This window comes from Roseobacter sp. MH60115 (genome assembly GCF_015644665.1).
Classification (GTDB): Bacteria; Pseudomonadota; Alphaproteobacteria; order Rhodobacterales; family Rhodobacteraceae; genus Roseobacter.
Map to the genome: position 1 here is coordinate 1 of NZ_JADOBQ010000011.1, position 57,073 is coordinate 57,073.

Genomic DNA, 57,073 nt, shown 5'->3' on the forward strand with positions numbered 1-57,073 from the left:
ACTTCGCATCCTGCCTCTGGCCGTGCCTTTTCGAGGGATGCGTAGAACTCCGGCAGGAAGTCCATGCCGTTAAAAATTGGCACAATAACGGAGCAAAGCACGGTAGATAATTCTCGGTTATCGTTACCCTAGTAGCTTGGATTGCTGGCAGGAAGGTTGGTTGCGCATCTGTAAGCGGGATCATGTGTTCTTCAAAATGACGCAGAGGAAATGGGAAAAACGGGGCGCGCCATCCAAAGCTGTTGTCGTCTTAGAAACTGCCACATAGGTGTCGCAATAAGCTGGTTCGGGAACTTTCGTGAGATTGCTTCCCTTGACGAGGGAGCGGATGAGAGTGTTGGTTGTGTTTTCGGCAGTGCGCCGAAGGTTGCTGGTTTTTTGCCTTACCGTGGCATTGACTAGGCGTCGTTACTCATTTTCTTTCGCCCTTCACGCAAATACCGCCGGTCGCAAGTCTTTGCACTAGGCGGGATGGCGTATCATGCACTATGTGCGTATTGTGCGCAGAGTAGGTCCTTGTGGAAGATTTGCTGGGCCTTTGGAGAGTGTTCAATGCCCAAGAACGCAGCTGTAAAGGCCGCGCGGCTTTCTATTGCACCGATGATGGACTGGACGGATCGGCACTGCCGCTATCTGCACCGCCTGTTGAGCACGCATACGTTGCTCTATACGGAAATGGTGACTTCAGCGGCACTGGTGCGGGGGCAGGCGCTGCATCTGTTGGACTATTCGCAGGCCGAACACCCTGTCGCCTTGCAGCTGGGTGGCTCCGATCCGAAAGAGCTGGCGGTCGCGGCGCGGTTGGGGGCCGAGGCTGGCTATTGCGAGATCAATCTCAACGTCGGTTGCCCGTCCGACCGGGTTCAGTCAGGCTGTTTTGGCGCGGTGTTGATGGAACAGCCGGCCCTGGTGGCTCAGTGCGTGGCGGCCATGCAGCGGGCGGTCTCGATCCCCGTGACGGTGAAATGCCGGATCGGCGTGGATGATCAGATACCCGAGGAGGTGTTGCCCGAATTCCTTGCGCGGATCGTCGGCGCGGGTTGCGAGCGGGTCAGCATTCACGCCCGCAAGGCCTGGCTGCAGGGGCTCAGCCCCAAGGAAAACCGGGACATCCCACCGCTTGACTACGACCTGGTGATGCGGATGAAAGGGCTCTTCCCGAACCTGCACATCTCGATCAACGGCGGCATCACCTCGCTGGATCAGGCAGAAGCGTTTCTGGAAGCGGGGCTCGACGGCGTGATGATCGGGCGCGCGGCCTACCATGACCCCGCAGCGATTCTCTGCGCGGCCGATCCGCGCATCTTTGGCACCGGCACGGTCACCCGACCCGAGGACGCGGTCACCCAGATGCTGCCCTATATCGAGGCGCATCTGACGGCGGGCGGCAAGCTGGGGCAGATCACGCGGCACATGCTGGGGCTGTTCACCGGGCGGCCCGGCGCGCGGATGTGGCGGCGCGTCCTGTCGGAAGGCGCGCATCGCCCTGGTGCGGGACCGGAATTGGTGCTTGAGGCATTGCGTCAGATCGCGCCCCGCGACGGCTTGCAACAGACCGGCTGATCGCGCAGAACACCCCGATGCAAGACCCCATCCTTCTGCTCCAGATGCTTGTGCTGCTCCTTGTGATCGGCGCCTTTGCCGGTGTGCTCGCAGGCCTGCTGGGCGTCGGCGGCGGCATCGTGCTTGTTCCTGCGTTTTTCTATGCTTTCCAGACGCTTGGCTATGCAGGGCCAGAGTTGATGCAGCTCTGCGTGGCCACGTCGCTGTCGACGATACTGGTCACCTCCACCCGCTCGGTGCTGAGTCACAACAAGAAAGGCGCCGTGGATTGGACGATCCTGCGGGCCTGGGCGCCGGGCATCATGCTGGGTGCGTTGATCGGGATGCTGATCGTGGCGCAGCTGCGCACGGTTGCCCTGCAGTTCATCTTTGGCGCGCTGGCGATGACGGTCGGTCTTTACATGGCCTTCGGGCGGTCGGCGTGGCGGTTGGGTACCGCGATGCCAAGCGGTTTGCTGCGGCTCCTCTTGTCGCCCTTTGTCGGCTTTCTCTCTGTCCTGATGGGCGTGGGCGGCGGCAGTTTCGGCGTACCGCTGATGAGCCTGTTCGCCGTGCCGATTCACCGCGCCGTGGCGACGGCTGCCGGATTTGGCCTGCTGATTGCCCTCCCGTCGGTCGCAGGCTTTCTGCTGTTGCCGATGACAGCGGAGACGCGGCCCCCCGCGACGCTGGGGTCGATCAACCTGATCGCCTTCGGCGTCACCATTTCAATGACCTTGCTGACAGCCCCTCTGGGTGCACGTCTTGCCCATGCGCTCGATCCCAAACCGCTCCGGCGCGTCTTTGCGGTGTTTCTGTTGCTGGTGGCCGCGAACATGATCCGCAAGGCCGCCGGATGGTAGAGGATTTTTTCACCAGAGGGTGGGCCGTCTTCCCGCCCGAACCTGCGGTGGCGGAGTGGGCAGGTCACGCCACAGTTCATGCACAGAAGGCCGTCCAGAATCCTGAAAACAGACATCTATTGCAGTGTGAAGATACGTGGTTTGTCGGGCTGGATGCCTTGCCGAATGATGCCGCGGGTCGTGTCGCCGGCGGTGCCCCGCTGAGCGGTGCGGCGGTCGATTTTGCAACGGCGCATTGCGGCGGCTGGCCTGCGCTGCACCGGGCGCAGCTCTCGGTGACTTACCCCGGCTATCCACGTCCCCGCGCAGGCGAGAGCGATGCGGGCTTTCGCTACAGGCGCGACCGGGATGCCGCCCATGTGGACGGGATCATCGGCATCGGGACGCCCAAGCGGCGCTTTGTGCAGGAACCGCATGGGTTTGTTCTGGGCGTGCCCCTGACACAGGCTGATCCTGAGGCCGCGCCGCTGGTGGTCTGGGAAGGCAGCCATCACATCATGAAAGCCGCCCTGCGCCGGGCGATGCAGGGGCAGGCGGGCGGTCCCTTGTCCGAGGTCGATGTCACGGAGGTTTATCAATCCGCCCGGCGGGAGATCTTCGCCACCTGTCCGCGCGTTGCGCTGCCGGGGCCGGTCGGATCGGTCAGCCTGTTGCACCGGATGACCCTGCACGGCGTTGCGCCCTGGGCCGAAGGCGCGGTTGCCGATCCCGACGGCAGGATGATCGCCTATTTCCGCCCGGAACTCGCGGGCGGTGTCGCGGCGTGGCTGACGGACCCCTGACCGACATCAAGCCGTTGCACCTGCTGCATCGCTGCCATGTGCGCACATCTTCCGACCCCCCTTGGCAAGGCCGCGCCCAGCACTTATACGCGCAGCCTGATCCCCCCTCAGGAGCCCCGCAAAATGGTTGGCAGCGCAAATCTCAACATCATGATCAAAGCCGCCCGCCGCGCCGGGCGTTCGCTGGTCAAGGACTTCCGCGAAGTGGAGAACCTTCAGGTCTCCATGAAGGGCGCTGGCGACTTCGTCAGCCGGGCGGATATCAACGCCGAAAAGATCATCAAGGAAGACCTGATGGGGGCCCGCCCGACCTATGGCTGGCTGGGCGAGGAGAGCGGTGGCGAAGAGGGGCAGGACCCCACGCGACGCTGGCTTGTCGATCCGCTGGACGGGACCACCAATTTCCTGCACGGTTTGCCGCATTGGGCGGTCTCCATCGCGTTGGAGCACAAGGGCCAGATCGTCGCGGGCGTGGTCTTTGACCCGGCCAAGGACGAGATGTTCTTTGCCGAAAAAGGCACCGGGGCCTGGATGAACGAAAGCCGCCTGCGTGTCTCGGGCCGGATCAAGATGATCGAAGGCCTGTTTTCCACCGGTCTGCCCTTTGGCGGTCGGTCCGATCTACCTGACACGCTGAAAGAGATGGCGCGGGTTGCCCCGGCCTGTTCCGGTGTGCGGCGCTGGGGGGCGGCATCGCTTGACCTGGCCTATGTGGCGGCGGGTCGTTATGACGGTTATTGGGAACGGCGGCTCAATGCGTGGGACATCGCGGCGGGCCTGGTGATCGTGCGCGAGGCCGGGGGGCTGGCCGAACCCATCAATCCGGCGGGCGATATCGTCGACGACGGCAGCATCATCTGCGCCAATGAAGCACTGTTTTCACCGTTGGCGAAACTGGTGCGCGGCTGATCAGGTCCAGGGGCCTCTGCCTTTGCCGGGTCTCCGCCTGCCGACTTTTGGAATGCTGCTTCTTGCCACTCTATAGCGTGCCTCAGGATGCGGTGGGTGGCCATCGGTCCGGGTCCAGAACGCAGGCCCGCCGCGCCGCATCCAGACCGGCACCGCCAGCACCAGCCCGGCAGCAAAACCCCCGGCATGCGCCCAATAGGCGACACCGCCTGCCGACGGGTCCGCGCCGAAGCCGCCGACAAACTGCAGCGCAAACCAGACCGCCAGCATGATCCATGCCGGGATCGGGAAGATGCGAAAAAACACGATGAAGATGATCAGGATGTCGACCTTGGCCTTGGGAAAGAGCAAAAGGTAGCCGCCCATGACCCCGGCGATGGCACCGGAGGCCCCGACCATGGGTACGGTCGATCCAGGCGCGGAAAGATATTGCATCCACCCGGCGGCGACACCGGCGGCGCCGTAGAAGAGCAAGTAGCCCAGATGGCCCATCTCATCCTCGATATTGTCGCCGAAGATGTATAAAAACAGCATGTTACCCGCCAGATGCATCCAGCCGCCGTGCAGGAACATTGATGAGACGAGGGTATAGCTGCCCTGACCGGCGTCCAGCCGCGCGGGGATCAGCGCCCAATCGAGCCAGAAGGCGTTGATCAGGCGCGCGTCCTGCATGATGCCTACGTAGCTGAGGAAAATGCCGATATTGGCCGCCATCAGGATGTAGGTGACATAGGGCGTACGGCCGGACGGGTTGTGATCACGGATCGGAAACATGGCCCCACGCTGGGCGATCCGCCCGGTGAGGTCAAGGCACCCCGGCGCGCAGGGCGCCGGGAGACCGGATCAGGTGGAGGCGCCCAGCAGTGCCGCGTTGCCGCCCGAGGCCGTGGTGTCCACGCAGACATGACGTTCCGCACGCACACGGGCGGTGTCGGGGCGGCCTGGGATCAGGGGGATGATCGGGCCACTGCGTCGCGACAGCGCAACCTCAATGGCGCGCCCGGTCTCCACGTCCCCCCACCAGAGCACGCCACCATAGGCAGGCCCGTCCACCAGCGCATCCGGGTCCAGCGTGCCGGTTGCCATGACGGCGGCACCACCAAGCGCTTCGACGGCGCGGGCCTGTGCTGCTGCCACCTCCGCGCCCGGACCGGCACAGAGCAAAGCCGCGCGGGGCAGGGTGCTGAGCCGGTTGGATTCGCCCGTCGGCCCCGGCAGGCTTTGCGCCGTCTGTGGCATCGGTCGGGCCGCACGCAGCGCAGGCAGTTGCGCCATGGCACCATCCCACGTCGCGTCACGCGTTTCGCGGTCCGGGGCGGAGAAGCGCGGCAGATAGTTGGGACCGCCCGCCTTGGGGCCAGTGCCGGAGAGCCCCTCACCGCCAAAAGGCTGGCTGCCAACAATCGCGCCAATCTGGTTGCGGTTCACATAGATGTTGCCCGCTTCGATCCGTTCGGAGATATGCTGCACCCGGTCGTCGATCCGCGTGTGCAAACCGAAGGTCAGCCCATATCCGGCGTGGTTGATGGCATCGATCACCGCGTCAAGCTCTTGCGATTTGAACGTGGCCAGATGCAGCACAGGGCCAAAGATTTCCCGCTCCAACGCGTCGATCCCGCGCACCCGGATCAGGGTCGGCGCAATGAAGGTGCCGTGATCCGGCGTGGCAAGCTCGGCCATGACGCGGCCCTCTGCGCGGGCGGCGGCGACGTGATCGGCGATCCCCTTGCGCGCGGCCTCATCAATCACCGGCCCCACGTCGGTGGCAAGGTCCCAAGGGTTGCCCAGCCTTAGCGCCTGCATCGCCCCGATCAGCATCTTCGTGAAGTCTTCGGCGATGTCCTCCTGCACGTAAAGGCAGCGCAGGGCGGAGCAGCGCTGACCCGCGGATTGAAAGGCGCTTTCGATGATCGATTGCACGGCCTGTTCGGGCAGCGCGGTGCTGTCCACGATCATCGCGTTCAACCCGCCGGTTTCGGCGATCAGCGGCGTGCCGGGGGCGCAGTTTTCCGCCATGGCGGCGCGGATGCGCAGGGCCGTGGCGGTCGACCCGGTGAAGGCCACGCCACCCACGCGCGGGTCCGAGGTCAGCAGGCCGCCGATGTCGCCGCCGCCGGGCAGCAGTTGCAACGCGCTGCGCGGCACACCGGCCTCATGCAGGATGGAGACGGCCAGATAGGCGGCCAGCGGGGTTTGCTCCGCCGGTTTGGCCAGCACCGCATTGCCTGCCGCCAGTGCCGCCGTCACCTGACCGCAGAAGATGGCAAAGGGGAAGTTCCACGGTGAGATACAGGTGAAGATGCCTGCCGGGGGCGTGTTTGTCGCCTGCGCCGCGTAGTAACGCAGGAAATCGACGGCCTCGCGCAGCTCCGCCACGCAATCGGGCAGGCCTTTACCCGCCTCCCGGGCCAGCAGGGCAAAGACTTCGCCAAAGCGGTCCTCCATCACCCCGGCGGCTTTTTGCAGCACCGCGCGGCGTTCAGCGAGGGGCGCGGACCAGGGTACAGCGGTGTCGAATGCCGTCGCAACATCGGCAGCGGTGGCGTGCTGGACGGTTCCCGGTACGTCGTCGGGGTTGGCTGGGTTGGTCACGGGCGCGGTCGTGCCCTCCGGGTCCACGTCACCGGCCAGCAGCGGCGCCGCCGTCCACGCCTGCGCGGCAAAGGGCGCGCGCGCGGCCTCGATCGCTTCCAGCGTCTGGGTATGCGCGAGATCGAAGCCCCGCGCATTTCCCCGCAACGGCAGGAACAGCGCGGGCCCTTTCGCGATGTCGGGCGTAGGTCCCTTGGCCAAAAGCTCAAAAGGATCCGCGGCAACCACTTCGGGCGGCACATCCTCATCCACGATCTGGTTCACGAAACTGGAATTGGCCCCGTTTTCCAGCAAACGCCGCACCAGATAGGCCAGCAGGTCGCGGTGCGCGCCGACCGGCGCATAGATGCGGCAGCGGGTTTTGTTCTGCGCCATCACCAGCCCGTGAAGGGTCTCGCCCATGCCGTGCAGACGCTGGAATTCGAAGGTTTCAGGATCATCGGCCATCTGCAGGATCGCCGCCACCGTATGCGCATTGTGGGTGGCGAACTGCGGGTAGATCCGGTCGGTCATGCCCAGCAGCGTCTTGGCGTTGCAGATGTAGGAGACATCGGTGGCCGCCTTCTGCGTGAAGACCGGGAAGCCATCGATGCCCTCGACCTGCGCGCGTTTGATTTCCGTATCCCAATAGGCGCCTTTGACCAGCCGCACCATGATCTTGCGGTCGTGACGGACGGCCATGTCATAAAGCGCCTGCACCACGGTGCCCGCGCGCGGGCCGTATGCCTGCACCACAATGCCAAAGCCGTCCCAACCGGCAAGCGCGGGTTCCCCCATCACCCGATCGATCACCTCCAGAGAGAGGGCAAGGCGGTCCGCCTCTTCGGCGTCCACGTTCAGCCCCATGCCCGCAGATTTCGCCAGCAGCGCCAGTGCGCGCAGACGCGGCACCAGATCGGTCATCACCGCCTCTTCCTGCGCCACCTCATAGCGGGGATGCAGGGCGGAGAGCTTGACTGAAATGCCGGGGTTCTTGCGGATGTCATCCGACGTGCAGGCCGTCGCAATCGCTGAAATCGCGCGCGAATAGCTCAGGTGGTAGCGTTTTGCATCGGCCTCCGTCCGAGCCGCTTCGCCCAGCATGTCATAGGAATAGGTGAACCCATTTTTCTCCATGTTTGCAGCACGTTCCATGGCTTTGTTGATGTCCTCGCCCAGCACGAATTGCCGCCCCATTTCCTTCATCGCGCGGCTGACGGCGGTGCGGATCACCGGCTCGCCCAACCGCTTAATGGCCGCCCGCAGGTGGCGCACCGGACCGGGCTGTTCGTCATCCAGCACGCGGCCCGTCAGCATCAGCGCCCAGGTCGAGGCATTCACGAGGCTGGAGGTGGAATGGCCCAGATGGCGACCCCAGTCGGAGGGGGCGATCTTGTCTTCGATCAGCGCGTCGATGGTATCGGCATCGGGCACCCGCAACAGGGCCTCGGCCAGACACATGAGGGCCACGCCTTCATCGGTCGACAGGCCGTATTCGGCGAGGAACACCTCCATCATCCCGGGGGCGCTGGTGCCCCGGATGTCGCGCACCAGCTGCGCCGCCGCCGCACTGATTTCGGCGCGCGCCGTGGCGGTCAGATCGGTGGCTGCAATGAGATCGGGCAGCACAGTGTCTGGATCGGCATAGGTGCTCGCGTCGATCAGGTGGCGCAGGGAAGGGGATGTATCTCGGGCCATTTGGCATCTCCGGTGAGGGTTTGGCCTAGTATACCCGCAATTGAGAAGCCATACTGACTGAAGATATCATTCCTGGAGGGCGAAGTGGTAAAAATTTCGACGGAAGATGAGAAAAGCGAGCAGATGAACCTCGACCGGTTTGATCGCGCGATTCTATCGGTGCTTGCAGAAGACGGGCGCATCAGCATCACCGATCTGGCCAAGCGGATCGGGCTGTCCAAATCGCCCACGCAGGCGCGGCTGCGGCGGCTGGAACAGACGGGCGTGATCATTGGATACCGGGCACTGCTGGATCCCATTCAGCTGGGCCTCGATCATGTCGCTTTCGTCGAGGTGCGTCTGAGCGACACGCGCGAGGCCGCGCTGACGGCGTTCAACCTGGCGGTGGCCAAGGTGCCCGAGATCGAACAGGCCCATATGATCGCCGGCAATTTCGACTACCTGCTCAAGGTGCGCACCCGCGACATGTCACGCTATCGCCAGTTTCTGGGCGAGACGATTTCAGCCCTGCCGCATGTGGCGGGGACCTCCACTTATGTGGCCATGGAGGCGGTCAAGGAGACGATGCTGGCAGACACGGCTTGACCTGAGGGCCTGTCGCGGCGACGCTGACAGTTATGAAACACTTGTGCATGATCCTGGCCGTTCTGGCCGCGCCTGCGGTCGCGGAGTGCCCGGCACCGCCCGATGTGGCCAACGAGCTCGAAGGGCTCTTTGAAGAGGCACGCGCAGCGCCCAACGATCAGGCGGGACGCTTGGTGTCCAACCAGATGTGGCAGATGTGGCTGCGCGCCCCGGACGCTGCGGCACAGGAGGTTCTGGAGCGTGGGATGCGCAAGCGGGACGTCTATGATTTTGCCGGGGCGCTTTCGGATTTCGACCGGCTTGCCGATTATTGCCCGCTCTATGCGGAAGGGTTCAACCAACGCGCCTATATCCATTTTCTGCGCGAAGAATACGGGTTGGCGCTGGTTGATCTGGACAAGGCGCTGAGCCTGCAACCGCGCCATGTCGCGGCGCAGTCGGGTAGGGCGCTGACACTGATGCGGCTGGGCCGCATTGACGAGGCCCGGTCGCAGCTGGAGCAGGCCCTGAAGAACAATCCGTGGCTGTCTGAACGTTTCCTGATGGCTGAAGGTGGCCCGCTTGCCCCGGCGGGTGAGGATATCTGATCCAGCCCCATCAGGCCTAAAGGGGCCGGGCCAAGCGTCGCCGTGTCGAAACGCCATCACACTCGACGGAAACGGTGAGGTTTTGGGCATCGCGCATGCATGGTGATCGTTGGAAAAGGCGCCATTCAAATCGCATGTATAGAAGCCATTGATGGAAGTTTGCGCAGGCTGACAGGCGCCCTTGATCTCCGCCAGGAGCGGACAGAAGAACGCGGCCGCGTGATGAGAGAGCCCACGTCCACCTCTTTCCTTCTCTGACGATGCACACAAGCAGAAAGCCGAGTGTGCTTCATGTGCTATGAATTGACGTCACATCTGGCCCTGATCGTCCGTCTTTGCCGCAGGCAATGAGCAGGATCCGGTGCTCAGGGTCGGCACATGCAGCGAAATGGTGGACAGAAAGCGCGTAAATCCATTGGCTCGGCGTGGTAAGACATATACTAAACAAGGGCTTGTGAAGAGGAATCACCCTTCGGGTTTGAAGGGGACTGACGCCTGAAAGCTGAAAGACTGCGCCAGATGCGGGCGTGATGGAATGGTAGACATATCAGACTTAAAATCTGAAGGGCGTATGCCCGTGTGGGTTCGAGTCCCACCGCCCGCACCACAGGCATCTTCGGCAGGCCAACGCGCTGGATGAGCCCTTTGCGTGATGCCAGGCGGCCAGCCGATGCTCTTGAAATACTTGGAGCGTGAGGCGCCCGGGGACGAACCTACACGGCATTTTAAGACTTTATGCGTAGCTCTTTGGTATCCGGCCTCAGGGGTGTGCATGATTTTGAGTGAACGGCTGAAAAGAGCTATTGGCGCGGCCGTCCTGATCGCGGCGATGGCGGGCAGTCTGTTGGCGCAGACACCCCTCTCACCACAGGAAAAGATGGTGCGGTTGCGGATCGCCGGAGATCAGCGGTTACTGGTTCAGAAGGTGGTCAAATCCGCGTGCTTTGTGATGGCGGACGTCAATGCGCAAACCAATGCAGAGGACGCGCTTGAGGCCGTCACCGCCTTCGAGCGAAACGCCCGGGTGTTGCGCCAGGGCGGCGACACACCTGCTTTGGGGCCCGAAGTCCACGACGAGATCCTGCAACATCTGACAGCTCTGGATGAGATCTGGTACAGCTTTGGCCCCGCCGCGCGGCAGGTAATGTCCGGTGACCTGCACAGCGTACCGGTACAGCAGTTGACCTCGCTGAACCCCACCGCGCTTGACGAGGTGGATGCGATGATCGTCCAGATGGGTGAACGCTATCCGGCGGCGACTTTTTCAGCCGAGCAGATCGCCAGCACCATGACGCTTGCCGTCCGGCAGAGCATGCTGGTGCAGAAGGCCGTAAAGGAGCTGTGTTTTTACGCGCTGGACGTGAACGCTGCGCAAATGCAGGCGGGCCTCGCACAGTCGATTGCACAGTTTGAAGAGGGGATGGTCGCAATGGAGCTTGGCGATTTCGATCGCGGGATCATCGATCCGCCGGGACTGGCGGCGATACGTCAGGTGATGGATATGAAAGAGACATGGGATCAACTGCGTCCCCTGCTGGACACGGCGCTCTCCGGAAAGCCCGTGTCGCGGGCCGATCTTGAGACGGCAAGTGACCGTGCGATGGCGCTGCATCTTCTTACCGAGGGCATGATTGAACTTTACCTCCAATGAACCCGGTAACAGAAAATTAAGACCTCCTGCGTAGCAAACTCACGGTGGAAATGCGTAAGGGGTTGGCTTCATGTATTCTTTGACGCGCAGGATACTGGCGTCCTGCCTGATCTTGTCCACTATCGTTTTTGGGGATGCCGGAACCATCAGCCGTGTCGAAGCGGCGGAAATCACCGCAGAGACGAATGCGCGCAACCGCATGAATTATGCCGGACGGCAACGCATGTTGACCCAGCAGATTGCGCGCAATGCCTGTTTCGTGATGGCCGGTGTGGATCCGGAGCGTTTCGCCGGCAAGACCGAGACGAATGTACGGCAGTTCTCCAGCGTGATCCTGGGTTTGCGCAACGGTGATCCGAAGCTTGGCATTTTGCCCGAGACGAACCAGGACGTGCTCGCGGCCCTCTCTGACGTAGACGAGTTATGGAATAGTCTCGGGCCCGCCGCACGGCAGATCTCTGCAGGCGATTTTCACTCCATTCCAATGCGGCAGCTGATCAATCTCAACACAGAGACGCTGACACGGATGCACGCCACCGTGAAGATCATGGAGGGGCTCTATCAGGACGAGCGCGTCTCTGCGGATCTGCTCGCCACCATCTCGCTGGCGGGTCGGCAGCGCATGCTGACCCAGAAGGTGTCTAAAGAGGTCTGCTTCAAAACGATTGGGTTGAGAAACGTCGGCGCCGCCGAAAAAGTCGATGCGACCATTGCCGATTTCGATGCGGCGATGGCAAAGCTGCTGGCGGGGTCCGAAGAGGGAGGCATCCTCGCGCCGCCCAACCGCCAGATCAAACGACAACTGATACGGGCCGACAAGGCATGGGGTGACTTCAAGGAATTGGTCCAGCACGTCCGGGACGAGCCCAACGTGGATCACGGCACTGGGGTCAAGCTGGCAAACATGAGCGATCAGGTGCTCAGAGAGATGGATCTGGCCGTCACCATGTACACCCAATAGGGACAAATCCGGCATGCGGATCTGGTGCTCTACGCTTTGCCCGCAACGCCCTCTTGCACCTTTGCCCCGGGCCACATAGAAGAGCGGAAATTTTATGCCCGCGCCCACCCGGCGCGCCTTATTCTATGGAGCACACATGCAGGTCACCGAGACGCTGAACGAAGGTCTGAAACGCGGCTATGCCATCACGGTCACTGCCGCTGAGCTGGAGGCCAAGGTCAATGAAAAGCTGGCCGAGGCGCAGCCGGAGGTCGAAATGAAAGGCTTCCGCAAGGGCAAGGTGCCAATGGCGCTGCTGAAAAAGCAGTTTGGCCAGCGCGTGATGGGCGAAGCGATGCAGGAGAGCATCGACGGCGCGATGAACGAGCACTTTGAGGCCTCTGGGGACCGTCCGGCGCTGCAGCCTGAGGTCAAGATGACCAATGAGGACTGGAAAGAGGGCGACGATGTCGAGGTCTCCATGTCCTACGAGGCGCTGCCGGAAATCCCCGACGTGGATTACGCGAAAATCAAGCTCGAGAAACTGGTGGTGAAAGCCGAAGACGCCGCCGTCGAGGAGGCCTTGGGCAACCTCGCCGAAACCGCGCAGGATTTCAAAGCGCGCAAGAAGGGCTCCAAGGCCAAGGATGGCGATCAGGTCGTGATGGACTTCCTCGGCAAGGTCGATGGCGAGGCCTTTGACGGTGGTGCGGCGGAAGACTATCCGCTGGTGCTGGGCTCCAACTCCTTCATCCCCGGCTTCGAAGAACAGCTGGTGGGTGTGAAGGCCGGAGAAGAGAAACTGGTCACCGTATCCTTTCCCGACGACTATCAGGCCGAAAACCTCAAGGGCAAGGAAGCCACTTTTGAGTGCACCATCAAAGAGGTGAAAGAGCCCGTTGCCGCGGAGATCAATGACGAGCTGGCCACCAAATTCGGAGCTGAGGACCTTGCCGCGCTGAAGACGCAGATTGCCGAGCGTCTGGAAGCCGAATACGCCGGGGCCGCGCGCGCCGTGATGAAGCGCGGCCTGCTGGACGCGCTGGACAATCAGGTGGATTTCGACCTGCCGCCCTCGCTGGTCGAGGCGGAAGCCAAGCAGATCGCGCATCAGCTGTGGCACGAGGACAACCCGGAAGTGGAAGGTCACGATCACCCCGAGATCGAAGCGACGGAAGAGCACAACAAGCTGGCCACGCGCCGCGTGCGTCTGGGACTGCTGCTGGCTGAGATCGGTCAGAAGGCCGAGGTGGAAGTGACCGATGCGGAGATGACGCAGGCGATCATGGCGCAGGCGCGTCAGTACCCGGGTCAGGAACGCCAGTTCTTTGAATTCGTTCAGCAAAACCAGCAGATGCAACAGCAGATGCGCGCGCCGCTTTTCGAAGACAAGGTTGTCGATCATGTCTTTGAGCACGCCACCATCAAGGAGAAAGATGTCTCCAAGGATGATCTGCAGAAGGCTGTCGAAGCGCTGGAAGACGAATAAATCACCGCGCGTGCGGATGCATGAAGGGGCCGCGCCACTGGGCAGCGGCCCCTTTTTTTGCCGGGATGTGTGTCCGGGCGCATGATACGATGGGGAGACGGAGATAAGTGCGCACTGCCTGTGCAGGCGGGTTTATCCTAGTCGGCGCCGCGTTTGCATCTGTCCTAGGGTATGAGGGGGGACGCCCCTTGACCGTGATGCAGGCAGGTTTTCATGTGCAGGAGCATTCCAGCGTGGATGAACAGAATTTTCATGCTCAGTCAGACGACGCAGTTTATCCATCTATAGTTGCCATAGGACGAGATACCCCGGGACGCTGCCGTTCAGGGTGGGCCGAATGGCTCGGTGCGCTCAGTTCGGGCGCAACCCGGTCTCCACCAGCATGCCGCGCCGTTTCGCCTCGTAGTAGTAGCCGCGCGCGTACCACATGATGGCGGTGTCCTGATCGCCATCTGACAGCAGCCAAGCACCGCGCAGGTATTTGCCTGCATACTTGAGGTTGGTTTCGGCATCCAGCAGATCATTCGGTCTGCCGCGAAAGCCCATGGTGCGCGCGGTTTCCGGTAGGATCTGCAGCAGCCCGTAGTAGGGTCCGTTGCGCGCCCAGGGGCGGTGCGTGCTTTCGCGGATCGCCAGCTTGTGCACCAATGGGCGCGGCAGATCGTAGACATCCGCGTATTGGTTGATCAGGCGTCGCAGTTCAGGCGTCTCGTTGGGGTAAAGAGGGGGGTCAAACGCGTCAGGGGTCGGCGCCCCGCAGGCGGCTAGGGAAAAAGCAGCGGCAGCGGATACAAAATGGCGGCGGGTGAACACTAAACGGGTCCTGTCATGAAGGATATGCTATGCGGATATTGACCGATTGCGCAGGCGGGACAAGAACGGTGCGGCGGATGGGCGATGCTCCGCTGATGGGCGCAAAACTGTTCCTGATCAACCCAGTAGAAGGCGCCTGCAGAGGAAATCCGCGCGCTCGGCGAGCGGTATCTTGGGCAGATGCACCACGTCATATCCCAAGGTCTCAAAGGCGTCCTGCAGACGGTCGTACTCGGCAACGGCTTCGTCAAATCCATGGCGGCGGGCGCTGTCGGTTTTGTAAATCTCCGGCCAGGGCGGGGCCAGAAACACCCGGTTTGTGTAGAGTTTCTCGCCTTTAAGCCAAGTTGCCAGAGGCCGCCCGGTCACATGCGCCAAGGCTGTGACGGCGTCTATCACACCCCGGTCGAAAAACACCCACCCGTCGGCCGCGCGGGCCTCGGCCAGATCGTGCTCGGCCAGGGCCAGCACCTTGTCCAGGAATGCACGCATGTCCGTCCAGGGCAGGGCGGTTCCCCCGGTTTCCTGCTCCCGCTCCACAACACGCCGCCCCGGTTCTTCGACCACCCTGTGGCCGCGCACGGCCAGTTCGGCCAGCAGCGTGGACTTCCCACCGCCCGAACACCCAGAGATCACAACAAAGCTATTCACGACGGCGGTGCCTCTTCAAATGATGCTTCTGTCCGGGTGACGCCACGTGACCCGCCATCTCTTTGACGTGGGTCAATTTCCGTCTCCCACAAGAAGAATAAGGAGCGTCCACAGGAAACACAAAGAACAAGGTAAAATCATGAAACACCTGATACGCGTCACATTCCTTGCGCTTTCGCTCGGGCTCATGGCCTGCACGGAGCCCAATACATATCCGGTGAGCGGTGAGCAATGCGGTCCGAAAGACCCGGTGCTGGAGCTGGATGCGGCCGATTGCGGCATGCCCGGGCTGATGTAGCCCGTCGCGAACGTGCTGTCGCAGACATATTGCCATTCATGAAAGAAAAAAGGCCGGTCGCATCTGCAACCGGCCTTTCACTTTTATCGAGCAGGCGTTCAGGCCTTGCCGGCCGTGTCTTCCTGATCGCCGGAAGCTGCCTCATCTTCAGCCGGATCGGCCACGGATTCGGCCAGATCTTCGTCTTCCGATGTCGCGGCACCGATATCTTCGAAGAGCTCTGCGATTTCGAATTCCGCAGCGGCTTCTTCTTCGGCGGCCAGCTCCTGGATGGATTTGCCAGCCGCTTGCAGCTCGGCCTCTTCAGCGGAGCGGGCGACGTTCAGTTCGATGGTCGCGTCGACTTCCGGGTGCAGAACGATTTGCACTTCGTGCAGGCCCAGCTCCTTGATCGGCGCCAGAACAACCTGCTTGCGGTCCACGGAGAAACCAGCCTCGGTGGCGGCGTCAGCAGCATCACGGGTGGTGACGGAGCCGTAAAGCGCACCGGCGTCGGAGGCGGAGCGAATCACGATGAACTGCTGCCCATCGAGTTTTTCGGCCAGCGCTTCGGCTTCTTTCTTGGTTTCCAGGTTGCGGGCTTCAAGCTGCGCTTTTTGCTGCTCAAAGGCTTCGATGTTGGATTTCGAAGCGCTGAGTGCCTTGCCCTGCGGCAGCAGGAAGTTGCGCGCGTAGCCGGGTTTCACATCGACGACTTCGCCCATCTGACCCAGTTTTGCGACGCGTTCGAGAAGGATAACTTGCATGGTGTTCTCCTTACTTCACAGCGTAGGGCAGCAGCGCGAGGAAGCGGGCGCGTTTGATGGCACGGGCCAGTTCGCGTTGCTTCTTGGCGGAGACTGCGGTGATACGGGACGGCACGATCTTGCCACGCTCAGAGATGTAGCGCTGCAGCAGACGTGTGTCTTTGTAGTCGATTTTCGGCGCGTTGTCGCCCGAGAAGGGGCAGACCTTGCGGCGGCGGAAAAATGGTTTGGCGGCCATGGGTTATGTCCTTGTCCTAAAGTTGATCAACGGCGCTCGCGACGGCCTTCACGCTCGTCACGTTTCTGCATCTGTACCGACGGCAGCTCGGCGTGCTCATCGACCTTGATGGTCAGCACGCGCATCACGTCGTCATGCAGGCGCATCAGGCGCTCCATTTCCTGAACGGCCGGTGCCGGAGCATCCGAGCGCAGGAAGGCGTAGTGACCCTTGCGGTTCTTGTTGATCTTATAGGCCATCGTCTTGACGCCCCAGTACTCGTGATCCACGAGCGCGCCGCCGTTGTCGGACAGGACGGCGCCGAAATGTTCGATCAGCCCTTCGGCTTGCGTGTTGGACAGGTCCTGACGCGCGATCATAACATGCTCATATTTAGGCATGTAGCTTCCTCATTTATATCAAGGCGCATTTCAAAGGTGAGGCCGTTACTCCTTTTGCGGCCCCGCCACGAGAGACTGCGCGGTTCAACTGTGTTTGCAAAAGGAAGCGCCGATATACACGCTTTGACGCAGCGCGCAAGCCTCGGTGCGCAGCCGGGACAGGTGGCATTTGCGTGATCCTCCACGAAATGGCCCTGACGCTGCCCGAAAGCCGTCTTATTTGCGTCTTGATTACAGGTTTTTCTGCGCGTTAACCAAGAGAGGAAGGCAGATGTCCAGCACCGTCGATCCCGTGACCTTCGACACCATCGCGCCCCAGCCGGTGCGGACCGTAGATGGCACGCGCATGCTGTTGCGCGGGGGGCAGGGTGTTGTCGGGGCGGCGTTGATCCTGACGGCGCTGGGGCTCTGGGTCGCACCCGGTGCCAGCTGGGACCATGAACTGGTGCTTTTGAAGCTGCTGATCTCTGCGGTTGGGGCCATGGCCGGGGTCGCGCTTTTGCAGGGATTTGTGCGTCCCGCAGCACCGAAGATCGAAGTCGACACGATCCGCCATGAGGTGCGTTTGGTGCGCATCCGGGGCAAGGATCGCTTTGTGCTGGACCGCTGCGCCTTCAAGGACCTGACGCGGGTGGAAGACACCGGCACTTACCTAAAACTCTGGGGCGGGAACGGGGCCTTGCTTGCCGAAGTGGCCGCCAGTGACCGCGTCGCGCACCGCAGCCTCGTCACCGCACTACGGGTCGCAGGCAAGCTCTGACGCCCAGTCTCCGCGGCATTCCGCCGAAAAAACACCCGCATCACGCGCTGTTCATCAGCGCGCAGAACTTGTTTGAGCATATGGAATTGTTTCGGCGGGCCAAAGACCCACATACTCCTTCATGAATTCATAAACTGGAGGTTCCCTGATGAAATCGCTTCTTCTTGCCACTGCCCTGACCGCTGCTGCGGGCATGGCATCCGCCGCTGCCGAAAAATATGTGCTGGACGCCAGCCACAGCCAGGTTCTGTTCAGCTACAACCACTTAGGCTTTTCCACCACCTACGGCATGTTCTCCGGCTTTGAAGGGGAAATCATGTTCGATCAGGACGACCCCAGCGCCTCTTCCGTGACCGTGTCGATGCCGGTCATGAGCATGTTCACCGGGTGGGAAAAGCGTGAAGGTCACTTCATGTCGGATGATTTCTTTGGTGCGGAAGAGGGCGACATGATCACGTTCGCGTCAACGGCGATCGAGGTGACGGGCGAGGATACGGCGCAGATCACGGGCGATCTGACCATGAATGACGTCACCAAATCGGTGACGCTGGACGCGGTGTTGAACCAGACCGGGGACCACCCGCAGGCGGGCAAGCCCTGGGCCGGGTTCGATGCGACCACCACCGTATTGCGGTCCGATTTCGGTCTGGGGGCATTCGCGCCCTATGTGAGTGATGAAGTCGAAATCGTCATCTCCATCGAGGCGATGAAGGCGGAGTAAGTCCGCCCTTCCAGAAAAACGCATGAGGGCCGCGCCGATGCTGCGCGGCCTTTTCTGTTTTGGAGCGCCTAGCCACCTTTCAGCGCCGTCAGGTCAATGCGGACCTCGACGTTGAACCCCACCGATGCCTCGTCCTTCTGGCTGTCGCCGATCCCGTAGGCGCGGCGGTCGAGCGTGGTGCCGCCCTGCATCGTGGCCAGCCCGTCGGCCAGCTTAAGCGTAAACGGCAGTTGCACGGGCATGGTTTGATCCTTGAGGGTCAGCGTGCCATCGGCCAGATACCCATCCGCGTCCCGGAGGATCTCCGCTGTGAACTGCGCCGTCGGAAAGGCTTCGGCATTGAAGAAATCCGCGCCAAGCGCCTGACTGGTCACCGAACCTAGTGTCAGCGAGCCAATGGAGATGGTGACATCGACCGATCCGGCGACACCTTCGGTCACGCTTTCATCAAAGCTGATGGCGGCTGTCCAGTCGGCAAAGCTGCCGGTGACATCAGAGCCAAGCTGCTGCACCGTGATCTGAAGCGTGCCGTCCTGCACCGCCCAGTCGGATTCGACCGCCTGCAGTTCCGCAGCGGCCACGTCCACGGTGTGTTTTTCATAAAGACCCAAGGTGCCGCCAATCACCAGCGCCACACCCCAGATCCCCACCGCGCTGATCAGCGGCAGGGCCATGCGGTGCTCGTGTGCGGGCAGGGTGACGGCAGGCCGCCCGGGCAGCATCCGGCGCAGGGTGGCGTCCTTGTCGATGACGTGATGTTTCATGGCGCCGGCGAAATGCAGGATGATGGCGCCGGCCAACACCCGTTCAAAGACGATGTGCAGACCGGCGGCGGTGCTGGCCAGCGCTTCGGATTTTGGCACAAAGGGCAGGTTCTGACCCAGCGGCCACCAGATCGGCGCGAACCCGTCCGTGGCCGCGTGGTGTACCCAACCCGAGAGCGGCACCAGCAAAAGCGAGCCATAGAGCAGCCAGTGTACGGTTTCCGCCGCGAGGCTTTCGATCTTGCGGTCCGGGTGCAGCAGGCCCGGTTTCGGTTGGCTGATTGCCCAGAGAATGCGGGCCAGGGCCACGAAGAACACGGTCACCCCAAGGGTTTTGTGCAGCGAAAACATCAAGGCCTTCTGCGCCAGCTGTTCAGAGGTGTCATAGGGCAGGCCGTTGGCATAGATGCCCAGCGGGATCAGCGTCAGGATCAGCAGGGCGGTCAGCCAGTGAAAGGTCTTGGTGACCGCGCCGTAATGGGTGGAGGTATTGGCCAGCGTCATGAGGAACTCCGGGAAATCTGCGTTGCCTATAGAGTAGAGGTCTGAGAGCGCAGAACAATGGCGGCCTGCGCACAGCCTTTGCGCATATCCGCAAATCATGCCTGTTTCCAGTTTCACCACCAGGGCCGTTGCCTCGCCCGCGCGGGCAGGCTAAGCCGGGGGCAAAGAAACGAAAAGGGGTGGCGTTTTCATGAGCATCGCATTTGTATTTCCCGGTCAAGGCGCACAGACCATCGGTATGGGCAAGGCCCTGGCCGAGGCCTATCCGGCGGCGCGTGCCGTTTTCGACGAGGTCGATGCTGCCCTTGGCGAAAAGCTGAGCGATCTGATCTGGGAGGGTGAGATCGAGACGCTGACCCTGACCGAGAATGCGCAGCCCGCGCTGATGGCCACCTCCATTGCCGCGCTGCGCGCTTTGGAGGCCGAGGGGCTCGGGCTCGACCGGGTCAGCCATGTGGCGGGCCATTCGCTGGGGGAATACTCCGCGCTGGCCGCAGTGGGCACGTTTTCGGTGGCGGACGCCGCGCGGCTCTTGCGGACGCGCGGGCTGGCCATGCAGCAGGCGGTGCCCGTGGGGCAGGGCGCGATGGCGGCCGTGCTGGGGCTGGACTACGATACGGTAGCGGATGTTGCCGTAAAGGCCGCCGAGGGCGAAGTCTGTCAGGTGGCCAATGAAAACGATCCGGCGCAGAATGTGGTCTCGGGCGACAAGGCCGCGGTGGAGCGGGCCTGTGTGCTGGCCAAGGAGGCGGGGGCGAAGCGCGCGCTGATGCTGCCGGTCTCAGCGCCGTTCCATTGCGCGCTGATGGCGCCTGCGGCGGAGAAAATGGCCGACGCGCTGGACGCGGTCTCGATGCAGGCCCCCTCCGTGCCGCTGGTGGCCAATGTAACAGCCGAGGCAGTAAGTGATCCGGCAGAGATCAAGGCGCTGCTGATCAAACAGGTGACAGGCCAGGTGCGTTGGAAAACCTCCGTCGAATGGATGGCGGCGCATGGCGTGACGGAATTCTGGGAAATCGGCGCGGGCAAGGCGCTGAGCGGAATGATCCGGCGCATCGCCAAGGAGGCGGGCACCCGTGCCGTGGGCACGCCGGACGACATCAAAGCGGCATTGGAATCTTGAGAGGCATCTATGTTTGATCTGACAGGGAAAAACGCGCTGGTCACCGGCGCATCGGGCGGCATTGGCGCGGAGATTGCCCGGCTCTTGCATGGCGCTGGGGCAACCGTGGGCCTGTCGGGCACCCGCGTGGAACCGTTGGAGGCGCTGGCCGCAGAACTGGGCGACCGCGCCCATGTGCTGCCCTGCAACCTCAGCGATATGGCGGCTGTGGAGGCCCTGCCGAAACAGGCCGCCGAGGCCATGGGGTCGGTTGATATCCTGGTGAACAACGCGGGCATCACACGCGACAATCTGTTTATGCGGATGTCGGATGAGGAATGGCAATCGGTGCTGGACGTGAACCTGACCGCGACCTTCAAGCTCTGCAAGGGCGTGATGCGGGGCATGATGAAGGCGCGTTGGGGCCGGATCGTCAATATCTCGTCTGTGGTGGGGGCCACGGGCAACCCGGGCCAAGCCAATTACGCGGCCTCCAAGGCGGGCATGGTGGGCATGTCGAAAAGCCTGGCTTATGAGGTCGCCAGCCGTGGGATCACCGTAAATGCCGTGGCGCCGGGATTTATCGAAACCGCAATGACCGACAAGCTGACCGATGATCAAAAGTCTGGAATCATGGGACAAATTCCTGTCGGGCGCATGGGAACACCGGCTGAAATCGGCGCTGCCGTGCTCTATCTGGCCAGCCCCGAGGCGGGCTATGTGACAGGAACCACCTTGCATGTGAATGGCGGCATGGCCATGTTGTAGGTCAGATTTGCGCCTCCCAACCCTTGCGTGCACAATGCGTTTGCCATCTGTGTCGCTTGTGCTAAAGGGGGCGCAGAATTTGACCCCGCGTGCAGCTATCTGGACGTGGACCCATCCGAACCGGCACAGCGACAGGCGTGCTGACCCGGACAGAGCCGCCCTTTGGGGCAAACGTTTGCTTCGCCCTTTATGAACCGGGGCAGCGGACAACCGAAAGGGGCCATTCCGGCCCGAACGAATGAGGGACTATTATGAGCGACATCGCAGATCGCGTTAAGAAAATCGTTGTGGAGCACCTGGGTGTTGAAGAGGACAAGGTGACTGAAAACGCTTCGTTCATCGACGACCTCGGCGCGGACAGCCTCGACACTGTTGAGCTGGTGATGGCCTTCGAAGAAGAATTCGGCATCGAGATTCCGGATGATGCGGCCGAAACCATCCAGACCTTTGGCGACGCGGTGAAGTTCATTACCGAAGCTTCCTGAGCGCAGCCGGGCGCGGCCCGGTATTGCTTTGAAAATGGCGTCTTTCCGCGAGGAGAGGCGCCTTTTCTTGTTTCGCCTTCTCTCAGGGGTTGAATTGCGGGGGCGAGTTGCGCAAATCTCGCACCAGAGGGCGCAAAGTCCCGATCCGAGAGCAGAGGCTGCGAAATGTCGCGCACGATACCCACGATCAACACCTCGCGTTTGACCCTGCGCGGCATGCGGCCCGAGGATTTCAGCCGGTTTGCCGAAATCTGGTCGATGCCGGAGGTGGTGGAATACATCAATGGTGAGGCCTGGCCGCGCAGCAAGGCCTGGGATGCGTTCCTGCGCAATGCCGGACATTGGCAGATCACCGGGTTTGGTCAATGGGCGATCCACCGCCACAGGGCGCCGGACATGTCCGGGCAGGTCGGGTTTTTCTACGCCAAGCGCGATCTGGGTGAGGATTTCGACAGTTTCCCCGAGGCAGGGTGGGTGTTGTCGCCCGATGCCCATGGGCAGGGTCTTGGGATGGAAGCGGCGCGGGCAGCGCATGACTGGTTCGACAGGGTGGTGACGGGCCGGTTGGTCTGCATGATCGCGCCGGAGCATAAAGCCTCGCTCAGGATTGCCGAGGCGATGGGATATGAGGTGATGCGCGATGCGGAGTTTGCCGGATCGGCCGCACGGCTCATGGCGCGGAAAGGTCCCCCGCAGTAACCTGGGCTCTGCGCGGAGTGCTCTTGCATCAAAACCGCGCAGCACTGTATGGGGGGGCACCAAATTGGAAGGGGCATTGCGATGCGCAGAGTAGTTGTCACAGGTCTGGGCCTGGTTACACCGCTGGCAGATGGGGTCGAGGCGAGCTGGTCGCGGATTCTGGACGGGCAGTCCGGTGCCGGGCCGATCACCGGGTTCGATCCAAGCAAGCTGGTGACACAATACGCCTGCGAAGTGCCGTTGGGCGATGGGTCGGATGGCACGTTCAACGCGGATGCCTACATGGAGCCGAAAGACCAGCGCAAGGTGGATACCTTCATCATGTTTGGTCTGGCCGCAGCGCAACAGGCGGTAGAAGACGCAGGCTGGCAGCCCGAGGATCTGGAGAGCCTGGAGCGTACCGGCGTGCTGATCGGCTCCGGTATTGGCGGGCTGAATTCCATCGCCAACACGGCAATCATGATGAACGAAAAGGGCCCGCGCCGCGTCTCGCCCTTCTTTGTGCCGGGCGCGCTGATCAACCTGATCTCGGGTCAGGTCTCGATCAAATATGGCTTCAAGGGGCCGAACCACTCGGTTGTGACGGCATGTTCCACGGGAGCGCACGCGATTGGCGATGCAAGCCGCCTGATCCAGCATGGCGATGCGGATGTGATGATTGCCGGTGGGGCTGAGGCCGCGATCTGTGAAATCGGGATTGCCGGGTTCAACGCCTGCAAGGCGCTCAGCACCAAGCGCGGGGACGACCCGCAGAAGGCCAGCCGCCCCTATGACGAAGACCGGGACGGGTTTGTCATGGGCGAGGGCGCGGGTATTGTTGTGTTGGAAGAGTACGAACACGCGAAGGCGCGCGGCGCGAAAATCTATGCGGAAGTGTTGGGGTATGGGCTGTCGGGAGATGCCTATCATATCACAGCACCTTCCGAGGATGGCGAAGGCGGTGAGCGGTCGATGCGGGCGGCGTTGAAAAACGCCGGGTTGGAGCCGACGGATATTGACTACATCAACGCGCATGGCACCTCGACCATGGCGGACACCATCGAATTGGGCGCGGTGGAGCGCCTGCTGGGCGATCATGCGGGCAATGTGACCATGTCCTCGACGAAATCGGCAACGGGGCATCTTTTGGGGGCTGCGGGGGCCATCGAGGCGATCTTCTCGATCCTCGCGATCCGCGATCAGGTCGCGCCGCCCACCATCAACCTCGACAACCCTGCGGTGGACACACCAATTGATCTCGCGCCCAATGCCAAGCGGGAGCGAAAGGTGGATGTGGCCCTGTCCAACTCCTTTGGTTTTGGCGGCACCAACGCCAGTGTCATCTTTGGGAAGGCGCGCTGATGTGGCGGCACATCGCCTCTAACGCGGTCACGATGCTGATTGTGCTGCTGTTTCTGGGCGGTGGTGTGATCCTGTGGGGCAAGGGTCAATATGAGGCTGCGGGTCCGCTGGATCAGGCGATCTGTCTGCAGGTCGAGCGGGGCAGCAACATGCGGCGGGTGAGCCAGTCGCTGGAGGATCAGGGGGCGGTGAGTTCTGCTGCGATCTTCCGCATGGGCGCGGATTACGCGGAGAAAACCAGCCAGTTGAAAGCCGGGAGCTTTCTGGTCGATCCCGGGGCCTCGATGGAAGAGATCGTGGACATCGTGACGCGCGGCGGGGCGAGCACCTGTGGCACGGAAGTGGTGTACCGCATCGGGGTGAACCGTCTGGGCGTTCAGGTGCGCGAGTTGGACCCGCAGAGCAACCGGTTTGAGGAACGGGCGAGCTTTACGCCCGCCGACGAAGAGACGCCGGAGATTTATACGGAGAAGAAAGCGGAGCGTGATACGCGGTTCCGCGTGGCGCTGGCCGAGGGTGTGACCAGCTGGCAGGTGGTGGAAAGCCTCAAGGCGATGGATGTGCTTGAAGGGTCGGTGGAGGAGCTGCCGCCGGAAGGATCCTTGGCACCGGACAGCTATGAAGTACGCCCCGGGGATGACCGGGCAGAGATCATTGCGCGGATGCAAAGCGCGCAGGAATTGCGGGTGGCGCAGGCCTGGCTGAACCGGGATGACAACCTGCCGGTTGAGACGCCTGAGGAGTTGCTGGTGCTGGCCTCGATCATCGAGAAAGAGACCGGCGTTGCGGATGAGCGCGGGCAGGTGGCCAGCGTTTTCGTGAACCGGTTGAATCGGGGCATGCGGCTGCAGACGGACCCGACGGTGATCTATGGGGTGACCGAAGGTAAGGGGGTGCTGGGGCGCGGGCTGCGGCAGAGCGAGCTGCGCAGGGCGACGCCGTGGAACACCTATGTGATCGAAGGTTTGCCGCCCACGCCGATTGCCAATCCGGGCACCGCGAGCCTTGAAGCGGCGGCGCGTCCGCTGGAGACGGACTATGTGTTTTTCGTGGCGGATGGCACGGGCGGGCATGCCTTTGCCGAGACGCTGGATGAGCACAACCGGAACGTTGCCAAATGGCGTGAGATCGAGGCGGAACGCGCCAATCAGCCATCCGGGAATTGAGGCCTGCGCCAAAGGTGGCGCAAGCCCCACCTTACCTGCTGGTTTCGGGTGGTTTGCTGGACAGTCACGGGGTGATCCGAGCCGGTGCAGCGCGAAAATCGTTAACGGCACCGTACGGTCGTCATCTGATAAGAAACTGATTTTCCTTGACTTTGCGCACGGTCACACGTATAACTTGTGACATGCTAGAAGAAGTGGGCAAACGACCCCGGGAGTGATCCCGACGGGTCGTTTTTTCGTTTCTCTCGTGCGGAGACTACGCGCATGAGAGGTATAAACCTGAATGACTTTAATCACCCCAGAGCACGTAGAGTCGCAAACCGAAGACCTTTTGAACTCGGTCATCGGAACCATCAGAGATTTGCGTAAAGAACTCGAAGACCTCAAAGAACGGGTCCGCGAAACGGATGGTGCAGTGACAGCGCAGGACTCCAAGGCAGTGACGCAGGCTGCGTCGCTCCTGGAGACATGCCAGAAAGTGGAGAACCGCCTTGTCGAATGCCGCACAAAACACGCAGGTATCGCCCACGGGGGTTACGCCCTCGATCTCGAAAGAGCACGGGCTTCGATTGGGTGCAAGCTGGCTCGGCTCCGCTGCCCGCGACCTACAGGACCAATTTCTGAATGACCTATCTGAGGGAGAGCTTCTGGCTCTCCCTTATTTGTTCGAGTTCTGGGCAATGGAGCATCAGTTGCCGCCGGAGGGAGACTGGCGGTCCTGGGTGATCATGGGCGGGCGCGGGGCGGGGAAGACCCGTGCGGGCGCCGAATGGGTGCGCGCGCAGGTAGAAGGCGCGCGGCCGATGGATGAGGGGCGGGCGCGACGCGTGGCCCTTGTCGGCGAGACCTTTGATCAGGTCCGCGAAGTGATGATTTTTGGCGACAGCGGGATTCTCGCCTGTTCGCCGCCCGACCGGCGCCCCACATGGGAAGCCGGGCGCAAGAGACTGGTCTGGCCCAATGGCGCGGTTGCGACCGTGCATTCGGCCTTTGACCCTGAGGGGTTACGCGGGCCGCAGTTTGACGCGGCCTGGGTCGATGAATTGGCCAAGTGGAAGAAGGCCGAAGCCACGTGGGATATGTTGCAGTTCGCGCTGCGGCTTGGCGAGAAACCTCAGGTCTGCGTCACGACCACGCCGCGGAATGTGGGGGTGTTGAAGACCTTGTTGAAATCGCCCTCGACGGTGCTGACGCAAGCGCCGACAGAGGCCAATGCCGCCAATCTGGCTGCCTCCTTCCTTGAGGAGGTCCGGGAGCGCTACAAGGGTACGCGGCTGGGGCGTCAGGAGTTGGATGGCGTTTTGCTGGAAGACGCGGAAGGCGCGCTTTGGACCTCTGCGGGGATCGAGACCTGCCGGGTGCGCAAACTGCCGGAACTGGACCGAATCGTTGTGGCGCTTGACCCGGCAACGACGGGTGGGGCTGCATCGGATGAATGCGGGATTGTCGTGGCCGGGGTGAAGATGACCGGCCCGCCACAGGATTGGCGAGCCTATGTCCTGGCCGATTGTACGGTGGCGGGGGCCACGCCCGCAGGCTGGGCGCAGGCGGCGATTTCCGCGATGGAACACTACGGTGCGGACCGGCTGGTGGCCGAGGTCAACCAGGGCGGCCAGATGGTGCAGGAGGTTTTGCGGCAGGTGGATCCGCTGGTGCCCTACAAGGGCGTGCATGCCAGCCGGGGCAAGGTGGCGCGTGCGGAGCCGGTCGCCGCACTCTATGAGCAGGGGCGGGTGAAACACATGCCGGAGCTCGACGGGCTTGAGGACCAGATGTGCCGGATGACGGTGCAGGGGTACGAAGGCAAGGGCTCGCCTGACCGGGTGGATGCGCTGGTCTGGGCGCTGCATGAGCTGATGATCGAGCCGGTCGCGAAATGGCGCGCCCCGCGCGTTCGGTCCCTTTAACGTTTTGGCCACCCTCTGCGGTTGGGCCTTGTCTGCAAGGGTTAACGGCAGCGCACGCTGCCTTTGCATCTTTGAAATCTGAATTCGACAATTATCGAGCAAGCAAGATCAGCCCCGCCACGCAGATCATCGGCGCGGGCGCATTTGGCATGCGGGCGATCACATGAGGAGCAAACGACATGGTTTTTGACTTTCTAAAGCGCGGTGCACCGCTGGACGCTCCGGAGCAGAAAGCGAGCGCCACCGGGCCTGTCGTGGCCTACCAGACCTCGGGCCGCGTGGCCTGGAGCCCGCGCGATGCCGTGTCGCTGACCCGGACGGGGTTTTCCGGCAACCCCGTGGGGTTTCGGTCGGTCAAACTGATTGCCGAGGCGGCAGCGGCCCTGCCGCTGGTGCTGCAGGACGCCGAGCAGCGCTATGACGTGCATCCGCTGATTGATCTGGTGGCGCGGCCGAACCCGATGCAGGGCCGGGCAGAATTGCTCGAAGCACTTTACGCCCAGCTGCTGCTGACCGGGAATGGCTATGTCGAAGCGGTGGTGAATGAGGAAGCAGCCCCAGTGGAGCTGCATGTTCTGCGGTCGGACCGCATGAGCGTGGTGCCCGGTGCCGATGGCTGGCCGATTGCCTATGAATATGCCGTGGGCGGGCGCAAACATCGTTTTGATGCCAGCGGCGCGCAGGTGCCTGTCTGCCATATCAAGAGTTTTCACCCGCAGGATGACCATTATGGGTTCAGCCCGATGCAGGCGGCGGCCATGGCGCTGGATGTGCACAATTCTGCCAGCCGCTGGTCCAAGGCGCTGCTGGACAACGCGGCGCGACCGTCGGGGGCGATTGTCTACCGGGGCGCCGAGGGGCAGGGCACCATGGCGCATGATCAGTATGAGCGCCTGGTGAACGAGATGGAGAGCCATCATCAGGGCGCGCGCAATGCGGGCCGTCCGATGCTGCTCGAAGGCGGACTGGACTGGAAGCCGATGGGCTTTTCGCCGTCCGACATGGAATTCCAGAAGACCAAGGAAGCCGCCGCGCGGGAGATCGCACTGGCCTTTGGCGTGCCGCCCATGCTGCTGGGCATTCAGGGCGACGCGACATACGCCAACTATCAGGAAGCGCATCGTGCCTTTTATCGCCTGACCGTGCTGCCCCTGGCGACACGTGTGACGGCGGCGCTGGCGCAGTGGCTGGCCGGGCATACGGGCGCGCAGCTGACGTTGAAGCCGGACCTAGATCAGGTGCCTGCACTGGCGGCGGAACGCGATGCCCAGTGGAGCCGCGTGGCCAAGGCGGATTTTCTGAGCCAGGCCGAAAAGCGCGCGCTTCTGGGGCTGCCAGCGGTGAGCGCCGATGAGTGATCCTGGTTTTGAGCGGTTCGAATGTGCGCCGGGGCTGCGGTTGCAGGCCCACGAGCGGGTCGCCCAAATCCAGCATGACAACCTCATCCGCCGGCTCGACCGGGTCGAAGAGATGATGGAGCGGTTGGAGAAAAGGCTGTGGCTGACCGTTTACGGGATCGTCGCGATGATCCTCGGCCAGGCGTTGCAGTCGGTGCTGGTGGCGGTGCCATGAGCGGGGGAAGGACTACAAACATGAGGAGTGGACCCATGGACAATGAGACAGGGCTGGAGCGCAAGTTCGCCCGGTTTGGCGAGGCGCTGGCCGTCGAGGACGGTTGCGTGATCAGCGGATACGCCAGCCTTTTCGGTGCGGTGGATCAGGGCAATGACGTGGTGGCGGCAGGCGCCTATGCCGCATCGCTGACGACGCTGGCGGCCAAGGGCACCAAGGTGAAGATGCTCTGGCAGCATGATCCGACCCAGCCCATCGGCATCTGGGATGAGGTGCGTGAAGACGGCAAGGGCCTTTGGGTCAAGGGGCGTCTGCTCGACAGTGTCGCCAAGGGGCGTGAGGCCGCAGCGCTGATTGACGCGGGCGCGATCGACGGGCTGTCCATCGGGTACCGCACCCGCAAGGCCACAAAGAATTCCAAGGGCCAAAGGCTCTTGACCGAACTGGAGCTTTGGGAGGTGTCGCTGGTGACCTTCCCGATGCTGCCCAGTGCGCGGGTGGCGGGCAAGTCGGAGGAGACCGACCTTGACCGTTCCCTGCGTGATATGGCCGCCGTCTTTGCGGGCGCGCGCGCTGATCTGGCGCGCCGCTAACGCGCACCTGTCGTCCCGGTCGCACGAAGGAATTTGTGCGGCTCTCACACTACACCATAGAGGATTTGCCCATGAGCAAGACCGCACCGAAGGCGGCGGGTGGGGAAGGTTTGTCCCCCGCCGAGGATGTCAGGCAGGCCGTGACCGGCTTTGTCACTGATTTCAAAAGCTTCCAAACCGAAATTGAATCGAAACTTCAACAAACAGAAGAGCGACTGACCATGCTGGACCGAAAGACACACACTCCCCAACGCAGCCCTCTCGCAGGTGCTGTCGATGCTGGCGCACCGCATCAGAAAGCCTTTAACGCATATCTGCGTTCTGGCGATGATGACGGTCTGCGCGGGCTTGAGATGGACGTGAAATCCCTGTCTACGGCGGTGAACTCGGATGGCGGCTACCTCGTTGATCCGCAGACATCGGACACCGTGAAATCGGTCCTGAACGCAACCGCGTCGATCCGGTCGATTGCGGCTGTGGTGAATGTCGAGGCGACGTCGTATGACGTTCTGGTGGATCACACCGACGTCGGCGCAGGCTGGGCGACCGAGGCCGGTTCCACAACGGAAACCGACAGCCCGCAGCTCGACCGGATCACCATTCCGCTGCACGAGCTGAGCGCGCTGCCCAAGGCATCGCAGCGTCTGCTGGATGACAGCGCGTTCGATATCGAAACATGGCTGGCGAGCCGCATCGCGGATAAGTTCGCGCGTGCCGAAGCGGCAGCCTTCATCAACGGTGACGGCACCGACAAGCCCATGGGCTTTCTGAGCCACGCCTCCGTGGACAACGATGTCTGGACCTGGGGCAACCTCGGCTACGTTCCCACCGGTCAGAATGGTGACGTGAACGCGGATTCCATCATCGACCTGGTCTACGCACTTGGGGCGGAATACCGCGCCAATGCGACCTTTGTCATGAACTCCAAGACCGCGGGTCTGGTCCGCAAGCTCAAGGACAACGATGGTCGCTTCCTGTGGTCTGATGGTCTGGCATCTGCCGAACCTGCCCGCCTGATGGGGTATCCGGTGCTGATCGCCGAAGACATGCCGGATGCGGCCACGGATGCCAACGCGATTGCCTTTGGCGACTTCGCAACCGGCTACACCATCGCCGAACGCCCCGATCTGCGCGTGTTGCGGGACCCCTTCAGCGCCAAGCCGCATGTCCTTTTCTATGCGACCAAGCGTGTGGGTGGTGATGTCAGCGACTATGCCGCGATCAAGCTGCTGAAATTCGGCACTTCCTGAGGGATGTGACGATACCGGTGCCGGGGGATGCCCCCCGGTGCCGGGCCGGGTGCGTGCCGGAACGTTTGTGTTGTCTAGCTGCTCCCCTCCGACCGAGCAATGCAGATGGGTGCGCGCCCGGTTCCTGAGTGGTGGGGCACAAGTAATTGGAGACATTCGATGATGTTGATCGAAGAAACGACGGTGCCGGATGCGGCTCTACCAGTCGAGGAATTCAAAGCGCATCTGCGGCTGGGCACCAGCTTTGGTCAGGAGTCTGCGCAAGACGAGGTATTGAGCGGGTTTTTACGGGCAGCCATGGCCGCGATTGAATCGCGCACCGGCAAGATTTTGATGACCCGGCCTTTCAGCTGGTCGCTGACCTTCTGGCGCGACCGGGATTCGCAGATCTTGCCGGTTGCACCGATATCAGCGCTGACGCGATTGTCGACCATTGCACGCGACGGCAGCGAAACCGAGATTGATGTCACGCAGTACTGGCTGCAGCGCGACAGCCAGCGCCCCCGTTTACGGTCCGTTGGTGCCTGTTTGCCGGTGATCCCGCAAAACGGATCGGCCTCTATCGAGTTCGAGGCTGGCTATGGCCCGACGTGGCAGGACCTGCCTGCCGATCTGCGTCAAGCCGTGCTGTTGTTGGCGGCGCATTACTATGAGTATCGCGACGAGACCTCCCTGAGTGATGGTTGCATGCCCTTTGGCGTCAGCAGCCTGATCGAGCGCTACAAGGTGATGCGTCTTGGACCGGGAGCAATCCTGTGAAAACGCCCCGTTTGAACCGTAAGCTTGTGCTCGAGGCCCCTCAGCGGACAGAGGATGGCGCGGGCGGATATGTTGAGACCTGGCAGGCGCTTGGCACTGTCTGGGCGCAGGTCACCGCGCGTGCGGGGCGTGAAATCGCCCAGTCCGGCGCGCCGGTTTCGGCCATGGGCTGCAAGATTGTCGTGCGGGGCGCGCCTTTTGGGGACGCACAGCGCCCAAGGCCGGACCAGCGATTTCGGGAAGGGGAGCGGGTGTTCGTCATTCAGGCTGTGGCTGAGAGTGATGCGAATGGCCGCTACATCACCTGCTTTGCCACAGAGGAGAGTACGGTATGAGCTACGCCATGTCGGGCGCGCTTCAGGCGGCCATCTACGAGACCCTCATCAATGATGCGACCCTTGGCGGGCTGGTCGGCACAAATGTCTATGACGCAGTGCCAAGCGGTGATTTGCCCGAGACCTATGTTCGCCTCGGGGCGGAGCAGGCGCGTGATGCCTCGGACCAAACCGGGAATGGCGCGCTGCATACGGTCGAGATTTCAGTCTTTACCACGCAGCCAGGATTTGCCGGTGCCAAGGCAGTCGCGACGGCGATTTCGGATGCGCTGCAGGATGCCGATCTGGCGTTGAGCCGCGGGCGTCTTGTCTTTCTCAGATTTCAGCGGGCCGAGGCCCGGCGGATCGACACCAATGCCGGACGCCAGATCCGGATGCGCTTTCAAGCGCGTGTCGAAGATGAATAACCTTTTGAATTCAAACAGGAGATAACCCATGGGTGCTCAGAACGGAAAAGACCTTCTGGTGAAAGTCGACATGACGGACAGCGGTTCGTTCACCACACTGGCGGGTCTGCGTGCCACGCGGGTCAGCTTTAACGCGGAAACGATTGATATCACCAGCCTGGAGAGCCAGGGCGGATGGCGCGAGCTGCTGTCCGGTGCCGGGGTGCGCTCGGTGTCGATCAGCGGGTCGGGCGTGTTCCGGGACGCGGATACCGACGAGCGCGCGCGGCAGCTGTTCTTTGACGGCGAGGCGCCGAGCTTTCAGGTTGTGATCCCCGATTTCGGCATTGTCGAAGGCCCGTTCCAGGTGACCGCCATCGAATACGGGGGCAGCCACAATGGCGAGGCAACTTACGAGTTGTCGCTGGCCAGCGCGGGCTCTCTGAGCTTCACGGCGATCTGATCATGGCAAATCCCTGGAGGGGCGATGTCGCCTTGGTCATAGACGGTCAGTCTCATGTGATGCGTCTGACGCTGGGTGCACTGGCCGAACTGGAGGCCGCGCTGGAAGCGGATTCGCTGATGGCGATGGTCGAGCGTTTCGAAAGCGGGAGTTTCAGCAGCCAGGACGTCCTTGCCTTGTTACGGGCAGGGTTGAAGGGCGGGAAATGCGGGCTTTCGGAGGACGCATTGTACCATGCGCAGATCGAAGGCGGCCCGATTGCGGCGGCGAAGGCGGCGGCGGAATTGTTGGCGCGGGCCTTCACGGTGCCTGCGGCATGAGCCAACTGGACTGGCCCGCCCTGATGCGGGTGGGGCTACGCGGACTTGGCTTGCATCCGGATGTTTTCTGGGCGCTGACGCCAGCGGAATTTCAGTTGATGCTGGGCGATCCGGCCAAATCCGGGCCGCTGTTGAGCACCGGTTTGGAGGCCCTGATGAAGGCCTATCCGGACAAGGACAATAAGGACGATAGCGATGACGGATGAGAGCGGTTTCGAAGATCTGGAAGGACGCGCCGAGGGCCTGAACGATACGTTGAGCCAGACCAGCACGCTTGTGTCAGGGTTTGACAGTGAGCTGCGGCGGATGAAGACCTCGCTGGAGGCGACGGGACGCGATATCGCCGCCCTGGAACGCGGCCTGACCCGCGGGCTGCGAAGCGCTTTCGATGGTGTCGTTTTTGACGGGGCAAGCCTGTCTGATGCCTTGAACACCCTTGCCAACAGCATGGTGGACACGGCCTACAGCGCGGCCATCAATCCGGTGACAAAGCACGCCGGCGGGCTTTTGGCCCAGGGTGTCGATGGGCTACTCGGCAGCATTCTGCCTTTCGCGGATGGCGCCCCCTTCAGCCAGGGACGCGTTATGCCTTTTGCGACCGGTGGGATCGTCAGCGGTGCCACACCTTTTGGCATGCGTGGCGGCATGGGCGTGATGGGCGAGGCGGGCCCGGAGGCGATCATGCCGCTGGCCCGGGGGCCTGATGGCAAGCTTGGCGTGCGCGGTGCGGGCGGCGGTGGTCAGACCGTCGTGATGAACATCTCGACCCCCGACGTTCAGGGGTTTCAACGCAGTCAGGGGCAGATCGCTGCTCAGATGACCCGTGCCCTGGGGCGCGGACAGCGCAATCGATAACGCGAGGGGAGCAGGACTATGCAGTTTCATGAAGTCAGATTTCCGGCCACGCTGAGCTTTGGCTCCGTTGGCGGGCCGGAACGCCGCACGGATGTGGTGACAATCAGCAACGGATACGAGGAGCGCAACTCTCCCTGGGCGCATTCGCGCAGGCGCTATGATGCGGGGATGGGCATGCGGTCGCTGGACGATATCGAGACCTTGATCGCCTTTTTCGAGGCGCGATTTGGCCAGCTGTTCGGGTTTCGCTGGAAGGACTGGTCGGATTATCGTTCGTCCAAGCCGTCGCTGGATATCACCGCCTTTGATCAGGCGTTGGGAACCGGCGATGGCACGCAGACCGAGTTTGAGCTTCAGAAGACCTACCAATCCGGCAGCTATGACTACATCCGCCCGATCAGCAAACCGGTTGCCCAAACCGTGCGCGTTGGGGTGAATGGTGTGGAACTGCAGGAAGCCACGGATTACGCGGTCGATCTGACCAGGGGTGTCATCACCTTTGCACAGGCACCGGCAGCAGGTGCCGATGTCTCGGCAGGGTTTGAATTCGACGTGCCTGTACGTTTCGACACGGACCGCATCCAGACCAGTATCGCCAGCTTTCAGGCGGGCGAAGTTCCCAATGTCCCCATTGTGGAGGTGCGGATCTGATGTCGGAAATGGATGCAGGACTTCAGGCCCATCTTGAGGGCGGATTGACCACTGTGGCGCATGCCTGGGCCATTGAGCGCAAGGATGGTGTCATACTTGGCTTCACCGATCATGATCGGGAGCTGACCTTCGACGGTATCACTTTTCGCGCGGATACGGGCCTGAGCGCCCTGGCGCTGTCGCAAAGCACGGGCTTGTCGGTGGACAACACCGAAGCCCTCGGGGCGTTGAGCGATTTGTCGATCCGTGAGGATGAAATCGAGCAGGGCCGTTTTGACGAGGCCGAGGTGCGCGCCTGGCTGGTGAACTGGACGGACGTATCGCAGCGCTGGTTGCAGTTCCGGGGCACAATTGGCGAGCTGCGCCGTGCAGACGGCGGTTTTCAGGCCGAACTGCGCGGGTTGACCGAATTGCTGAACCGCCCGCTGGGGCGAGTGTATCAAAAACCCTGTACGGCTGTTCTGGGCGACGGGGCGTGCCGGTTTGATTTGACGGCACCGGGGTTCTCCATCGATTTGCCGATCGAAACCGTGACCCAGGCCCGCGTCTTTCGGTGGGCCGGGGTTGACGGGTTCGATCCCGGTTGGTTTGCGCGGGGCCGGTTGGAAGTTCAGACGGGATCCGCAGCAGGTCTTTGGGGAATGGTCAAGCAGGACCGTTTCGAAGGGGCCGATCGCGTGATTGAGCTCTGGGAACCGATGCGCAGCCCTCTAGAGGCTGGCACGGTCGTGCGTCTGATCGCGGGATGCGACAAACGCAGTGAAACCTGCCGCGTGAAATTCGCAAACCTTGCCAACTTCCAGGGCTTTCCGGACGTCCCGGGCGAAGACTGGATGATGGCGGTTCCGAAGTCGACGGGCGCGAACACCGGTGGGAGCCTGAGATGACGCCGCTTCAACAGCAGATTGTGACCGAGGCGCGGGATTGGATTGGCACGCCCTACGTGCACCAGTCGGCGGTCAAGGGTGCGGGCACCGATTGCCTTGGGCTTTTGCGGGGAGTTTGGCGTGCGCTTTATGGTGATGAGCCCGAAGCCGTGCCAGCCTATTCCATGGATTGGTCCGAACCACAGGGCGAAGAGCGCCTGTGGGACGCGGCGTTGCGCCATTTGGACCCCAAGAGTCTGACGGATGAGGCGCCGGGCGACGTCTTGCTTTTTCGCATGCGCAGCAATGCGGTGGCCAAACATCTGGGCGTGGTCGGGCGCGTTGGGTCTCACCCAAGCTTCGTGCATGCCTATTCGCGCTATGGCGTGGTTGAGAGCTCTCTCAGCCTGCCGTGGCGCCGTCGCGTGGTGGCGCGGTTTACATTTCCTGAGGAGGCCAGCTGATGGCGACGCTCGTTCTTTCTACTGTAGGGGCTGCGGTTGGCGGTTCTATCGGAGGCACGGTGGCAGGTCTGTCGACGGCCGTCATCGGGCGGGCCGTCGGGGCAACCATTGGCCGTGTGATCGATCAGAAACTCCTGGGGCAGGGATCCGATGTCGTCGAGACGGGCAAGGTCGACCGCTTTCGGATTTCGAATGTCGGTGAAGGCGACACGCTGGCGCAGGTGTACGGGCGGATGCGTCTTGGCGGCCAGGTGATCTGGGCGTCGGACTTTGTCGAGACCGTGACTGTGACCGGCGGTGGCGGCGGCGGTGGGGGCGGCAAAGGCGCACCGAGCCAGCCGCAGACCGAGACCCGCAGCTATTCCTATTCGGTCAATCTGGCGGTTGCGATTTGTGAAGGTGAAATCACCCGTGTCGGGCGCATCTGGGCCAATGGCGAAGAGGTTGCGCCGGACGATCTGAACATGCGCGTCTATCGTGGCGCGAAGGATCAACTGCCGGATCCGGTGATCGAGGCCATCGAGGGCAGCGGGATGGTGCCCGCGTATCGTGGCACGGCCTATGTGGTTTTCGAAAATCTTGCGCTTGAGCGCTTTGGCAACCGCGTACCGCAGTTCTCTTTCGAGGTCGCCCGTCCGGAACAGCTCGATGAACCCGATCCGGAACTGGCACTGACTTATGCGATCAAGAGTGTCGCGGTGATCCCGGGCACGGGCGAGTATTCGCTAGCCACAACGCCAGTGCACTACACCAGCGGTCCGGGTAGCCGGTGGAGTGCCAACGTCAATACCCCTGCGGAAAAATCTGATTTCTCGGCCTCTCTGGAAGCCTTGACCGATGAGTTGCCGAATTGTCAGGCGGCATCCCTCGTCGTGTCCTGGTTTGGCGATGATCTGCGCTGCGGGTCCTGCCAGGTGCGGCCCCGGGTTGAGAAAAAGGAGTACGACGGCGAAAACATGCCTTGGACCGTCTCTGGTCTCGGCAGGGCCTCTGCGCTGGCGATGCCACTCGACGACGGGCGTCCGATTTACGGTGGAACGCCAACGGATCAATCCGTCGTGCAAGCTATTCACGCGATGCATCAGAGGGGCAAGCAAGTGTTGTTTTACCCGTTCATCCTGATGGATCAGTTGAGCGGAAACACATTGCCAAATCCCTATGCACCCGACGAGATGCAACCCAGGTTGCCCTGGCGCGGACGGATCACACTTTCCCGGGCGCCCGGCGTCGACGGGTCACCTGATGGAACGGCTGCTGCGGATGCTGAGGTTGCAGCGTTTTTCGGCACGGCAAGGGCTGCGCATTTTTCCACATCCGGAACATCTGTATTCTACAATGGCCCCCAAGAGTGGTCGTTTTCGCGGTTCATCCTGCACTATGCCGCGCTGTGCAAAGCTGCTGGTGGGGTTGAGGCCTTTTGCATCGGCACGGAGATGCGCGGTCTGACGCAAATCAGAGGCGCGGGGAACCGTTTTGTTGCGGTCGAGAAGCTGCAATCCCTCGCAGCCGACGTGCGGGCAATCCTCGGACCACATGTGAAGATCAGTTATGCCGCCGACTGGAGCGAATATTTTGGCTATCAACCGCAGGACGGCTCCAACGACCGGTACTTTCACCTCGACCCGCTGTGGGCCGATCCCAACATCGACTTCATCGGGATCGACAACTACATGCCGATGTCGGACTGGCGCGAAGGGGATGATCACCTGGATGCCGATGCCGGATCCATCTATGATCTCGATTACCTGCGCGGCAATATTGCCGGTGGGGAGGGATATGATTGGTACTATGCCTCAAAGGAGGATGCCGCCGCTCAGATCCGGACCCCCATTGAAGACGGCGCGCATAGCGAGCCGTGGATCTATCGCTACAAGGACATCAAAAACTGGTGGTCGAACCCGCATCATGAGCGCATTGGAGGGGTGAGGTCAAACACGGCGACCCCTTGGGTCCCGGCCTCCAAGCCCATTTGGTTCACTGAAATGGGCTGCGCCTCGATTGACAAGGGGACCAACCAGCCCAACAAGTTCCTGGACATGAAGTCCTCCGAAAGCAGCCTGCCGAAGTTCTCGAACGGCGCGCGGGATGACTTTATCCAGGCGCAGTATTTACGTGCGATGGTCACCTTTTGGGGAGATGAGACCAATAACCCGGTTTCTGCAGTCTACGGCGGGCCGATGGTGAACATGAACCGGGCCTATGTCTGGGCATGGGATGCGCGTCCTTATCCGTATTTCCCCAATAATTCAGCGCTTTGGAGCGACTCGGAGAACTATGCGCGGGGCCATTGGATCAATGGGAGGACGTCGGCGCGGTCGCTGGCCTCTGTCGTAACGGAGATTTGCCGCAAGGCGGGTGTTGAAGACTTCGACACGCGTCGGCTTTACGGGAACGTCCGGGGCTATCTCGTCAATGACGTGAACGACGCGCGCGCATCGTTGCAACCTTTGATGCTGCGGTACTCTTTTGATGCGGTGGAACGTGATGGCCAGTTGGTTTTCAGAATGCGGACAGGTCAGAACCCGGTCCCGCTGGACCGCAGTATTCTGGCGCTGAGTGATGAATTGGACGGGACCGTTGAACAATCCCGCTCGGCCCAGGCCGAGATGGCGGGGCGTGTGCGGTTGCGTTTTGTGCAGGCTGATGCCGATTTCGACGTGCTGGCCGAAGAAGCCGTTCTGGCCGATGAGCGCACGCACTCCGTTTCCACGTCCGAGATCCCGATTGCCCTGACGCGCGGCGAAGGGCGACAAACCGCTGAGCGCTGGTTGACCGAAGCGCGCATTGCCCGCGAGACAATTCGGTTTGCCCTGCCGCCATCCTGCCTGACCATGGGGGCGGGCGATGTGATTGAGCTGCAAGCCGATCAGTTGGAGGGACGTGCCCTCTACCGGATTGACCGGGTGGAGCAGGGCATGTTGCAGATCGTCGAGGCCATACGGATTGAACCGGATGTCTACACATCGGCGGAAATGATTGACGACATGCCCAGCCCCAGGGCCTTTGTGCCGCCGGTGCCGGTGTCGGCGCTGTTCATGGATTTGCCGTTGATGACCGGGGACGAGACCCCGCACGCGCCGCATTTGGCCGTGACCTCCCAACCCTGGCAGGGATCGGTCGCCGTCTACCAATCGCCAAGTGACAACAATTTTCGCCTCACGGGTCAGATTTCCGCGCGCTCCATCATTGGTATCACACAATCGGATATGATCGCAGCACCAGCCGGTCTTCTGGACCGAGGTGCGCCCCTGGAGGTCAAGCTCATCAGCGGGAGCCTGAGTTCGGTCGACGTTGAGGCCATGCTAAGCGGTGCCAATCTGGCCGCCATTGGGGATGGCACGCCGGACAATTGGGAAATCATCCAGTTTGCCGATACCGAGCTGGTGGAAAAGGATACCTACCGACTGTCCCGCCGATTGCGCGGACAGCTCGGCAGCGATGGTCTGATGCCGGATGTCTGGCCTGCCGGCTCCTGGTTTGTTCTGCTCAACGGCTTTCCCCAACAGATGGAACTCAGCCGCAATCTGCGCCGCGTGGCACAGACCTATCGTATTGGTCCGGCGCGTCGTCCGGTTGATGATATCTCTTATGTCGAGGAGAGGCATGCGTTCAACGGAAACGGGGAACGGCCCTACGCGCCGGTGCACTTGCGGACGTCGCGCGCGCCAGACGGGAGCGTTGTCGCGCGCTGGGTACGGCGCACGCGGTTGGATGGCGACGGATGGGATGCCCCCGAAGTGCCGTTGGCGGAGGAAAGCGAAAGTTATTCGGTCCGTGTACGGCAGGGTGATACCGTCCTGCGAGACGCTATTGTTGACGCATCGGAATGGACCTATTCAAGCGCGGACCAAGTGGTGGATGGGGCTGCGGGCGTCATTGTATTGGAGGTTGCGCAGCTTTCTGCTGTGTTCGGCGCGGGGCCGTTGCGACAAACTGAAGTGATCCTCTGACCGCAGCTGTCGGTAGAATATCCTGATTTGCATGGTGTCGCGCCTTGATGTGGGGCACTAAATTGCTTGGCATCATGTATCCCGATGGACCTATTCGAAATCGGAATAGATAACATCACAGGTTTGCGTTTGGTTTTTGCTTACTAGATAAAGTAAGAATCGGTGCAAAAGGATGATGGCTATGGCTGAACTGAAACCGAAGATTGCCCAGGTCGATCCGGCGTGGGATCAGATATGTGCTGAAGCGCGCCAGGCTGCGTTGGATGAACCCTTGATGGGCGGATTTCTGCATGCGTGCATCCTGCATCACAAGAGCATTGAAAAGGCTTTATCCTACAGGATCGCGGCCAAACTGGCGTCCAACGAGATGTCCATGGTCGTTGTGCGCGAGATGGTCGAGGAAGCCTATGCCAGTGATGCAACCCTGGTTCAGGCAGCCCGTGCCGATCTGGTCGCGATTTACGAGCGCGATCCGGCCTGTCACCGGCTTTTGCAGCCGATCCTCTATTTCAAAGGCTATCAGGCGATGCAGGCCTATCGGGTCGGCCATCACCTCTGGTCAAAGGGCCATCGCGACTTGGCCTATTTTGTTCAGATGCGTGTCTCAGAGATTTTTGGCGTGGACATTCACCCAGCGGCGCGCATCGGCAAGGGCATCATGATCGACCACGCGCATTCGATCGTGATCGGCGAAACAGCGGTGGTGGGCGACAACGTCTCGATGCTGCATTCCGTGACATTGGGCGGGACGGGCAAAGAGGAAGAGGATCGTCATCCCAAGATCGGGAACGGTGTGCTGATCGGGGCCGGGGCCAAGGTGCTCGGCAACATCAAGGTCGGGCATTGCAGCCGCATTGCAGCCGGTTCGGTCGTTCTTGAAGAGGTGCCAGCCTGCAAGACGGTCGCCGGAATTCCTGCGCGGATCGTGGGGGAAGCCGGGTGTGATCAGCCATCGATTTCCATGAACCACATGTTTGGTCCGGACAGCTAAGAGCTCGATCCGGAATTGAAAAAGCCGGGGTTTTGCCCCGGCTTTTGTCTTTTATCACGTCATCTGAATGACTAGGCCAGCATCGTCATCGGGTTTTCAAGGTTTTCCTTGATGGCCTGCAACAGTTGCGCGCCCAATGCGCCATCGATCACGCGATGGTCGACGGAGAGCGTGACGGACATGACGGTTGCGACTGCCAGTTCCCCATCAGCCCCCACGATTGGTTTTTTGACGCCCGCGCCGACCGCCAGAATGGCACCGTGCGGCGGATTGATGACCGCATCAAAGTTGTCGATGCCGAACATCCCGAGGTTCGAGATGGCAAAGCTGCCACCCTGATACTCATGGGGCGCGAGCTTGCGATCCCGGGCACGTCCGGCGAGATCCTTCATTTCTGCCGATAGTGCGGAGAGCGATTTCATCTCGGCGTCCTTCAACACAGGTGTGAACAGCCCGCCTTCGATGGCAACGGCCACGGCGACATCGGAGGGTTTCAGTTTCAGCATCCGGTCGCCCGCCCAGACGGCATTTGCGTCCGGCACGGATTGCAGCGCCAGGGCACAAGCCTTGATGATGAAGTCGTTGACCGAAAGCTTCACGCTGCGGCTTTCGAGTTGCTTGTTCAGCTCACCGCGGAACTTCAGCAGCGCATCCAGCTCTATGTCGCGGCGCAGGTAGAAATGCGGGATCGACTGTTTGGCCTCGGTCAGGCGGGCGGCGATGGTCTTGCGCATGCCGTTGAGGCTGATTTCCTCGTATTCGCGTCCATCGTACATGGCCATAACAGCGTCCGCTGCCGGGCCGGTGGTCGGTGCCGCAGCTGCGGGTGTCGCTGCAGGCGCGCTGGCTGCGGCCGGTTTGGGGGCCGCACTGGCGCCCTCGACGTCCGCCTTTACAATCCGACCATGCGGGCCTGAGCCTTTGATATCCGCGAGGTCCAGACCCTTGTCAGCGGCGATCCGGCGTGCCAACGGAGAGGCGAAGATCCGGGTACCATCTGCGGCCTGTGGGGCAGGGGTGCTGCCTGCTGCCGGAGTGGCGGGCGCCTCGGAGGCCGCAGGGGCCGCCTCGTTGCCCGCGTCGGCGGCTTGTGCCGCCTCCGGCGCGGGCGTCGACGTGTCGATATCGTCTGCACTTTCGCCTTCTTCCAGCAAAACCGCGATGGCGGTGTTGACCTTCACCCCTTCGGTGCCTTCGGCCACGAGGATCTTACCGATGGTGCCTTCATCGACGGCCTCGAATTCCATCGTGGCCTTGTCGGTTTCGATCTCGGCCATGATGTCGCCGGAGGAGACCGTGTCGCCTTCTTTCACGTGCCATTTAGCAAGGGTGCCCTCTTCCATGGTGGGGCTCAGAGCGGGCATGAGGATTTCTGTCGGCATCTGATGCGCTCCTTACTTGTAGGTGACTTGCTTCACGGCGGCGACGACCTCGTCAGTGGTCACCAGCGCAAGCTTTTCAAGGTTCGCCGCATAGGGCATCGGGACATCCTTGCCGGTGCAGTTGATCACCGGCGCATCGAGATAGTCGAAGGCCTCCTGCATGATGACGCTTGAGATATAGTTGCCGACGGAGCCTTGCGGCCAACCTTCCTCGACTGTGACGCAGCGGTTGGTCTTCATCACGGATTTGAGGATGCTGCCGGTGTCCATCGGGCGCAAGGTACGCAGATCAATGACCTCGGCGGAGATGCCTTCCTCTGCGAGTTGATCGGCGGCGGCAAGCGCGTAGCTCATTCCGATGCCGAAGCTGACGATGGTGACATCCGAGCCTTCGCGCCAGATGCGCGCCTTGCCAAACGGTACCGTATAATCATCGATCTCCGGCACGTCGAAGCTGCGGCCGTAGAGGATTTCATTTTCGAGGAAAATCACCGGGTTGGGATCGCGGATGGCGGTTTTCATTAGCCCTTTGTAGTCGGAAGCGGAGTAGGGCATCGCGACCTTCAGGCCGGGCACCTGCATGTACCAGGCGGCGTAGTCCTGGCTGTGCTGGGCGCCTACGCGCGCGGCGGCACCGTTGGGGCCACGGAAGACCATGGGCGCGCCCATCTGGCCGCCGGACATGTAAAGTGTCTTGGCTGCGGAGTTGATGATCTGGTCGATGGCCTGCATGGCAAAGTTGAAGGTCATGAACTCAACGATGGGGCGCAACCCGCCGAAGGCGGCGCCAGTGGCGATCCCGGCAAAGCCATGTTCGGTGATCGGCGTGTCGATGACCCGCTTGGCCCCGAATTCATCGAGCAGGCCCTGGGAGATTTTATAAGCGCCCTGATATTCGGCGACTTCTTCGCCCATCAGGAACACGTTTTCATCGCGGCGCATCTCTTCGGCCATGCCGTCGCGAAGGGCCTCGCGGACGGTCTGCTGTTTCAGCGTGGTGCCTTCCGGCCAGTCGGGTGAAGTGTCGGTCTGAGGGGCGGATGGAGCAGGGGCGGGCGCCTCGGAGGCCGCAGGGGCCGCCTCGTTGCCCGCGTCGGCGGCTTGTGCCGCCTCCGGCGCGGGCGTCGAGGTGTCGATATCGTCGGCACTTTCGCCCTCTTCCAGCAAAACCGCGATGGCGGTGTTCACCTTCACCCCTTCGGTGCCTTCGGCTACGAGGATCTTGCCGATGGTGCCTTCATCGACGGCCTCGAATTCCATCGTCGCCTTGTCGGTTTCGATCTCGGCCATGATGTCGCCGGAGGAGACGGTATCACCCTCCTTGACCAGCCATTTGGCCAGCGTGCCTTCTTCCATTGTCGGGCTCAGAGCGGGCATGAGAATTTCTGTTGCCATGGATCAAGCCTCCTGCGGAACTTCTGTGGCGTAAATATCGGTCCAGAGCTCTTCGACAGCCGGCTCCGGTGAGGTCTTGGCGAACTCGGCGCTCTCGTTCACGATTTCCTTGATCTCCTTGTCGATGGCCTTGAGATCGTCTTCGCTGGCATGTTTGCCGGTCAGCAGCAGGGAGCGCACCTGTTCGATCGGGTCGCGTTCGTCGCGCATCTTTTGCACTTCTTCGCGGGTGCGGTACTTGGCCGGGTCCGACATGGAGTGGCCCCGGTAGCGGTAGGTCTTGATCTCGAGAATGTACGGTCCCTTGCCGGAGCGACAGTGGGCCACGGCCTTTTCACCGGCCTCTTTCACGGCCAGCACGTCCATGCCATCCACAGCCTCGCCGGGGATGCCGAAGGATTTGCCGCGCTCATAAATTTCCGCAGAAGAGGTGGAGCGTTGCTGCGATGTGCCCATGGCATATTGATTGTTTTCGATCACAAAGACGCACGGCAGCTTCCACAGGGCGGCCATGTTGAAGGCCTCATAGACCTGGCCCTGATTGGCCGCGCCATCGCCGAAGTAGGTGAAGGTGACGCGACCGTTTTCCTTGTACTTATCTGCGAAAGCGAGGCCCGCGCCCAGCGGTACCTGCGCTGCGACGATGCCGTGGCCACCATAGAAATGCTTCTCCTTGGAGAACATGTGCATGGAGCCACCCTTGCCCTTGGAATAGCCGCCTTCGCGGCCCGTCAACTCGGCCATCACGCCGTTGGGGTCCATACCGCAGGCCAGCATATGGCCGTGGTCGCGGTAGGAGGTGATGCGCTTGTCACCCTCTTCGGCGGCGGCCTCAAGGCCCACCACAACCGCTTCCTGACCGATGTAGAGGTGGCAGAACCCGCCAATCAGACCCATGCCGTAAAGCTGGCCCGCCTTTTCCTCGAACCGCCGGATCAGCAGCATGTCGCGGTAATAGGCTTTGAGCTCTTCCGCAGAAACATTCGGTTTTTTGGTGGATTTTCGCGGTGCCATCTGAGCGGTTCTCCCTCGTCGCGCCCGGCTTCGGGCAGATAGTTTAGCGTTAAACTATTCTTTATCGGATTCGCACGCGTAAGGCGAGGGGCAATCTGACGCGTGGTCAGGCAGCTTTGAATTCAGCCATTCTTGAGAGCTAAGCGCTTAGCGGATAACGATTTCATCCGCGCGGATCATGCCAAGGACGGAGCGCGCCTGCTCATCCAGAAGATCCAGATCGAGGAAATTGTCCGACAGCCGCTGGGTCAGGTTCTCCATCCGGGAGACCTCTTGTTGCACATGGGTCAGCTGCTTTTGCAGCGCATCGGCTTCGGCCACGATCTCGGCGCGGCGGAACAGGCCAAAATCACCCTGTACGGCGGCGAATGTAAAATAGGTGGCCAATCCCAAGGCCGCCGTGAAGAAAACGAATGTGCCAAATGCGGGTCGGGGTGTGCGGGTCATCTGCCGTGCCTCTTGGTCGCCTCTTACCGGGCGTAGCGGAACTATGGCACAGGCGCCGTAAAAAGGGAATCCCCTTTGTCACATTTCCTTTGGAAAACAGGCGGTTTCGCGCGCGGGCACCGCCGAGATCGAAGTCACTCGGAGAGCGCCGCAACCCCAGGTAGTTCCTTGCCTTCCATCCATTCCAGGAATGCACCGCCCGCTGTGGAGATATAGGTGAAATCCTCCGCCGCACCGGCCTGATTGAGCGCGGCAACCGTATCGCCGCCTCCAGCAACCGAAATCAACTGCCCTGCCTTGGTCAGACGTGCGGCCTCTGCCGCGGCGGCATTTGTGGCCTGATCGAAAGGGGCGATCTCAAAGGCGCCCAATGGGCCATTCCAGATCAGTGTTTTCAGATCGGCAAAAGCCGCACAGACGGAATTCGCGCTCTCAGGGCCTGCGTCCAGGACCATCTGATCTGCGTCCAGGACCGTATCCGCGCCGAGGGGCAGGGCGTCATGGTCGGCACCTGCCTTGAATTCCCGGGCGACCAACCCATCCACGGGCAGCAGAATGCGGCAGCCGGTCTTTTCTGCCTCCGCCATGATCGCCTTGGCCGTGTCGATGAAATCGGGCTCCTGCAGGGACGCACCCAATTGCGCGCCCTGGGCGGCGAGGAACGTGTTTGCCATGCCGCCGCCGATCACCAGCAGATCAAGCTTGCCCACCAGATTTTCCAGCAGTGCGATTTTTGTCGAGACCTTGGCGCCACCTACAACCGCACCGACGGGGCGTTCGGGATGGGCCAGCGCGCTTTCGAGGGCGGAGAGCTCCGCCTGCATCAAACGACCCGCGCAGGAGGGCAGCAGATGCGCGACGCCGGTTGTCGAGGCATGGGCACGGTGCGCGGCAGAGAAAGCATCGTTGCAGAACACGTCACCCAAGCTGGCGAGGAACTGCGCCATGCCGGGATCATTGGCCTCTTCCCCCGCGGCAAAGCGGGTGTTTTCCACCAATACGACGGTCCCGGCGGGCAGGGCTTTCAGTTCGTCAGGATCGGGGCGTTCAACAAAGGTCACGTCCTGACCGAGGGCTGCCTCAAGCGCGGGCAGGGTGACCCGCAGCGACATCTCCGGCACGACCTTGCCCTTGGGGCGCCCGAAATGGGCCAGCAGAATGGGTAGGCCACCCGCGGCGAGAATATCGCGAATGGTCGGCACGATCCGATCAATGCGCGTGGTGTCCGTGACGCGGCCATCCTCGACCGGCACGTTGATATCCACCCGCACCAGCACTCGCTTGCCGTCAAGCTCCATATCGTCCAGCGTCTTCCAGCCCATGCCCTGATCCTTTCCTCAAAACTGCCCCCGTGTTTTGCGCGTATGACCGCTTGCGTCAATGACCTGCTTGGCATTCAGGGCCACAGGATTTAGGTACTCGGCCAAGCAAACAGACAGGAGCGCCGATATGGCCGAGATCAAAGACCCCGAAAACACGATACTGATGGAGCTGAAGGGGGGTACGGTGACCATCCAACTGCTGCCGGATGTGGCCCCGAAACATGTGGAGCGGATGAAGGAACTCGCGCGGTCCGGCCAGTATGACAACGTGGCGTTTCATCGGGTGATCGACGGCTTCATGGCGCAGACCGGCGACGTGCAGCACGGCAACATGGAAGAGGGGTTCAACCTGCGCATGGCGGGCACCGGCGGGTCGGACATGGACAATGTTCCGGCTGAATTCTCCAAGATCCCGCATGCACGTGGCTCGATTGGCGCCGCACGGTCGCAAAACCCCGACAGCGCCAACAGCCAGTTCTTCATCAACTTCAAGGACAATGATTTCCTGAACGGCCAGTACACCGTTTACGGGCAGGTGATCGAAGGCATGGAGCACGTGGATGCCATCACGCGGGGCGAGCCGCCAGCGGAGCCTGACCGGATGATCTCCGTCAAGGTGGCTGCAGATGCATAAGGCGCTCATCGCATCGCTGATGCTGGCCACCCCGGCCCTGGCCACCGGTATCGAGATCGAGGTTGCGGGCGAGGCCAGCGGCACCATCAAGATCGACCTGCTTGAGGAAGTCGCGCCCGGCCACGTGGAACGCATCAAGGCGCTGGCGGAAAGCGGCGCCTATGATGGAGTGGTTTTTCACCGCGTGATCAAAGGGTTCATGGCGCAGACCGGCGACGTCGAGCACGGCAAGCTGGGCGGTGACATGCGCCGCGCGGGCACCGGCGGCTCGGACCAGCCGGATCTGGCTGCAGAGTTCTCGGACGTGCCCTTTGACCGCGGCGTCGTGGGCATGGCGCGGGCACAAAACCCGGATAGCGCCAACAGCCAGTTCTTCATCATGTTCCAGGAGGGGTACTTCCTGAACGGCCAATACACCGTTGTTGGCCGCGTGACAGAAGGGCTCGACGTGCTTGACGCGATCAAGCTTGGCACCGGCCCCAATGGCGCCGTCATCGGTGAACCAGACGTGATGCAAAAGGTTACTGTCACTGAATAGAACTCGTCTCACACCGACCCGCCACCGAGATTGGTGGTGGGTCGGTCAACGACGGCTTCAGGCCCGCTTCTGTGATTTTCTACATAGCGGCAAGGGTCCCGTTTTGGGAAACAGACAAGAGTCCTCGCAGAATTCTTGACCCAAACCGAACCCTGGTTGTTTTGGTTGTTTCCGCACTAGCCCTTTCAAAGCTGGCATTGGCGTGCCGCGTAACAGGTCTTCTCTTTTTGCAGTTTTGATGGGCTGGGGAGCGCGCGAGCAGTCGCACCGGAACGACCTAACCTGGGCAGCAAAAGGTAGTTTGCAAAGAAGGAACGACGATTGCATGGTGTCCGGCCTCACTGGATAGGCGGATAGATCGCCGAGCGGGTTCTGATCCTTTCATCGCACAAAAGCCTCACCCCAAGTCGAATACCCCTTCGTTTGCCGTCAACCATGCGACGGTCTCCACCGCATGCGTTGTCTCTTCGTCCTCGGACTGTTCCTCTTCGACCTTGACCGACACAGCGCCGCCGGTGCCCAGATCATACCGCAGGCCTGCCGGGTCGATGCCGTTGAACGTCTGCATATCCGCAAAGAAGGCTTCCGTCGCCTCCAGCGTCGTGCCAAGTGCCGCATAGTCGTGGTCAATCGCCAGTTGCCCAGTCTCGAACACGGTGCTACCCGCGGCGATGTCCAGCGCAACCCAATAAAGCTGCTCCGTCGCAATGCTTGAAAGACCCGCCACCACCTGGGCCTCTTCCGCCTGCAAAGTAAACTCGAAGCCACCCGCAGTCACCTGATCCAAGCGATGCGTCAGCGCGCGCCCCTCTGCATCGCCACTGAGCTGCGCCAGCACAATGGGCGCTGTGGTGAAATCTGAAAGCGCAACCGTGCTGGCGGCGACCGAGCTCACTTGTTCCTGGCCAAAGGTCACCTTGGTGCCATCCGCCAGTGTGTGACTGCCGAGACTGCCCGCCATCCAGCTGACCGAGAGCTCGCCATGCGCACCGTCCAGATAGTCCCATTCGTCCACCTGGAACTCGAAGCCCTGATCGGTCACGTTCCGCACCCGCAGGTTCAGCGGATTGCCGCCCTCCGAGGAGGCAGGTCCCATGACAACGGCGGCGTTCTCGATCGTCTGGTCAAAGCTCACCGTGTGCCATTGGTTGCCATCGAGTTGCTCCACCCGAAGATCGCCGATCTGCATCCGCGCGGGCGGGGCTACATCGACCGGACCGAGGGCGGATGACCCCTGCAACTCTACTGCGGTGACGCCCCTGACCAGCACCTGATCTCCGCCCCCGAGCAGGAGCAAGGCCCCGTCGGCGGCATCGCTGACTTCAAAGGACGGCAATTGTCCATCAATGCGGATGATGTCTTCGGCGAGAGAGAAATCCTCGATCACGTCCTGACCGCTGCCAACACCGAACACGAAGGTGTCAGCCCCAGAGCCCCCCGTCAGAACGTCATCGCCGGCGCCACCGTCAAGGGTGTCGTCCATAAGGCTGCCAAACAGTTTGTCGTTCCCTTCGCCCCCCAGCATTGTATCTCCAACACTGTGACCCAACGCCGCATAAGTGCCATCATGTCCGAAGCCGACGATGTCGACGCGGCCGTCGCCGTTGATGTCGCCCACGACCCGCTCGTAGAGTTCGGACCCCCAACCCGTGGCATCGCCGCCGAAATAGGACTCGGCCTTATAGGCGTTTCCAAAGGTTCCGTTCGCCTGACCCAACGCCACATAAGTGCCGTCATGTCCGAAGCCGACGATGTCGACGCGGCCGTCGCCGTTGATGTCGCCCACGACCCGCTCGTAGAGTTCGGACCCCCAACCCGTGGCATCGCCGCCGAAATAGGACTCGGCCTTATAGGCGTTTCCAAAGGTTCCGTTCGCCTGACCCAACGCCACATAAGTGCCGTCATGTCCGAAGCCGACGATGTCGACGCGGCCGTCGCCGTTGATGTCGCCCACGACCCGCTCGTAGAGTTCGGACCCCCAACCCGTGGCATCGCCGCCGAAATAGGACTCGGCCTTATAGGCGCTCTCAAAAAATCCATTTATCTGGCCATCGGTTGTATTGCCTCCGACCAGTGTGTCGTCACCTTGACCACCTGTCAGCAGATCGCTTCCGTCGCCCCCGACAATGGAGTCGTCTCCATCGCCGCCGTCGATTGTATCAGCGCCCAGCCGACCATGCAGGCGATCACCCGCGATCGTCCCATTGAGAACGTTGTCATCAGCCGTTCCGTCAAGCTGGATCAGCGCGGCGATGTCTTCGCGATCCAGGGTCACACCATCACTGAAGATGATCTGTTCAAGTCCCTGACTTTGCGCGGTTGCGTCGAAAAACTGGCTGACAACGCGGATATTGTCTCCGGTCGACACAATCTTAAACAAAAAATCCCAAGTTACAGGGGCGCGCAGGATAATCACATCATCAAACGCGACATCCTCGAACCGGAGTATGTCGATCTCGGTCATCGACGTTCCGAAATCCTGGATCGTGTCGTTGCCGTCGCCTTTGGCCCAGACATAGGTGTCGTTGCCATTTGCTGCCTCAGCAGTCGCGGTGCCCCCACGCAAGAGATCATCGCCGGTGCTGCCGACTAGCGTGTCATCGCCCGAGCGGCCTTCGAGTGTGTCATTGCCGCTGCCGCCGTCAAGATAATCGCCACCGTCATAGGGAATAAGATGGTTTTTGGCATATTCAGCATCAGTCAGCGCATCCTCAGTGGGGGTTCGCCAGATACGGCCCTCAGTTTTTCCGGTAGTGATGTAGTGGTACGTCGCGCCAGCATAATCATATCCATAGGCATTGCGCAGATCATCATAGTTCTTGAGATACTGGACCACATTAAAGTCAATTTGACGGCCTTCGTAGTAGCCGGACTGAGCATAATGTTGAGCAGCCTGCGTAAAATTCGAACCGTAGGCTACAATAAGATCATCGTGGCTCGCGAGATACGATAGTACATCAAAGGAAACCAGACGGTTTTCGTGTCGGCCATGGTCTTGCCAATGCGAACGGGCGCTGTGGGCATCATTGACCCAGTGGGACGCAATCAGATCAGGGTGCGATGCAATATAGCTCCACGCCAGAAGATCATTGGCACCGCTCCACATCTGCAGCGGGGTAAAAACATTGGGTTGTGGCGCAGCGGCTTCGTGTCCTCGCAGATAATCGTCTCCATCCATCCCGTATATGTTATCGCCTGCTTCTGTTCCGATCAGATTGTCGTTACCTGACGTGCCCTCAGTCCTGATATTTGCGGCAATATCGTCGCGTCCCCAGATCACGCCATCGCTGAACTCGATGGCCTCAAGCCCTTGGCTCTGTGCTGTGTAGTCGTGCAACTGGCTGATCACTCGGATGATTTCGTCGCCCGACTGTATCTCTATTTCGATATCAACTGTCCCACTGACACGGCGCAGCACCACGCCGTCTGACGCGACATTTTCGAAGCGCAGCGTGTCTACTTCAGCAAAGGAGCTGGAATACTCCTGAATGGTATCATTGCCATCGCCGATCGACCAAACATAGGTGTCGTTGCCGTTGGTCTCCTCGGCTACCGCGCTTCCCCCCGTCAGGACGTCATCGCCCGCACCACCGTTCAGAACGTCATCGCCGCCGCTGCCGTTAAGCGTGTCGTTGCCTCCAAGGCCGTAGAAGTTATCCGGGGTGTTCTTGCCTACGAGCACGTCGTTCCCGCTGGTCCCGTCCGTGCGCGTGTGGGCGTAGATGTCCTCGAGGCTCCAGGTCACGCCATCACTGAACGCGATGCTTTCGAGGCCATAGTTGCGCCCGTCGTAATAATAGCGCTGCACATCGGTGATCACTTCTCCGGTGCTCAGGATCGTGATCGTCAGATTGTCCGATCCGTTTGCCCGCGTCAGCGCCACGTCATCCGAGGTCACGTCCGTCAGGATCAGGCGGTCAACCTCCGCCAAAGAGATGCCCCAGTCCTGGATCGTATCGTTGCCATCGCCCTTGGCCCAGACATAGGTGTCGTTGCCGTTGGCTTCCTCGGCTACCGCGCTGCCCCCCGTCAGAACGTCATCGCCAGCGCCACCGACGAGGATGTCACTGCCATTGCCACCGTTCAGCGTGTCGTCGCCACCCATGCCTTCGAGTTTATCTTGACCTGCCCCTCCGTTTTTTGTTTCAGCCGCCGCGGTGCCAACATAATGCGTCAAAGCTGGTGCTGCGTTGGCCTCATGCGTGCGGCCGCTCTCCAGTTTCTCGGTGCTTTGGGCGAGCGCCACGATGAACTGGTTGGCGCTGATGCGTCCCGAAGATAGGTTTTCTTCCCACATCTGCTGCTCAGCCGCCGTGGGCTGGCGGCCAAAGGCGTTCAGGAAGGCCTGGCTGACCAAAGCCGCCCCCGACAGGCCTTTCAGGCTTATTGAAGAGACGCCCTGGATCGCCCCATCGATCAAGAGCATTTTTGCGATCAGATCGTCGGGGTTGTCGGTGCCTTCCAGCAAAAGGCCCGCGTAGTATTCCAACTCATGCGCGGTCGCATCCCGATCATAGGCCACGTCGATCAGATCTTTGACCATGGCTTCCACATAGGCGCGGTCGAGGCTGCGCTCGTATTCGGCGGGGTTCATGATGACGTCGAAGTTGTTCGTCGCCATATGCGTGTTGCCCACAACGAGATGTTCAACGGCTTCGGAAAGTGTCAGCAAGAGCTCCACACGGCTTGAGACATCTGCAGTCAATGTGCGCAGGTGGGTGTCCAGCTCCACCAGTGACGGTGCCCGCCCGAAGGTGTTCAGATAGAACTGGTCTACAAATTCGGCGTTCTTGAGAACCCCGTAGCGCGTTGCGGCCTCGTCTGAGTTCATCAGCTCGGTCACCAGAGCGGCGCGGTCCAGTTCGCCTTCGGCCACGTATTTCACCAGCACCTCTTGCTCGGCGTAATCCATGTCGCGGTCCAGAACCGTGTCATAGATGCGCGCGGCCTCGGCGTTCAGGCGTGTCTTGGCGGTCTCATCTAGCCTTGCAGTATGGGTCGCTGCGGGGCTTGCGTAGGTCCAGGTATCGATCCCGAAGGCATCAATGTCATGTGACACAGTGGTTGGTGCAGAAGCATCGCCGCTTTCCCAGACGTAGCTGCCATTGTCCAGCGCTGATCTCTTGATCGTCTGGATAAAGCCGTTCCGCAGAATGGTGGTGAGCAAACCGTCAGAAGAGGTGGTGGTCACAAAGGTGCTGATCCGGTCTCCGCCTTCGCCAAAGGACTTTTCCGTCAGAATACGCTCCCCGTCCGCACGGATCACCAGTTCCGATGTCTTGTCGGCCAGACCGTTGCCGTCATAGTCGTGACGTTCCACCACATGCCGCGCATCCCGGCTGACAGAAACCTCCTCCATGGAGCGCAGATCGCCATCCGCATAGCGGGTTTCAGCGACCGTCTTGCGACTGCCGTCCGCATTCAGCGTTGTCGTGGAGGTCATGGTACCATCGACAATGCCGTCACCGTCCAGATCAATATCCCGGACCGTGGAGAGCCCGTTCGCCGCCGTGGTTGTCACCTCCCTGTCCGCCAGCGTGCCGTTGCCCGCCGTTTCCTCATAGGTGGTGATCTGGGCGCCTGCGACATTGAAGCTGGTGGTCCAGGTCCGCATCAGATCATCCGACCCGTCACCATCCACATCCAGATAGATTGAACGCTGCATGCCATTTGCCGAGACCATGCCCGTGATTTCATCCACGACGCTGCCATCCGCATCCAGGTCCCGCCAGGTCGTGTTCACGTTCCGGCTGGGATCAACCGTCGAGACAACCTCGCGGTCGGTTGTGCCATCGCCATCCAGATCGGTGGACAGGGTCGAGGTCCAGCCATCCGCACTTTCAACACGCGTCTCGGTCCGGATGGTCTGTGCGGTGTCGCCAAATTCCGTGATGCTTTCGGTAAAACCGCCATCGGCGCCCCGCGTCAGAACGCTGCTGCGATCGACGGTCCCATCTCCATCACGGTCCAGCGAGACAGAGGTGACAAGACCATTGCCGCTCGTGGTCGTGGTCATGTCCGAGAGGGGCTGGGATATGGCGTTGCGGGTGATCTGATGCCGGATGACATCGCCGTTGGTGTCAAAGGTGGTGCTGTCTTCGGAGATGAACTCGAACCCGCTCTTCCCATCCAGATCCAAACGGCTGATGCGTGTCAGACCATCGTCACTGGTTTCATATTCCGCAGTTGCAAGGGCCGCACCACGCCCTGTCGTATGCGTCATGGTTTGCAGGGTTTTTCCGTCGGCACCCAGCACGGTTGCGTCCTGCACGACATGTTCTGCAATCCCATCCGCGTTGCGATCCACTGTCCGGGTCCGGGTCAGCCCATCATCGCTCCGGGTGGTCACAGCGGTGGCTTCCAACGTGCCACCGGAGGAGAAGTACTCCTCGGTCGTGGTCACAGTGCCATGGTCATCCCGGTGCGTTGTCGAGACCGCATCGAGCGTGTCATTCCCATCTGCGTCATAGGAGGTGGTGGAGGTGCGGCCATCCGCGCTGGTCACGGTTGTCGTTTTGCTGAGTAGGGAGGTGTCAGCCGCGCGGCGTTCTTCCGTGACGGTCTCGATGCCATCAATGGACAGGTCCAGCGTCGTCAGTGTGGTGAGGTCATCGGTGCCATCCGCGTTCTCATCCAAAGTATCGGTGCGCGTGCGGCCATCATCGCTGATCTGGCTGGATGACGTGCGGTAGACCGTGCCGTTTGTGCTCTTTTCCGTCACCGTTGTTGTTTGCGCGCCATCCGCATTGAGCACGGTGATGCCTTGCTCAGTGCGCTCAAAGGTGCCGTTCCCATCCGCATCCACATTGGTCGTTGTGGTGAGGCCATTGGCGCTGGTGATCGTCTCGACATGGCTTTGCAGAACCGCATTGCCTTGATCATCCACGCCCCACTCGGACTGCGTCTGCGTGAGCATGCCATCATCCGCAACGATGCGCGACGTGACCATATCGTCGGCATCGTCACCGTTCACATCCGTCGTGGTCGTCACGTCGCGGCCATTGTCGTTTGACGTGGTTTTCGATGCGGAACGCAGCGCGCCTGCGGCATCCCGCAGTTCCGACGTGACAACCGTGCCGCCATCATCCTGCAGCGCGGTGGTCTCTGTCGTGATCAGATCGAATGTGGCGTCGCCATCTGCATTAAGCGAGGTCGTTACGACCAAGCCATCATCGCTGGTCTCAACCCGGCTCTGCGACAGGCGCGTGGCGCTGGCGGAGACCTGTTCCGTCGTTGTGACCTGCGCGCCGTTTTGCTGCAGAACAGTCGTGCTGATCTGCTCGCGTTCAAAGATACCATTGCCATCCGCGTCGGTCCGTGCGGTGGTTGTCAGACCATCGTCGCTTACCTTTACGTCGTTTGTGCTGCGCAGGGTCCCGTTGCCATTCTTCGTTGTAACGGTCGTTGTCCGGCTGCCATCTGCGTTCAGGGTGGTTGCACTCTCTTCGGTGACATCATTGATGTCATCGCCGTTCAGATCCCGTTTGGTGGTGGAGACCAGGCCATTGGCACTGACCGATGTCTGTGACGACGTCACTTTGGACCCATCCGGGTTGGTCAGAAGATCACTCATCACCATCGACCCGTCATCGGCCTCTGTTGAGGTTGTCAGGGTATCTGCACCGCCATGCCCATCTACGTCCTGTGCGGTTGTTTTGATTTGCCGGTCCGCGCTTTCCGTCGAGCTGGTTCGGCTCAGCAGTGTCATCCCGTCCCCGGCATAGGCCGAGACCGTGCGGGTGATGCTGCCGTCCGCCTCAAGCACGCGCACATCGATGGTCTGGCTGTCAAAGGCGCCATTCCCGTCCGCATCCACCTTTGTGGTTGTCGTCAGCCCATCGGCGCTGGTCTCGACCACGGTTTTGCTGCGCAGGGTGTTGTCCTGGTTGCGGGTCTCCAGGGTGCGGGTCGACATGCCGGTGCCGTCCACGGTTGTCACATCCGAGACGCGCAAATCGATGCCACCAACGCCATCCGCATCCGTGGTGGTTGTGACGGTCAAACCGTCCTCGGAGGAGCGGGTTGTGCTGCTGGCCAACACCGTGCCATCGGCGGCGCGGGTCTGATCCAACGTGGTGCGTTCTTGTGTCGTGCCATCGATCGTCACAGAGCGCACCCGCTCATCCGCGTCAAAAACCCCGTCCTGATCGAGATCGACCCAGGTCTCGGAGCTGACCTTATCCGCACCGAGCGTGGTCTTTTCCATCGATCGCACCGAGCCATTGGTGTTTGTGATCGTGACCGTGTTCTCACGGCTGCCATCGCCCTGGATCACCGTCGCATCCAACGTGGTGGTGTCGATATCACCGTCGCCATCCACATCCGCCGCAATGGTCTTGCTCAAAGCATCCGCGGATTGCGTCTGTGTCACGCTGCTGCGCAGGCTGCCGTCGCCGTTCTCGACCCGCAGGATCGATGTGCTCTCCCCGCCCGTACCAAGCGTGATGGAAAGGTCTTCGACCGTCTCCACAGCGCCATTGCCATCCACATCGCGGCGGATCACCTTGCTTTGCCCATCCGGACCAACCACCATCGTCTCAGACGACCGCAGGCTGTTGTTCTGATTGTGCGCCTGCGTGCTTTCCGTCCGGCGACCATCGCCATGCTCGATGATGCTATGCGTGACGGTGACATCGTCCAGCGTATCACCATCCTCATCGGTGCCCTTGGTACGGATCAGCCCGTCCACGCTTGTCGTTTCGCTGGAGCCGCGGATGGTCGAGCCATCTTCGGCCAGATCGTTGATCACGATGCTGCGGCTGCCGTCGGGCAGGGTCGTGCGGATCTCTTCCTGATCGAACCAGCCGCCGCCCGTGCTGTCCCGCTGGATCGTGACATCCGCCCCATCCGCGCTGGTCGTGGTCACGATCCGGCTGGTCACAATCGCCGTCGCCGCATCCGCCCCGGTTTTGTTCACGACGGTTTCTATTTTGTTCCCGTTGATCTCCTGCGTCGAGATCATCTGCAGCCGGTCAACCACCCCGTCGCCATCATCGTCATAGCTGTTGGTGATGCTCGATCCATCCGGACTGGTCACCGAGGTGATCTCATAGGCCACATCGCCCGTCGCCGCATAGGCGGTGCTGACCACCACCCGGTTGCCGGACGCATCGGTGCTTTCCACCTGCTCGACGCGATACCCCTGCGCCTCGGCCACCAGCGTTGCATTCGCCACCGTGCCTGTCGTGCCATCGGTCCGCGTAAATGTCGTCTGCCCGGTGATCATCGAGCCATCCGGCAGCTCGATCCGCGTGGTATCCGCCGTCAGGTTGATCGAGGTGATCCCCAGCTCCGCCAGCGTCTTCGCCGTGGTCGAGCCATCCGGGTTGGTCACCAGAACCTTGAAGTCTGCAAACCGCGCGTCAGAGGCATCGAGCACGCCATCGTCATTGCTGTCAAACACAGCCCTGAGTGCGGCCAGATCATCCGTCGCCGTCGGGTCCCACTCGGTAAAGACATACTCCTTCTTCTCCGAAATCGCTCCGTCACCATCATCATCGATGAACAGAACACCATCACCAGCCCCAGCCCAGGCCGTCCGGTGCAGCAATCCATCCCCACCAGCGTCCATGAAGACCGTCGATTTGGAGAGTTCGGTGATTTCGATACCGTCACCGTCTAAGTCGAGGAGGATAGGGCGATCCTCGCCGTGCGTCCGTCCCGGACGTCCGCCACTCGTACCTATGCCACTGGATGAACCCTCAGACGATCCGGAAGAGCTGTTCCCACTATCGCTCCCTCCAGAAGAACTGTTGCCGCCAGGTTCTGAACTGGAATGCCCCCCAAATCCGAGAGCCTCAGCAACAGATTTTGCAGCATTCCCGATTGCTTTCCCAATCGAGCCTAAAGCTTTACCTATAGCGCCCCCAATTCCACCGCCGCCAGAGTGGGTGGTCGAACCCGCATCCTGATTTGCAGCATTACCT

51 protein-coding genes and 1 tRNA gene are annotated in these 57,073 nt (G+C 61.4%); 38 read left to right on the forward strand and 14 right to left on the reverse strand.

Annotated features, from left to right (window positions below; all coding sequences use genetic code 11):
- Nucleotides 1–552: 552 nt before the first annotated feature.
- From dusA to ISX84_RS21645, 4 genes are all read left to right on the forward strand, one after another.
- Nucleotides 553–1,563: a tRNA dihydrouridine(20/20a) synthase DusA gene (gene dusA, locus ISX84_RS21630; protein WP_195822500.1), complete on the forward strand. Its 1,011-nt coding sequence runs from the start codon at nt 553–555 to the stop codon at nt 1,561–1,563.
- Between the two features lie 17 nt (nt 1,564–1,580).
- Nucleotides 1,581–2,405, forward strand: a complete 825-nt coding sequence (locus ISX84_RS21635) for a sulfite exporter TauE/SafE family protein (protein ID WP_195822501.1) — start codon at nt 1,581–1,583, stop codon at nt 2,403–2,405.
- On the forward strand, nt 2,399–3,187 hold the full coding sequence (locus ISX84_RS21640; RefSeq protein WP_195822502.1) for a hypothetical protein: 789 nt from the start codon (nt 2,399–2,401) through the stop codon (nt 3,185–3,187). Before ISX84_RS21635 ends, ISX84_RS21640 begins: the two co-directional genes overlap by 7 nt.
- Before the next feature lie 123 nt (nt 3,188–3,310).
- Complete coding sequence (locus ISX84_RS21645) at nt 3,311–4,096, forward strand: inositol monophosphatase family protein (RefSeq protein ID WP_195822503.1); 786 nt, start codon at nt 3,311–3,313, stop codon at nt 4,094–4,096.
- On the opposite strand, the gene ISX84_RS21650 is transcribed toward ISX84_RS21645, so the two are convergent.
- A complete protein-coding gene (locus ISX84_RS21650; RefSeq protein WP_195822504.1) occupies nt 4,097–4,870 on the reverse strand; it encodes a rhomboid family intramembrane serine protease in 774 nt (257 codons plus the stop codon). It abuts the gene before it with no gap.
- 69 nt (nt 4,871–4,939) lie between these two features.
- Entirely contained in the window at nt 4,940–8,365 is a 3,426-nt protein-coding gene (putA, locus tag ISX84_RS21655; RefSeq protein WP_195822505.1) for a bifunctional proline dehydrogenase/L-glutamate gamma-semialdehyde dehydrogenase PutA, read from the reverse strand.
- Between the two features lie 123 nt (nt 8,366–8,488).
- On the opposite strand from putA, the gene ISX84_RS21660 reads away from it, so the two are divergent.
- The 6 genes from ISX84_RS21660 (at nt 8,489) to tig (ending at nt 13,617) form a co-directional block, all read left to right on the forward strand.
- The gene (locus ISX84_RS21660; protein ID WP_195822577.1) at nt 8,489–8,950 is read left to right on the forward strand and encodes an Lrp/AsnC family transcriptional regulator; all 462 of its coding nucleotides are present in this window, start codon (nt 8,489–8,491) and stop codon (nt 8,948–8,950) included.
- A 47-nt stretch (nt 8,951–8,997) separates the two neighbouring features.
- Nucleotides 8,998–9,537, forward strand: a complete 540-nt coding sequence (locus ISX84_RS21665) for a tetratricopeptide repeat protein (protein WP_195822506.1) — start codon at nt 8,998–9,000, stop codon at nt 9,535–9,537.
- A 521-nt stretch (nt 9,538–10,058) separates the two neighbouring features.
- Nucleotides 10,059–10,144, forward strand: a tRNA-Leu gene (locus ISX84_RS21670).
- 165 nt (nt 10,145–10,309) lie between these two features.
- Nucleotides 10,310–11,188: a type IV pili methyl-accepting chemotaxis transducer N-terminal domain-containing protein gene (locus tag ISX84_RS21675; protein ID WP_195822507.1), complete on the forward strand. Its 879-nt coding sequence runs from the start codon at nt 10,310–10,312 to the stop codon at nt 11,186–11,188.
- Between the two features lie 70 nt (nt 11,189–11,258).
- Nucleotides 11,259–12,149, forward strand: a complete 891-nt coding sequence (locus tag ISX84_RS21680; RefSeq protein ID WP_195822508.1) for a type IV pili methyl-accepting chemotaxis transducer N-terminal domain-containing protein — start codon at nt 11,259–11,261, stop codon at nt 12,147–12,149.
- Between the two features lie 136 nt (nt 12,150–12,285).
- Nucleotides 12,286–13,617 carry a trigger factor gene (gene tig / locus ISX84_RS21685; protein WP_195822509.1) on the forward strand — a complete coding sequence of 444 codons (1,332 nt, stop codon included), beginning with the start codon at nt 12,286–12,288 and terminating at the stop codon, nt 13,615–13,617.
- A gap of 351 nt (nt 13,618–13,968) precedes the next feature.
- Here tig and ISX84_RS21690 read toward each other — a convergent pair whose 3' ends face one another.
- Both ISX84_RS21690 and ISX84_RS21695 read right to left on the reverse strand, forming a co-directional pair.
- The gene (locus tag ISX84_RS21690; RefSeq protein WP_195822510.1) at nt 13,969–14,430 is read right to left on the reverse strand and encodes a transglycosylase SLT domain-containing protein; all 462 of its coding nucleotides are present in this window, start codon (nt 14,428–14,430) and stop codon (nt 13,969–13,971) included.
- A gap of 117 nt (nt 14,431–14,547) precedes the next feature.
- A complete protein-coding gene (locus tag ISX84_RS21695; protein ID WP_195822511.1) occupies nt 14,548–15,081 on the reverse strand; it encodes an AAA family ATPase in 534 nt (177 codons plus the stop codon).
- Nucleotides 15,082–15,220: 139 nt separating this feature from the next.
- Between ISX84_RS21695 and ISX84_RS21700 the strand changes: the two genes are divergently transcribed.
- On the forward strand, nt 15,221–15,379 hold the full coding sequence (locus ISX84_RS21700; RefSeq protein ID WP_195822512.1) for a hypothetical protein: 159 nt from the start codon (nt 15,221–15,223) through the stop codon (nt 15,377–15,379).
- A 98-nt stretch (nt 15,380–15,477) separates the two neighbouring features.
- Here the strand turns inward: ISX84_RS21700 and rplI are convergent, their stop codons facing one another.
- From rplI to rpsF, 3 genes are read right to left on the reverse strand one after another with little or no spacing between them, the layout of a single operon-like run.
- Nucleotides 15,478–16,125 carry a 50S ribosomal protein L9 gene (rplI, locus tag ISX84_RS21705; protein ID WP_195822513.1) on the reverse strand — a complete coding sequence of 216 codons (648 nt, stop codon included), beginning with the start codon at nt 16,123–16,125 and terminating at the stop codon, nt 15,478–15,480.
- Between the two features lie 10 nt (nt 16,126–16,135).
- A complete protein-coding gene (gene rpsR, locus ISX84_RS21710) occupies nt 16,136–16,363 on the reverse strand; it encodes a 30S ribosomal protein S18 (RefSeq protein WP_005982441.1) in 228 nt (75 codons plus the stop codon).
- 26 nt (nt 16,364–16,389) lie between these two features.
- Nucleotides 16,390–16,743 carry a 30S ribosomal protein S6 gene (gene rpsF / locus ISX84_RS21715; protein ID WP_195822514.1) on the reverse strand — a complete coding sequence of 118 codons (354 nt, stop codon included), beginning with the start codon at nt 16,741–16,743 and terminating at the stop codon, nt 16,390–16,392.
- Between the two features lie 271 nt (nt 16,744–17,014).
- Here rpsF and ISX84_RS21720 point away from each other — a divergent pair, with 271 nt between their 5' ends.
- Nucleotides 17,015–17,503, forward strand: a complete 489-nt coding sequence (locus ISX84_RS21720) for a hypothetical protein (protein ID WP_195822515.1) — start codon at nt 17,015–17,017, stop codon at nt 17,501–17,503.
- A 148-nt stretch (nt 17,504–17,651) separates the two neighbouring features.
- Nucleotides 17,652–18,224: a YceI family protein gene (locus tag ISX84_RS21725; RefSeq protein ID WP_195822516.1), complete on the forward strand. Its 573-nt coding sequence runs from the start codon at nt 17,652–17,654 to the stop codon at nt 18,222–18,224.
- A 68-nt stretch (nt 18,225–18,292) separates the two neighbouring features.
- Here the strand turns inward: ISX84_RS21725 and ISX84_RS21730 are convergent, their stop codons facing one another.
- Nucleotides 18,293–19,492 carry a cytochrome b/b6 domain-containing protein gene (locus tag ISX84_RS21730; protein ID WP_195822517.1) on the reverse strand — a complete coding sequence of 400 codons (1,200 nt, stop codon included), beginning with the start codon at nt 19,490–19,492 and terminating at the stop codon, nt 18,293–18,295.
- A gap of 190 nt (nt 19,493–19,682) precedes the next feature.
- Here ISX84_RS21730 and fabD point away from each other — a divergent pair, with 190 nt between their 5' ends.
- From fabD to cysE, 23 genes are all read left to right on the forward strand, one after another.
- Entirely contained in the window at nt 19,683–20,615 is a 933-nt protein-coding gene (gene fabD, locus ISX84_RS21735; RefSeq protein ID WP_195822518.1) for an ACP S-malonyltransferase, read from the forward strand.
- Nucleotides 20,616–20,624: 9 nt separating this feature from the next.
- Entirely contained in the window at nt 20,625–21,362 is a 738-nt protein-coding gene (fabG, locus tag ISX84_RS21740) for a 3-oxoacyl-[acyl-carrier-protein] reductase (RefSeq protein WP_195822519.1), read from the forward strand.
- Nucleotides 21,363–21,613: 251 nt separating this feature from the next.
- Nucleotides 21,614–21,847, forward strand: coding sequence for an acyl carrier protein (locus ISX84_RS21745; RefSeq protein WP_066009325.1), 234 nt, complete (start codon nt 21,614–21,616; stop codon nt 21,845–21,847).
- A 165-nt stretch (nt 21,848–22,012) separates the two neighbouring features.
- Nucleotides 22,013–22,546, forward strand: a complete 534-nt coding sequence (locus ISX84_RS21750; protein WP_195822520.1) for a GNAT family N-acetyltransferase — start codon at nt 22,013–22,015, stop codon at nt 22,544–22,546.
- Nucleotides 22,547–22,627: 81 nt separating this feature from the next.
- Complete coding sequence (gene fabF, locus ISX84_RS21755) at nt 22,628–23,887, forward strand: beta-ketoacyl-ACP synthase II (RefSeq protein ID WP_195822521.1); 1,260 nt, start codon at nt 22,628–22,630, stop codon at nt 23,885–23,887.
- On the forward strand, nt 23,887–25,053 hold the full coding sequence (gene mltG / locus ISX84_RS21760) for an endolytic transglycosylase MltG (protein WP_195822522.1): 1,167 nt from the start codon (nt 23,887–23,889) through the stop codon (nt 25,051–25,053). Before fabF ends, mltG begins: the two co-directional genes overlap by 1 nt.
- 569 nt (nt 25,054–25,622) lie before the next feature.
- On the forward strand, nt 25,623–26,960 hold the full coding sequence (locus ISX84_RS21765; RefSeq protein ID WP_442800634.1) for a DNA-packaging protein: 1,338 nt from the start codon (nt 25,623–25,625) through the stop codon (nt 26,958–26,960).
- A 179-nt stretch (nt 26,961–27,139) separates the two neighbouring features.
- Complete coding sequence (locus ISX84_RS21770; protein WP_195822523.1) at nt 27,140–28,318, forward strand: phage portal protein; 1,179 nt, start codon at nt 27,140–27,142, stop codon at nt 28,316–28,318.
- Complete coding sequence (locus ISX84_RS21775; RefSeq protein WP_195822524.1) at nt 28,311–28,532, forward strand: GTA head formation protein, RCAP_rcc01685 family; 222 nt, start codon at nt 28,311–28,313, stop codon at nt 28,530–28,532. The genes ISX84_RS21770 and ISX84_RS21775 overlap by 8 nt, the downstream gene beginning before the upstream one ends.
- 35 nt (nt 28,533–28,567) lie before the next feature.
- Nucleotides 28,568–29,125: an HK97 family phage prohead protease gene (locus ISX84_RS21780; protein ID WP_195822525.1), complete on the forward strand. Its 558-nt coding sequence runs from the start codon at nt 28,568–28,570 to the stop codon at nt 29,123–29,125.
- Between the two features lie 71 nt (nt 29,126–29,196).
- Nucleotides 29,197–30,375 carry a phage major capsid protein gene (locus ISX84_RS21785; protein WP_195822526.1) on the forward strand — a complete coding sequence of 393 codons (1,179 nt, stop codon included), beginning with the start codon at nt 29,197–29,199 and terminating at the stop codon, nt 30,373–30,375.
- A 159-nt stretch (nt 30,376–30,534) separates the two neighbouring features.
- The gene (locus ISX84_RS21790) at nt 30,535–31,134 is read left to right on the forward strand and encodes a head-tail connector protein (RefSeq protein ID WP_195822527.1); all 600 of its coding nucleotides are present in this window, start codon (nt 30,535–30,537) and stop codon (nt 31,132–31,134) included.
- Nucleotides 31,131–31,469, forward strand: a complete 339-nt coding sequence (locus tag ISX84_RS21795; RefSeq protein WP_195822528.1) for a phage head closure protein — start codon at nt 31,131–31,133, stop codon at nt 31,467–31,469. The genes ISX84_RS21790 and ISX84_RS21795 overlap by 4 nt, the downstream gene beginning before the upstream one ends.
- Entirely contained in the window at nt 31,466–31,876 is a 411-nt protein-coding gene (locus tag ISX84_RS21800) for a DUF3168 domain-containing protein (protein WP_195822529.1), read from the forward strand. The genes ISX84_RS21795 and ISX84_RS21800 overlap by 4 nt, the downstream gene beginning before the upstream one ends.
- A 28-nt stretch (nt 31,877–31,904) precedes the next feature.
- Nucleotides 31,905–32,318: a phage major tail protein, TP901-1 family gene (locus ISX84_RS21805; protein ID WP_195822530.1), complete on the forward strand. Its 414-nt coding sequence runs from the start codon at nt 31,905–31,907 to the stop codon at nt 32,316–32,318.
- A gap of 2 nt (nt 32,319–32,320) precedes the next feature.
- Nucleotides 32,321–32,638 carry a gene transfer agent family protein gene (locus tag ISX84_RS21810; RefSeq protein WP_195822531.1) on the forward strand — a complete coding sequence of 106 codons (318 nt, stop codon included), beginning with the start codon at nt 32,321–32,323 and terminating at the stop codon, nt 32,636–32,638.
- A complete protein-coding gene (locus tag ISX84_RS21815) occupies nt 32,635–32,844 on the forward strand; it encodes a rcc01693 family protein (RefSeq protein ID WP_195822532.1) in 210 nt (69 codons plus the stop codon). Before ISX84_RS21810 ends, ISX84_RS21815 begins: the two co-directional genes overlap by 4 nt.
- Nucleotides 32,834–33,493, forward strand: a complete 660-nt coding sequence (locus tag ISX84_RS21820; RefSeq protein WP_195822533.1) for a phage tail tape measure protein — start codon at nt 32,834–32,836, stop codon at nt 33,491–33,493. The genes ISX84_RS21815 and ISX84_RS21820 overlap by 11 nt, the downstream gene beginning before the upstream one ends.
- A gap of 18 nt (nt 33,494–33,511) precedes the next feature.
- Nucleotides 33,512–34,144, forward strand: coding sequence for a DUF2460 domain-containing protein (locus tag ISX84_RS21825; protein WP_195822534.1), 633 nt, complete (start codon nt 33,512–33,514; stop codon nt 34,142–34,144).
- Nucleotides 34,144–35,031 (forward strand): DUF2163 domain-containing protein, encoded by an 888-nt coding sequence (locus ISX84_RS21830; RefSeq protein ID WP_195822535.1) that lies wholly within the window; start codon nt 34,144–34,146, stop codon nt 35,029–35,031. The genes ISX84_RS21825 and ISX84_RS21830 overlap by 1 nt, the downstream gene beginning before the upstream one ends.
- Complete coding sequence (locus tag ISX84_RS21835; RefSeq protein ID WP_195822536.1) at nt 35,028–35,474, forward strand: peptidase; 447 nt, start codon at nt 35,028–35,030, stop codon at nt 35,472–35,474. Before ISX84_RS21830 ends, ISX84_RS21835 begins: the two co-directional genes overlap by 4 nt.
- Nucleotides 35,474–39,424, forward strand: coding sequence for a baseplate multidomain protein megatron (locus ISX84_RS21840; RefSeq protein ID WP_195822537.1), 3,951 nt, complete (start codon nt 35,474–35,476; stop codon nt 39,422–39,424). The genes ISX84_RS21835 and ISX84_RS21840 overlap by 1 nt, the downstream gene beginning before the upstream one ends.
- Nucleotides 39,425–39,605: 181 nt before the next feature.
- A complete protein-coding gene (gene cysE / locus ISX84_RS21845) occupies nt 39,606–40,415 on the forward strand; it encodes a serine O-acetyltransferase (RefSeq protein ID WP_195822538.1) in 810 nt (269 codons plus the stop codon).
- A gap of 71 nt (nt 40,416–40,486) precedes the next feature.
- Here the strand turns inward: cysE and ISX84_RS21850 are convergent, their stop codons facing one another.
- From ISX84_RS21850 to ISX84_RS21870, 5 genes are all read right to left on the reverse strand, one after another.
- Complete coding sequence (locus ISX84_RS21850; RefSeq protein WP_195822539.1) at nt 40,487–41,797, reverse strand: pyruvate dehydrogenase complex dihydrolipoamide acetyltransferase; 1,311 nt, start codon at nt 41,795–41,797, stop codon at nt 40,487–40,489.
- Between the two features lie 12 nt (nt 41,798–41,809).
- Nucleotides 41,810–43,192 carry a pyruvate dehydrogenase complex E1 component subunit beta gene (locus tag ISX84_RS21855; protein WP_195822540.1) on the reverse strand — a complete coding sequence of 461 codons (1,383 nt, stop codon included), beginning with the start codon at nt 43,190–43,192 and terminating at the stop codon, nt 41,810–41,812.
- A gap of 3 nt (nt 43,193–43,195) precedes the next feature.
- Nucleotides 43,196–44,206, reverse strand: a complete 1,011-nt coding sequence (pdhA, locus tag ISX84_RS21860; protein WP_195822541.1) for a pyruvate dehydrogenase (acetyl-transferring) E1 component subunit alpha — start codon at nt 44,204–44,206, stop codon at nt 43,196–43,198.
- Nucleotides 44,207–44,353: 147 nt separating this feature from the next.
- Complete coding sequence (locus ISX84_RS21865; protein ID WP_195822542.1) at nt 44,354–44,653, reverse strand: FtsB family cell division protein; 300 nt, start codon at nt 44,651–44,653, stop codon at nt 44,354–44,356.
- Nucleotides 44,654–44,787: 134 nt separating this feature from the next.
- The gene (locus tag ISX84_RS21870; RefSeq protein ID WP_195822543.1) at nt 44,788–45,975 is read right to left on the reverse strand and encodes a phosphoglycerate kinase; all 1,188 of its coding nucleotides are present in this window, start codon (nt 45,973–45,975) and stop codon (nt 44,788–44,790) included.
- Between the two features lie 127 nt (nt 45,976–46,102).
- On the opposite strand from ISX84_RS21870, the gene ISX84_RS21875 reads away from it, so the two are divergent.
- Together ISX84_RS21875 and ISX84_RS21880 are read left to right on the forward strand one after the other, a co-directional pair.
- Nucleotides 46,103–46,609 (forward strand): peptidylprolyl isomerase, encoded by a 507-nt coding sequence (locus ISX84_RS21875; RefSeq protein ID WP_195822544.1) that lies wholly within the window; start codon nt 46,103–46,105, stop codon nt 46,607–46,609.
- Complete coding sequence (locus ISX84_RS21880; protein WP_195822545.1) at nt 46,602–47,147, forward strand: peptidylprolyl isomerase; 546 nt, start codon at nt 46,602–46,604, stop codon at nt 47,145–47,147. Before ISX84_RS21875 ends, ISX84_RS21880 begins: the two co-directional genes overlap by 8 nt.
- A 397-nt stretch (nt 47,148–47,544) precedes the next feature.
- Here ISX84_RS21880 and ISX84_RS21885 read toward each other — a convergent pair whose 3' ends face one another.
- Nucleotides 47,545–56,718 (reverse strand): DUF4214 domain-containing protein, encoded by a 9,174-nt coding sequence (locus ISX84_RS21885; protein WP_195822546.1) that lies wholly within the window; start codon nt 56,716–56,718, stop codon nt 47,545–47,547.
- Between the last annotated feature and the right edge of the window lie 355 nt (nt 56,719–57,073).

Excerpts from the sequence above, each read along its gene's own strand:
- dusA (WP_195822500.1), top strand. The coding sequence starts at position 553 with ATGCCCAAGAACGCAGCTGTAAAGGCCGCGCGGCTTTCTATTGCACCG.
- ISX84_RS21635 (WP_195822501.1), top strand. The coding sequence starts at position 1,581 with ATGCAAGACCCCATCCTTCTGCTCCAGATGCTTGTGCTGCTCCTTGTG.
- ISX84_RS21640 (WP_195822502.1), top strand. The coding sequence starts at position 2,399 with ATGGTAGAGGATTTTTTCACCAGAGGGTGGGCCGTCTTCCCGCCCGAA.
- ISX84_RS21645 (WP_195822503.1), top strand. The coding sequence starts at position 3,311 with ATGGTTGGCAGCGCAAATCTCAACATCATGATCAAAGCCGCCCGCCGC.
- ISX84_RS21650 (WP_195822504.1), bottom strand. The coding sequence starts at position 4,870 with ATGTTTCCGATCCGTGATCACAACCCGTCCGGCCGTACGCCCTATGTC.
- putA (WP_195822505.1), bottom strand. The coding sequence starts at position 8,365 with ATGGCCCGAGATACATCCCCTTCCCTGCGCCACCTGATCGACGCGAGC.
- ISX84_RS21660 (WP_195822577.1), top strand. The coding sequence starts at position 8,489 with ATGAACCTCGACCGGTTTGATCGCGCGATTCTATCGGTGCTTGCAGAA.
- ISX84_RS21665 (WP_195822506.1), top strand. The coding sequence starts at position 8,998 with ATGATCCTGGCCGTTCTGGCCGCGCCTGCGGTCGCGGAGTGCCCGGCA.
- ISX84_RS21675 (WP_195822507.1), top strand. The coding sequence starts at position 10,310 with ATGATTTTGAGTGAACGGCTGAAAAGAGCTATTGGCGCGGCCGTCCTG.
- ISX84_RS21680 (WP_195822508.1), top strand. The coding sequence starts at position 11,259 with ATGTATTCTTTGACGCGCAGGATACTGGCGTCCTGCCTGATCTTGTCC.
- tig (WP_195822509.1), top strand. The coding sequence starts at position 12,286 with ATGCAGGTCACCGAGACGCTGAACGAAGGTCTGAAACGCGGCTATGCC.
- ISX84_RS21700 (WP_195822512.1), top strand. The coding sequence starts at position 15,221 with ATGAAACACCTGATACGCGTCACATTCCTTGCGCTTTCGCTCGGGCTC.
- rplI (WP_195822513.1), bottom strand. The coding sequence starts at position 16,125 with ATGCAAGTTATCCTTCTCGAACGCGTCGCAAAACTGGGTCAGATGGGC.
- rpsR (WP_005982441.1), bottom strand. The coding sequence starts at position 16,363 with ATGGCCGCCAAACCATTTTTCCGCCGCCGCAAGGTCTGCCCCTTCTCG.
- rpsF (WP_195822514.1), bottom strand. The coding sequence starts at position 16,743 with ATGCCTAAATATGAGCATGTTATGATCGCGCGTCAGGACCTGTCCAAC.
- ISX84_RS21720 (WP_195822515.1), top strand. The coding sequence starts at position 17,015 with ATGTCCAGCACCGTCGATCCCGTGACCTTCGACACCATCGCGCCCCAG.
- ISX84_RS21725 (WP_195822516.1), top strand. The coding sequence starts at position 17,652 with ATGAAATCGCTTCTTCTTGCCACTGCCCTGACCGCTGCTGCGGGCATG.
- ISX84_RS21730 (WP_195822517.1), bottom strand. The coding sequence starts at position 19,492 with ATGACGCTGGCCAATACCTCCACCCATTACGGCGCGGTCACCAAGACC.
- fabD (WP_195822518.1), top strand. The coding sequence starts at position 19,683 with ATGAGCATCGCATTTGTATTTCCCGGTCAAGGCGCACAGACCATCGGT.
- fabG (WP_195822519.1), top strand. The coding sequence starts at position 20,625 with ATGTTTGATCTGACAGGGAAAAACGCGCTGGTCACCGGCGCATCGGGC.
- ISX84_RS21745 (WP_066009325.1), top strand. The coding sequence starts at position 21,614 with ATGAGCGACATCGCAGATCGCGTTAAGAAAATCGTTGTGGAGCACCTG.
- ISX84_RS21750 (WP_195822520.1), top strand. The coding sequence starts at position 22,013 with ATGTCGCGCACGATACCCACGATCAACACCTCGCGTTTGACCCTGCGC.
- fabF (WP_195822521.1), top strand. The coding sequence starts at position 22,628 with ATGCGCAGAGTAGTTGTCACAGGTCTGGGCCTGGTTACACCGCTGGCA.
- mltG (WP_195822522.1), top strand. The coding sequence starts at position 23,887 with ATGTGGCGGCACATCGCCTCTAACGCGGTCACGATGCTGATTGTGCTG.
- ISX84_RS21770 (WP_195822523.1), top strand. The coding sequence starts at position 27,140 with ATGGTTTTTGACTTTCTAAAGCGCGGTGCACCGCTGGACGCTCCGGAG.
- ISX84_RS21775 (WP_195822524.1), top strand. The coding sequence starts at position 28,311 with ATGAGTGATCCTGGTTTTGAGCGGTTCGAATGTGCGCCGGGGCTGCGG.
- ISX84_RS21780 (WP_195822525.1), top strand. The coding sequence starts at position 28,568 with ATGGACAATGAGACAGGGCTGGAGCGCAAGTTCGCCCGGTTTGGCGAG.
- ISX84_RS21785 (WP_195822526.1), top strand. The coding sequence starts at position 29,197 with ATGAGCAAGACCGCACCGAAGGCGGCGGGTGGGGAAGGTTTGTCCCCC.
- ISX84_RS21790 (WP_195822527.1), top strand. The coding sequence starts at position 30,535 with ATGATGTTGATCGAAGAAACGACGGTGCCGGATGCGGCTCTACCAGTC.
- ISX84_RS21800 (WP_195822529.1), top strand. The coding sequence starts at position 31,466 with ATGAGCTACGCCATGTCGGGCGCGCTTCAGGCGGCCATCTACGAGACC.
- ISX84_RS21805 (WP_195822530.1), top strand. The coding sequence starts at position 31,905 with ATGGGTGCTCAGAACGGAAAAGACCTTCTGGTGAAAGTCGACATGACG.
- ISX84_RS21810 (WP_195822531.1), top strand. The coding sequence starts at position 32,321 with ATGGCAAATCCCTGGAGGGGCGATGTCGCCTTGGTCATAGACGGTCAG.
- ISX84_RS21815 (WP_195822532.1), top strand. The coding sequence starts at position 32,635 with ATGAGCCAACTGGACTGGCCCGCCCTGATGCGGGTGGGGCTACGCGGA.
- ISX84_RS21820 (WP_195822533.1), top strand. The coding sequence starts at position 32,834 with ATGACGGATGAGAGCGGTTTCGAAGATCTGGAAGGACGCGCCGAGGGC.
- ISX84_RS21825 (WP_195822534.1), top strand. The coding sequence starts at position 33,512 with ATGCAGTTTCATGAAGTCAGATTTCCGGCCACGCTGAGCTTTGGCTCC.
- ISX84_RS21830 (WP_195822535.1), top strand. The coding sequence starts at position 34,144 with ATGTCGGAAATGGATGCAGGACTTCAGGCCCATCTTGAGGGCGGATTG.
- ISX84_RS21835 (WP_195822536.1), top strand. The coding sequence starts at position 35,028 with ATGACGCCGCTTCAACAGCAGATTGTGACCGAGGCGCGGGATTGGATT.
- ISX84_RS21840 (WP_195822537.1), top strand. The coding sequence starts at position 35,474 with ATGGCGACGCTCGTTCTTTCTACTGTAGGGGCTGCGGTTGGCGGTTCT.
- cysE (WP_195822538.1), top strand. The coding sequence starts at position 39,606 with ATGGCTGAACTGAAACCGAAGATTGCCCAGGTCGATCCGGCGTGGGAT.
- ISX84_RS21850 (WP_195822539.1), bottom strand. The coding sequence starts at position 41,797 with ATGCCGACAGAAATCCTCATGCCCGCTCTGAGCCCCACCATGGAAGAG.
- ISX84_RS21855 (WP_195822540.1), bottom strand. The coding sequence starts at position 43,192 with ATGGCAACAGAAATTCTCATGCCCGCTCTGAGCCCGACAATGGAAGAA.
- pdhA (WP_195822541.1), bottom strand. The coding sequence starts at position 44,206 with ATGGCACCGCGAAAATCCACCAAAAAACCGAATGTTTCTGCGGAAGAG.
- ISX84_RS21865 (WP_195822542.1), bottom strand. The coding sequence starts at position 44,653 with ATGACCCGCACACCCCGACCCGCATTTGGCACATTCGTTTTCTTCACG.
- ISX84_RS21870 (WP_195822543.1), bottom strand. The coding sequence starts at position 45,975 with ATGGGCTGGAAGACGCTGGACGATATGGAGCTTGACGGCAAGCGAGTG.
- ISX84_RS21875 (WP_195822544.1), top strand. The coding sequence starts at position 46,103 with ATGGCCGAGATCAAAGACCCCGAAAACACGATACTGATGGAGCTGAAG.
- ISX84_RS21880 (WP_195822545.1), top strand. The coding sequence starts at position 46,602 with ATGCATAAGGCGCTCATCGCATCGCTGATGCTGGCCACCCCGGCCCTG.
- ISX84_RS21885 (WP_195822546.1), bottom strand. The coding sequence starts at position 56,718 with ATGGACGCTGGTGGGGATGGATTGCTGCACCGGACGGCCTGGGCTGGG.